Origin of the sequence: Nocardia sp. BMG51109 (assembly GCF_000526215.1) — a bacterium.
Classification (GTDB): domain Bacteria; phylum Actinomycetota; class Actinomycetes; order Mycobacteriales; family Mycobacteriaceae; genus Nocardia.
Genome location: NZ_JAFQ01000004.1, coordinates 3730413 through 3786215, shown reverse-complemented (window position 1 = coordinate 3786215; position 55803 = coordinate 3730413). Strand labels below are relative to the sequence as shown.

At 68.0% G+C, this 55803-nt stretch carries 62 protein-coding genes (2 of these 62 running past the window's edge); 34 read left to right on the top strand and 28 right to left on the bottom strand.

Going from position 1 to position 55803, the window contains the following annotated elements; genetic code table 11:
• From D892_RS0118790 to D892_RS0118745, 10 genes are all read right to left on the bottom strand, one after another.
• Positions 1-717 carry the 5' portion of an amidohydrolase family protein gene (locus tag D892_RS0118790; RefSeq protein WP_024802735.1) on the bottom strand. Its footprint begins 624 nt before the window's first position, so only the first 717 of its 1341 coding nucleotides appear in the window; its start codon is at positions 715-717; the stop codon falls past the left edge of the window.
• A gap of 263 nt (positions 718-980) precedes the next feature.
• Positions 981-2048, bottom strand: a complete 1068-nt coding sequence (locus tag D892_RS0118785; protein ID WP_232236112.1) for an acetamidase/formamidase family protein — start codon at positions 2046-2048, stop codon at positions 981-983.
• A complete protein-coding gene (locus tag D892_RS0118780) occupies positions 2045-2446 on the bottom strand; it encodes a gamma-glutamylcyclotransferase (protein ID WP_024802733.1) in 402 nt (133 codons plus the stop codon). The genes D892_RS0118785 and D892_RS0118780 overlap by 4 nt, the downstream gene beginning before the upstream one ends.
• A gap of 52 nt (positions 2447-2498) precedes the next feature.
• Positions 2499-3155, bottom strand: coding sequence for a GntR family transcriptional regulator (locus D892_RS0118775; protein WP_036567222.1), 657 nt, complete (start codon positions 3153-3155; stop codon positions 2499-2501).
• Positions 3156-3157: 2 nt separating this feature from the next.
• Positions 3158-4027, bottom strand: a complete 870-nt coding sequence (locus tag D892_RS0118770) for a hypothetical protein (protein WP_024802731.1) — start codon at positions 4025-4027, stop codon at positions 3158-3160.
• 54 nt (positions 4028-4081) lie between these two features.
• Complete coding sequence (gene allB / locus D892_RS0118765) at positions 4082-5452, bottom strand: allantoinase AllB (protein ID WP_024802730.1); 1371 nt, start codon at positions 5450-5452, stop codon at positions 4082-4084.
• Between the two features lie 43 nt (positions 5453-5495).
• The gene (locus D892_RS0118760; RefSeq protein ID WP_024802729.1) at positions 5496-6548 is read right to left on the bottom strand and encodes an ABC transporter substrate-binding protein; all 1053 of its coding nucleotides are present in this window, start codon (positions 6546-6548) and stop codon (positions 5496-5498) included.
• 34 nt (positions 6549-6582) lie between these two features.
• Positions 6583-7392 (bottom strand): ABC transporter permease, encoded by an 810-nt coding sequence (locus tag D892_RS0118755; RefSeq protein WP_024802728.1) that lies wholly within the window; start codon positions 7390-7392, stop codon positions 6583-6585.
• Positions 7389-8147, bottom strand: coding sequence for an ABC transporter permease (locus tag D892_RS0118750; RefSeq protein ID WP_024802727.1), 759 nt, complete (start codon positions 8145-8147; stop codon positions 7389-7391). Before D892_RS0118750 ends, D892_RS0118755 begins: the two co-directional genes overlap by 4 nt.
• Positions 8144-8956: an ABC transporter ATP-binding protein gene (locus D892_RS0118745; RefSeq protein WP_024802726.1), complete on the bottom strand. Its 813-nt coding sequence runs from the start codon at positions 8954-8956 to the stop codon at positions 8144-8146. The genes D892_RS0118750 and D892_RS0118745 overlap by 4 nt, the downstream gene beginning before the upstream one ends.
• Before the next feature lie 491 nt (positions 8957-9447).
• Here D892_RS0118745 and D892_RS0118740 point away from each other — a divergent pair, with 491 nt between their 5' ends.
• Complete coding sequence (locus D892_RS0118740; protein ID WP_024802725.1) at positions 9448-10689, top strand: oxygenase MpaB family protein; 1242 nt, start codon at positions 9448-9450, stop codon at positions 10687-10689.
• A 110-nt stretch (positions 10690-10799) separates the two neighbouring features.
• Complete coding sequence (locus tag D892_RS0118735; protein WP_024802724.1) at positions 10800-12512, top strand: acyl-CoA dehydrogenase family protein; 1713 nt, start codon at positions 10800-10802, stop codon at positions 12510-12512.
• A gap of 291 nt (positions 12513-12803) precedes the next feature.
• Here the strand turns inward: D892_RS0118735 and D892_RS0118725 are convergent, their stop codons facing one another.
• Both D892_RS0118725 and D892_RS0118720 read right to left on the bottom strand, forming a co-directional pair.
• Positions 12804-14390: a GMC oxidoreductase gene (locus D892_RS0118725; RefSeq protein ID WP_024802722.1), complete on the bottom strand. Its 1587-nt coding sequence runs from the start codon at positions 14388-14390 to the stop codon at positions 12804-12806.
• Between the two features lie 169 nt (positions 14391-14559).
• Positions 14560-15369 carry a TetR/AcrR family transcriptional regulator gene (locus tag D892_RS0118720; RefSeq protein WP_369801759.1) on the bottom strand — a complete coding sequence of 270 codons (810 nt, stop codon included), beginning with the start codon at positions 15367-15369 and terminating at the stop codon, positions 14560-14562.
• A 140-nt stretch (positions 15370-15509) separates the two neighbouring features.
• Here D892_RS0118720 and D892_RS0118715 point away from each other — a divergent pair, with 140 nt between their 5' ends.
• The 7 genes from D892_RS0118715 (at position 15510) to D892_RS0118680 (ending at position 22982) form a co-directional block, all read left to right on the top strand.
• Positions 15510-16052, top strand: a complete 543-nt coding sequence (locus D892_RS0118715) for an MSMEG_0572/Sll0783 family nitrogen starvation response protein (protein ID WP_024802720.1) — start codon at positions 15510-15512, stop codon at positions 16050-16052.
• A 9-nt stretch (positions 16053-16061) separates the two neighbouring features.
• Positions 16062-17120, top strand: a complete 1059-nt coding sequence (locus D892_RS0118710; RefSeq protein WP_024802719.1) for an MSMEG_0568 family radical SAM protein — start codon at positions 16062-16064, stop codon at positions 17118-17120.
• Position 17121: 1 nt separating this feature from the next.
• The gene (locus D892_RS0118705) at positions 17122-18582 is read left to right on the top strand and encodes an MSMEG_0567/sll0787 family protein (RefSeq protein WP_024802718.1); all 1461 of its coding nucleotides are present in this window, start codon (positions 17122-17124) and stop codon (positions 18580-18582) included.
• Entirely contained in the window at positions 18579-19478 is a 900-nt protein-coding gene (locus tag D892_RS0118700) for a carbon-nitrogen hydrolase family protein (RefSeq protein WP_024802717.1), read from the top strand. The genes D892_RS0118705 and D892_RS0118700 overlap by 4 nt, the downstream gene beginning before the upstream one ends.
• A gap of 154 nt (positions 19479-19632) precedes the next feature.
• Positions 19633-20883 carry an MSMEG_0569 family flavin-dependent oxidoreductase gene (locus D892_RS0118690; RefSeq protein WP_024802716.1) on the top strand — a complete coding sequence of 417 codons (1251 nt, stop codon included), beginning with the start codon at positions 19633-19635 and terminating at the stop codon, positions 20881-20883.
• A gap of 11 nt (positions 20884-20894) precedes the next feature.
• Positions 20895-21746, top strand: coding sequence for a carbon-nitrogen hydrolase family protein (locus D892_RS0118685; protein WP_024802715.1), 852 nt, complete (start codon positions 20895-20897; stop codon positions 21744-21746).
• A gap of 39 nt (positions 21747-21785) precedes the next feature.
• Entirely contained in the window at positions 21786-22982 is a 1197-nt protein-coding gene (locus D892_RS0118680; RefSeq protein ID WP_024802714.1) for an MSMEG_0565 family glycosyltransferase, read from the top strand.
• Between the two features lie 94 nt (positions 22983-23076).
• On the opposite strand, the gene D892_RS0118675 is transcribed toward D892_RS0118680, so the two are convergent.
• From D892_RS0118675 to D892_RS0118665, 3 genes are all read right to left on the bottom strand, one after another.
• Positions 23077-23616 carry a flavoprotein gene (locus D892_RS0118675; RefSeq protein ID WP_232236111.1) on the bottom strand — a complete coding sequence of 180 codons (540 nt, stop codon included), beginning with the start codon at positions 23614-23616 and terminating at the stop codon, positions 23077-23079.
• 88 nt (positions 23617-23704) lie between these two features.
• On the bottom strand, positions 23705-24352 hold the full coding sequence (locus D892_RS0118670) for a hypothetical protein (RefSeq protein WP_156959567.1): 648 nt from the start codon (positions 24350-24352) through the stop codon (positions 23705-23707).
• Between the two features lie 13 nt (positions 24353-24365).
• Positions 24366-24701: a hypothetical protein gene (locus D892_RS0118665; RefSeq protein ID WP_156959566.1), complete on the bottom strand. Its 336-nt coding sequence runs from the start codon at positions 24699-24701 to the stop codon at positions 24366-24368.
• 488 nt (positions 24702-25189) lie between these two features.
• Between D892_RS0118665 and D892_RS0118660 the strand changes: the two genes are divergently transcribed.
• The 4 genes from D892_RS0118660 (at position 25190) to D892_RS0118645 (ending at position 29092) form a co-directional block, all read left to right on the top strand.
• Entirely contained in the window at positions 25190-26434 is a 1245-nt protein-coding gene (locus D892_RS0118660; protein ID WP_198036925.1) for a hypothetical protein, read from the top strand.
• Positions 26431-26910 (top strand): hypothetical protein, encoded by a 480-nt coding sequence (locus D892_RS0118655; RefSeq protein WP_024802709.1) that lies wholly within the window; start codon positions 26431-26433, stop codon positions 26908-26910. Before D892_RS0118660 ends, D892_RS0118655 begins: the two co-directional genes overlap by 4 nt.
• A 190-nt stretch (positions 26911-27100) precedes the next feature.
• Positions 27101-28279 (top strand): helix-turn-helix domain-containing protein, encoded by a 1179-nt coding sequence (locus D892_RS0118650; protein WP_024802708.1) that lies wholly within the window; start codon positions 27101-27103, stop codon positions 28277-28279.
• A 117-nt stretch (positions 28280-28396) separates the two neighbouring features.
• The gene (locus D892_RS0118645) at positions 28397-29092 is read left to right on the top strand and encodes a dihydrofolate reductase family protein (protein WP_024802707.1); all 696 of its coding nucleotides are present in this window, start codon (positions 28397-28399) and stop codon (positions 29090-29092) included.
• Positions 29093-29442: 350 nt separating this feature from the next.
• On the opposite strand, the gene D892_RS0118640 is transcribed toward D892_RS0118645, so the two are convergent.
• Positions 29443-29961, bottom strand: coding sequence for an NUDIX hydrolase (locus D892_RS0118640; RefSeq protein ID WP_024802706.1), 519 nt, complete (start codon positions 29959-29961; stop codon positions 29443-29445).
• Positions 29958-30431 (bottom strand): tol-pal system YbgF family protein, encoded by a 474-nt coding sequence (locus D892_RS47770; protein ID WP_198036924.1) that lies wholly within the window; start codon positions 30429-30431, stop codon positions 29958-29960. Before D892_RS47770 ends, D892_RS0118640 begins: the two co-directional genes overlap by 4 nt.
• 274 nt (positions 30432-30705) lie before the next feature.
• Between D892_RS47770 and D892_RS0118630 the strand changes: the two genes are divergently transcribed.
• On the top strand, positions 30706-31170 hold the full coding sequence (locus D892_RS0118630; protein WP_024802704.1) for an NUDIX hydrolase: 465 nt from the start codon (positions 30706-30708) through the stop codon (positions 31168-31170).
• 161 nt (positions 31171-31331) lie between these two features.
• A complete protein-coding gene (locus tag D892_RS46765) occupies positions 31332-31598 on the top strand; it encodes a Scr1 family TA system antitoxin-like transcriptional regulator (RefSeq protein ID WP_024802703.1) in 267 nt (88 codons plus the stop codon).
• A 130-nt stretch (positions 31599-31728) separates the two neighbouring features.
• On the opposite strand, the gene D892_RS0118620 is transcribed toward D892_RS46765, so the two are convergent.
• Positions 31729-33144: a metallophosphoesterase gene (locus D892_RS0118620; RefSeq protein WP_024802702.1), complete on the bottom strand. Its 1416-nt coding sequence runs from the start codon at positions 33142-33144 to the stop codon at positions 31729-31731.
• A gap of 131 nt (positions 33145-33275) precedes the next feature.
• Complete coding sequence (locus D892_RS0118615) at positions 33276-33686, bottom strand: hypothetical protein (RefSeq protein ID WP_156959563.1); 411 nt, start codon at positions 33684-33686, stop codon at positions 33276-33278.
• Positions 33687-33997: 311 nt separating this feature from the next.
• On the opposite strand from D892_RS0118615, the gene D892_RS0118610 reads away from it, so the two are divergent.
• The gene (locus D892_RS0118610) at positions 33998-34297 is read left to right on the top strand and encodes a hypothetical protein (RefSeq protein WP_024802700.1); all 300 of its coding nucleotides are present in this window, start codon (positions 33998-34000) and stop codon (positions 34295-34297) included.
• On the opposite strand, the gene D892_RS0118605 is transcribed toward D892_RS0118610, so the two are convergent.
• Positions 34282-35250 carry an FAD-dependent oxidoreductase gene (locus D892_RS0118605; RefSeq protein ID WP_036567219.1) on the bottom strand — a complete coding sequence of 323 codons (969 nt, stop codon included), beginning with the start codon at positions 35248-35250 and terminating at the stop codon, positions 34282-34284. The genes D892_RS0118610 and D892_RS0118605 overlap by 16 nt on opposite strands.
• A gap of 170 nt (positions 35251-35420) precedes the next feature.
• Here D892_RS0118605 and D892_RS0118600 point away from each other — a divergent pair, with 170 nt between their 5' ends.
• The 6 genes from D892_RS0118600 to D892_RS0118575 all read left to right on the top strand — a co-directional run bounded on the left by D892_RS0118600 (position 35421) and on the right by D892_RS0118575 (position 40908).
• On the top strand, positions 35421-36179 hold the full coding sequence (locus tag D892_RS0118600) for a hypothetical protein (protein WP_024802698.1): 759 nt from the start codon (positions 35421-35423) through the stop codon (positions 36177-36179).
• 92 nt (positions 36180-36271) lie between these two features.
• Entirely contained in the window at positions 36272-36862 is a 591-nt protein-coding gene (locus tag D892_RS0118595) for a carboxymuconolactone decarboxylase family protein (protein ID WP_024802697.1), read from the top strand.
• Positions 36863-37139: 277 nt separating this feature from the next.
• Positions 37140-38027 (top strand): RNA polymerase sigma-70 factor, encoded by an 888-nt coding sequence (locus D892_RS0118590; RefSeq protein ID WP_024802696.1) that lies wholly within the window; start codon positions 37140-37142, stop codon positions 38025-38027.
• Between the two features lie 156 nt (positions 38028-38183).
• Positions 38184-39068 (top strand): siderophore-interacting protein, encoded by an 885-nt coding sequence (locus D892_RS43795; protein ID WP_024802695.1) that lies wholly within the window; start codon positions 38184-38186, stop codon positions 39066-39068.
• A 121-nt stretch (positions 39069-39189) separates the two neighbouring features.
• On the top strand, positions 39190-39672 hold the full coding sequence (locus tag D892_RS0118580; protein ID WP_024802694.1) for a cation:proton antiporter regulatory subunit: 483 nt from the start codon (positions 39190-39192) through the stop codon (positions 39670-39672).
• Between the two features lie 33 nt (positions 39673-39705).
• Positions 39706-40908, top strand: a complete 1203-nt coding sequence (locus tag D892_RS0118575) for a cation:proton antiporter (RefSeq protein ID WP_051499771.1) — start codon at positions 39706-39708, stop codon at positions 40906-40908.
• Between the two features lie 72 nt (positions 40909-40980).
• On the opposite strand, the gene D892_RS0118570 is transcribed toward D892_RS0118575, so the two are convergent.
• Entirely contained in the window at positions 40981-42624 is a 1644-nt protein-coding gene (locus D892_RS0118570) for a DUF885 domain-containing protein (protein ID WP_232236110.1), read from the bottom strand.
• 324 nt (positions 42625-42948) lie between these two features.
• Here D892_RS0118570 and D892_RS0118565 point away from each other — a divergent pair, with 324 nt between their 5' ends.
• The gene (locus D892_RS0118565; RefSeq protein WP_024802691.1) at positions 42949-43272 is read left to right on the top strand and encodes a hypothetical protein; all 324 of its coding nucleotides are present in this window, start codon (positions 42949-42951) and stop codon (positions 43270-43272) included.
• On the top strand, positions 43272-43853 hold the full coding sequence (locus D892_RS0118560) for a carboxymuconolactone decarboxylase family protein (protein ID WP_024802690.1): 582 nt from the start codon (positions 43272-43274) through the stop codon (positions 43851-43853). The genes D892_RS0118565 and D892_RS0118560 overlap by 1 nt, the downstream gene beginning before the upstream one ends.
• Before the next feature lie 261 nt (positions 43854-44114).
• On the opposite strand, the gene D892_RS41475 is transcribed toward D892_RS0118560, so the two are convergent.
• Both D892_RS41475 and D892_RS0118545 read right to left on the bottom strand, forming a co-directional pair.
• Positions 44115-44465 carry a hypothetical protein gene (locus D892_RS41475; protein WP_024802689.1) on the bottom strand — a complete coding sequence of 117 codons (351 nt, stop codon included), beginning with the start codon at positions 44463-44465 and terminating at the stop codon, positions 44115-44117.
• A complete protein-coding gene (locus tag D892_RS0118545; RefSeq protein ID WP_024802688.1) occupies positions 44462-45256 on the bottom strand; it encodes a class I SAM-dependent methyltransferase in 795 nt (264 codons plus the stop codon). The genes D892_RS41475 and D892_RS0118545 overlap by 4 nt, the downstream gene beginning before the upstream one ends.
• A gap of 104 nt (positions 45257-45360) precedes the next feature.
• Here D892_RS0118545 and D892_RS0118540 point away from each other — a divergent pair, with 104 nt between their 5' ends.
• The 5 genes from D892_RS0118540 (at position 45361) to D892_RS0118520 (ending at position 49021) form a co-directional block, all read left to right on the top strand.
• Positions 45361-46023: a transcriptional regulator gene (locus tag D892_RS0118540; protein ID WP_024802687.1), complete on the top strand. Its 663-nt coding sequence runs from the start codon at positions 45361-45363 to the stop codon at positions 46021-46023.
• A gap of 185 nt (positions 46024-46208) precedes the next feature.
• Positions 46209-46691, top strand: coding sequence for a hypothetical protein (locus D892_RS0118535; protein WP_024802686.1), 483 nt, complete (start codon positions 46209-46211; stop codon positions 46689-46691).
• A 15-nt stretch (positions 46692-46706) separates the two neighbouring features.
• On the top strand, positions 46707-47444 hold the full coding sequence (locus D892_RS0118530) for an ABC transporter ATP-binding protein (RefSeq protein ID WP_024802685.1): 738 nt from the start codon (positions 46707-46709) through the stop codon (positions 47442-47444).
• The gene (locus D892_RS0118525) at positions 47441-48289 is read left to right on the top strand and encodes a hypothetical protein (protein WP_024802684.1); all 849 of its coding nucleotides are present in this window, start codon (positions 47441-47443) and stop codon (positions 48287-48289) included. The genes D892_RS0118530 and D892_RS0118525 overlap by 4 nt, the downstream gene beginning before the upstream one ends.
• Positions 48290-48427: 138 nt before the next feature.
• On the top strand, positions 48428-49021 hold the full coding sequence (locus tag D892_RS0118520; RefSeq protein WP_024802683.1) for a DinB family protein: 594 nt from the start codon (positions 48428-48430) through the stop codon (positions 49019-49021).
• Between the two features lie 147 nt (positions 49022-49168).
• Here the strand turns inward: D892_RS0118520 and D892_RS0118515 are convergent, their stop codons facing one another.
• Together D892_RS0118515 and D892_RS0118510 are read right to left on the bottom strand one after the other, a co-directional pair.
• Positions 49169-49453: a hypothetical protein gene (locus D892_RS0118515; protein WP_024802682.1), complete on the bottom strand. Its 285-nt coding sequence runs from the start codon at positions 49451-49453 to the stop codon at positions 49169-49171.
• 113 nt (positions 49454-49566) lie between these two features.
• Entirely contained in the window at positions 49567-49764 is a 198-nt protein-coding gene (locus tag D892_RS0118510) for a hypothetical protein (RefSeq protein ID WP_024802681.1), read from the bottom strand.
• Positions 49765-50030: 266 nt separating this feature from the next.
• Between D892_RS0118510 and D892_RS0118505 the strand changes: the two genes are divergently transcribed.
• Both D892_RS0118505 and D892_RS0118500 read left to right on the top strand, forming a co-directional pair.
• On the top strand, positions 50031-50252 hold the full coding sequence (locus tag D892_RS0118505; protein WP_024802680.1) for a hypothetical protein: 222 nt from the start codon (positions 50031-50033) through the stop codon (positions 50250-50252).
• 143 nt (positions 50253-50395) lie between these two features.
• Entirely contained in the window at positions 50396-50665 is a 270-nt protein-coding gene (locus D892_RS0118500) for a hypothetical protein (protein WP_024802679.1), read from the top strand.
• Between the two features lie 13 nt (positions 50666-50678).
• On the opposite strand, the gene D892_RS0118495 is transcribed toward D892_RS0118500, so the two are convergent.
• Positions 50679-52208, bottom strand: a complete 1530-nt coding sequence (locus tag D892_RS0118495) for a substrate-binding domain-containing protein (RefSeq protein WP_024802678.1) — start codon at positions 52206-52208, stop codon at positions 50679-50681.
• Positions 52209-52376: 168 nt separating this feature from the next.
• Positions 52377-53003 carry a TetR/AcrR family transcriptional regulator gene (locus tag D892_RS0118490; protein WP_024802677.1) on the bottom strand — a complete coding sequence of 209 codons (627 nt, stop codon included), beginning with the start codon at positions 53001-53003 and terminating at the stop codon, positions 52377-52379.
• Positions 53004-53205: 202 nt separating this feature from the next.
• Between D892_RS0118490 and D892_RS0118485 the strand changes: the two genes are divergently transcribed.
• From D892_RS0118485 to D892_RS43790, 3 genes are all read left to right on the top strand, one after another.
• A complete protein-coding gene (locus D892_RS0118485) occupies positions 53206-53700 on the top strand; it encodes a nitroreductase family deazaflavin-dependent oxidoreductase (RefSeq protein ID WP_024802676.1) in 495 nt (164 codons plus the stop codon).
• A 578-nt stretch (positions 53701-54278) separates the two neighbouring features.
• Positions 54279-54671 (top strand): NYN domain-containing protein, encoded by a 393-nt coding sequence (locus D892_RS0118480; RefSeq protein WP_024802675.1) that lies wholly within the window; start codon positions 54279-54281, stop codon positions 54669-54671.
• A gap of 261 nt (positions 54672-54932) precedes the next feature.
• Complete coding sequence (locus D892_RS43790; RefSeq protein WP_024802674.1) at positions 54933-55562, top strand: pentapeptide repeat-containing protein; 630 nt, start codon at positions 54933-54935, stop codon at positions 55560-55562.
• Between the two features lie 141 nt (positions 55563-55703).
• Here the strand turns inward: D892_RS43790 and D892_RS45275 are convergent, their stop codons facing one another.
• Positions 55704-55803, bottom strand: the 3' portion of a protein-coding gene (locus D892_RS45275) for a hypothetical protein (RefSeq protein WP_024802673.1). The gene runs 866 nt beyond the window's last position; 100 of the gene's 966 nt are visible here — the last part of the coding sequence; its start codon lies beyond the right edge, outside the window; it ends in the stop codon at positions 55704-55706.

Below are 55803 nucleotides of genomic sequence, written 5' to 3'. Positions count from 1 at the left end.
CGTGCGGGCCAGGTCCTCGAGCGTGAGCATGCCCGGGTTCAGTTGTTCGTCGGTGTGCATGTCGACGCCCACGCCGCGCTGCCGCGCGACGGCGAGCAGCCGCTGGAGATCCCCGCTCGGATCGGGCGTCTGGTGCGGGTGCCCGCCGACGAGATCGACCCCGAGATCGAGCGCCTCGTGTAATACCTTGTCGCCCACCGCATACGGCGTCAGAGCGACCAGCTGGACGGTCATGATGTCGGCGAGTTCGTCGCGCACCCGCACGAGCGCGCGCACGCCGCGTAGCGGATCCCCGCCACGCAGCAGGTTGACGTGCGAGCGGACGGCGGTGGTTCCGTTGGACAGCATGCGCAGCGCCGCCGAGCGCGCCCGGGCGGCTATCCCGTCGACCGTCAGCCGCGGGGTGTGGTTCTCCCACGATTCGATGGCGGCCGTGAGATCGCCCATGGGCGGGGCGATCTCGTCGAACGACAGCGCCTTGTCCAGGTGGGCGTGCGGTTCGGCGGGGGCGGGCAGCAGGAGGTGACCGGTGAGATCGAGAGCCGACTCGCCGACCGGGCCGCCCGCGGCCGGGGTCACCGAGGTCACCCGCCCGTCCGCGATGCGCACATCTACCTGCCTGCCGTCCATCGTGCGTGCGTTGTGCAACACCGGCACCGGTTTGCCGTCTGCCCATCGCCCGCCGCCCGGCACGGGTACCAACCCGTTCGCGCGCATGATTCTCCTCCTGTCACCGATACCCGGATACGTTGTGCCACAGACTGTTACGAATCAGCACTCGTACTGCAACGCCACTCACCGCCAACCCGTCGTCCCCGCACGCTCGCTTCCAACCCGCGATCCCGGCACACTCACCTCCAACCCGTCATCCCGGCGCGCTTCTTGGCCGGGATCCGCCTCGGGCGCCGGGGGATTCCGGCCAAAAGCACGCCGGAATGACGGAAGTGACGCAGGCACCGGAATAACGGAGGGGTGTCGCGTCAGGCAGCGAGGTCGCTTTTGCGGACCGCACAGTGCACGCCCTTCACCAGGTCGACCACCTGCGTCACCGAGAAGTCACCCGCGGCGCTCAGGTACAGGTATGCCTCCTCGGGTGTCATTCCGGTGTGGTGGACGAGGAATTCGACTGCACGCCCAGCACATTCGGTCATGGCCACGTCCAGGCTCTCGTGCAGGCCGACGACGATCCAGTGCTCGCCGGTGTCGACGAAGGGCCACTCGGCGCGCCGACCGGGACGGGACTTCACGACCGACAGCCGCGCGGTCACCCGCAGTGAACCTTCCAGCGCCGTCAGCGCGATCTCGCCGTTTCCCTGGGCGAAGTGCGGGTCGCCGAGGTAGAAGCCGGCACCTTCCACCTGCACAGGCAGGAATAGACTTGTCCCCGAGACGATTTCGCGGATGTCCAGGTTTCCGCCGAACGGCCCGGGCGGGATCGTGCTCAGCTCCTCGTCGCCGGCGGGTGTGACACCGCACAACCCCATGAACGGCCGGACCCCGATCGACGACCGGCCGCCGTTGTGCTCGAACACCGCCCGGCCACCGGATTCGTCGAGTGTGCAGAACTTGCTGAACACCGGCATCGGGCCGCCGTCGTCCCGGCGAGGCAGCAGATCGGGCAGGGCGCCGCGACCGTGCCGCGTCGAGATGATCCCGTACGGCACACGGGGAGTCAGGTCGAGAAAGTCCACCCGGAGCCAGTCGCCGGGCTCCGCCCCGCGGACGTGCACCGGGCCGAGCACGATGTGCGGCCCCTTGGCCGTGCTCACCGGGTGCAGGTCCGAGGCCGCCAGTTCGACGGCATCCGGCAGGACGTCGCGCTCCGCTGTCCCGAACCGGCCGAAGTAGGCGACGGGATCGCGGCCCTGGTCCTCCATCAGCCCCTCCTGCGACACGGTGTCGAAGGTGACGGTCCGGCCGCTGTCCACCACCAGCACCGGCGGCGTCGCCGCGACCGGGAGGCTCCCCCAGCTCACGGTGTCGGGAGTGCACCAGAGATAGCGGTCGGCCGTACCGGGATCCTTTCCCGCCCTGAGTATTTCGTTCACGGTAACTCGGCCGTCCGGGCGTTGTACTCGCGCCAGCCCCCGGGGACGGTGATCTCACGTACCCCGTCGCCGACGCGCGGCAGCCGTCGGCAGACCATGCTCAGCGAACCGTGCCCGTCCTCGAGCTCTATCACCGACAGCTCGAGTTCGGCCGGTTCCCGGGGAAGCAGGTTCTCGCGGAGTTCGGTGTAGGACACCTCGTAGATCTCCCCGGGAACCGCCCACCCGCCGTCGGAAACGCCGGCGAGCCCGGGAAATTCGTCCCGGAAGGAGAAGAAGCGGTACTTCGGCGCCGTGCGTACCGCACCGAGGTAGCGGGCCGCGACGAGGGCGTCGTTGAGGGACCCGCCGCGCATGGCCTGGCCGTTGACGAACATGCGAACGGCATCGCCGGGCATGATGAATCTCCTTCTGCTGCAAGATGATCCAGTCGAGGAACGCCGAGGCGACTCAGGTCGCGGCGGCGTCGCCGGGACCGCGCAGGGCGTGCACGCGGGCCGCCTCGGTGGCGCGGCCGAGATCGCCGCTGGACAGGTCGTCGAGCAGACGGCGGTGCTGCGACACCGGCTCGTGTCCCGGCTGCTGGACGTAGTCGTCGGTCGGATAGAGGAACGCCTGGCGTTCCAGGAACGAGGAGGTGATCGGCGTGAACGCCGCGCGATTGATGGCCATGTGAAATTCCAGGTGCGCCATCGAATACTGCGGACTGCCGACCCCGTGCTCGCGCAGCGCGGCGCCGAGCGGGTCGAGCAGCGCGTACAGCCCGGCCCAGTCGACCGAATCGGCCTTCGCCGTGATCATCCTGGCGGCGACCTGATCGAACGCCACCCGCAGCTCGTGCAGTTCGGCGCGGGCCGCGGAGCTCACGGCGACCACGACCAGTTGCCCGCGCCGGACCCGCTCGACCAGGCCCTCGCTCGTCAGGCGCTGCAGCGCCTCGCGGATCGGCGTCCGGCTCACGTTCAGCTGCTCGGCGAGTTGTTCCTCGGTCAGCCGAATGCCGCCACCCAGTTCGCCGCTCGTGATCTGTTGCCGCAGATACCGATACACCTGCTCCCGGACGCTGGTCGGTGCGCTGGGGCGAGTTGCCTCGGTATTCCCGGTCATGGTCACGGTGTCCTCGTTGTCAGCAGGGCTGCCCGGCACGCGTTCGTCACCCGCTGCATGAACGTACCGGAGATGACGTTCATCCCACCGCGCAACGCGGCATGCTGCAACGCCGACACCCGGTTGTTCAGATCGAAGTAGCAGTTGCCCGGCGCGAGCAGTTCCTCGAAATCGAATCCGAAGGGCTCGGATTCGGAGGCATCCGTCTCACCCCACGTGGTGGTGTTGACGATCAGCGGCGGGCGTCCGGCACCGAAGAACTCCCCCAGATCCGTCGGGGCCACCGCTTCGGCGGCGAATCGCGCGGCCCACGCGGTCAGCGCCGGCGCGTTGCGCGCGCTGCCGACCAGCCGGGTGCCGGGCCAGGCCCGGCGGCATCCGAGGGCGACCGAATTCGACGAGCCGCCGGATCCCAGGATCAGCACCGTGCCCGGGGTTCGTCCGCCCAGGACGGTCTCCATCGCCGCCTGGGCCGCCCAGGCATTGGTATTGACGCCCACCGGCTCTCCCGCGCGACGGACGATCGTATCGACCACACCGGTCCGCGCCGCCGATTCGGTCGCCCGCGCCAGTTCCCCGGCCACCGCCTGCTTCCAGGGGCTGAGCACCAGCGCCAGGTCCCAGGACGAATCCCCGAGGAGCGCCGACGGTTCCGGGAAGGGCAGCGTCCGGGCGAGTTCGACGCCCGCCGCGGTGAGGGCCTGCGACAGCAGCGCGCCGCCCAGCGCGTGCGGCGCGGTGGTGCCGATGCCCGCGACGACCGCCCCGCGTTCGGCCCCCTCTGCGGAACGACCGAGATCGCGCACCTCCGCCACACAGCGTGTCACGGCATTGCGCAGTGTCGCGGCACCGTCCCCCTCGTCGTCGAGCACCGAGATCCTCTGCGCTGCTATGGATTCCGCACTTCCCAGAGCGTGCACGGCCCCTCACCCCCGGCTCTCGACGTCGCGCGCGGGAGACACCTGACGGCCGGTGGGCGATCCGATGACCTCCCCCTTCTCGAAGATCAGCCGGCCGCGCAGGTAGGTGGCGACCACCGCTCCGGTCAGCGGCCATCCGGCGTAGGGCGTGACGTTGTGCTTCGAATGCAGCGCGGCCGCGTCGAGGACGTGATCGGCGGCCGGGTCGACGAGCACGAAATCGGCGTCGAAGCCGGGTGCGATCTGTCCCTTGCGGCTCATCGACCACCGCCGGGCCGGCGCGTAGCAGCACAGCCGCACGATGTCCTCGACGGTCAGCCGGCCCCGCGCCGCCGCGGTGAGCAGCAGCGGGAGCATGGTCTCGACGCCGATGAAGCCGCCGTACGCCTGCCACACATCGGTTTCGGCCTGCTCGTCGGCGGTGTGCGGGGCGTGGTCGGTGGCGATGACGTCGACGTCGCCGCGGTCGATCCCGGCCCACAGCGCCGCCACGTCCGCCGCCGGGCGGATCGGTGGATTCAGCTTGACCAGATTGCCGTAGGTGTCGTACGCGGTCTCGTCGAGGAACAGGTGCGCCACCAGAGTTTCGATGGTGACCCGGTGGCCCTGGGCGCGTAGGTCCACGACGCGCTGCAAGCCGGCGGCGGTCGACAGATGGTGGATGTGCAGTTTCGTGCGCGCCTCGGTGGCCATCGTGATGATCCTCGTGACGGCCTCCACCTCGACGAAGGTGGGCCGGCCCTCCAGGTGGGCGCGGGGATCCTTGCGTCCCGAGGCACGCAGCCGGTCACCGAACATCCGCAGCAGGTGGTCGTTTTCGGCGTGCACGCCGACGACGAGGTCGGCCGCGGCGGCTGCCTCCAGGCCGCGGAAGATCGCCGCGTCGTTCGGGCAGCGGTTGTCACCCGTGGTCTGGCCCATGAACAGCTTGAAGCCCATCGCGCCGAGTTCGGCCATGGCCCCGATCTCCTCGGCGTTGTCGTGGTCGAGCATGCCGTAGAGACCGAAGTCTACAAAGGCCTTGTCGCGCACCAGTTCCAGCTTCTCCCGGAAGCGTTCCGCGGTGGCCACCGGCGGCTTGGTATTGGGCATGTCGACCACGGTCGTCACGCCGCCCGCGGCGGCGGCCCGGGTGCCGCTGGCGAAGTCCTCCTTCTCGGTCATACCCGGTTCGCGCAGGTGCACGTGGACGTCGACGAGGCCGGGAAGGACGAGCAACCCCGTCGCGTCGAGCGATCGGACGCCGTCGACGGCGAGGGCGTCACCGACGGCGACGACCTTGCCGTCCTTGACGGCGATGTCCTGCCGGCGCCGGGCGTCGTGCGAGACGACCGTCGCGCCGGTGACGACGAAATCGGGGGTGGGAAGTGCGGACACGGGGTGGCCTTTCGTCGGCGAAAGTGGTTCGGGCACAGGCAGTTCAGGTCAGGGCGAGGTCGGGGCTCTCCTCGAACACCTCCCGGATCGGTCCCAGCTCGAACAGGTCGCCCGCGGTGAGCTTCAGTCCACCGGCGGAGATCGACTCGATGTTCGCGCTCACGCTGTCGTCCGGGACGTCGATGATCCGCTGACCCGGGCCGCCGTCGCGGATGAGTTCGTTGCCCGCCAGGCAGCAGTCGAGGGTGCTGCGGGGATTCAGGTCCAGGGTCTTGCCGTATTCGTTGACGGTGAGGTCCGTGGCCCGCTGCGGATCGCTCAGCACCTCGCGCCAACCGCGCACCTCCGCCTTCAGGAATGCCTTCACCTTGTCGCGGCGGTTGTCGATGTTGTCCTGCGTGGTGATGTAGGTCTGGCCGACCAGCGGGAAGCCGACGTCGGCGAGCAGCATGGTGTGGATGTCGAAACCCTTGGCGCGCAGGTCGACCACCTGGCTGTTGACGAATCCCAGGTACCCGTCGATCTCACCGGCCGTCATGCCGATCGGATCGCCCTGCACCGGAACGGTATTGATGCGCGAAGTGTCCAGGCGCAGGGCCGCGAGGAAGTTGCGCCACACCGGTTCGCTCGACGAGGCACAGCCGATGGTCTTGCCGTACAGATCCTCCGGGGTCCGGATCGGCTTGCCGCCCATCGACATCACACACCCGGCATACCGGCGGTAGACCGCGCCGATGATCTTCAGGGGCGCGCCCTTGGCGACGGCCGACCCCACGATGGGGACCTGCGAGACGCCGGCGAAGGTGCGGGTGAGGACATCGGATTCGATGGGAGGCGCCGTCGGCCCGCCCGCGACGAGTTCGGCGCCGGTGAAACCGGCCTCGCGATAGTAGCCGTTCTTGTCGGCGACGAAGCTGCCTGCGAACTGGGAGTTCTTGATCCAGGCGAGCCGCTGCGAGAGCACGCCGAAACCGTCGCCCTCGGTCGCGGCTCCACCGGAGACGCAGGCCGCGAGCGCGGCGGGGGCGGCGAGCGCGAGACCTCCGGCGGCGACGCTGCGGCTCAAGAACTTTCGGCGGTCTAACTGTGCGGACATGGAAACTCCGATGTTCTGGTTGGGGTCGGTGCGCTCACGACGCGGCGCTCATGCGGGACCGCACGAGGTCTTCGACGACGGCGACGATCTGGTAGACGACGACGCAGACCACGGTGAGCACGACCACCGAGGACCACAGCCGGTCGAATTCGAATTCGTTGGCGGCCCTGAGCATTCGGCCGCCCAGGCCGGCGCCCGTCGCCAGCCATTCCGCGAGCAGCGCCCCGACGACGGAGGTCGTCACCGCAACTCGTGCCGCGGCGAACCAGGTCGGGACGGCATGCGGCAGCGACACCTTGAACAACGCCGCCCTCGTCGAACCGCCGAAGGCGGCGATCATGTCCAGATGGGTTCTCGGCGTGGAACGAATGCCGTGCAGCATCGTCAGCAATGCGGGCACCACGACGATCGCGGCGCCGATGATCGCGGTTCCGAGCGCGTCCCGGCCGAAGATCAGCACCAGCACGGGCGCCACGGTGACCATCGGGATCGCGTGCAGCGCCGTCACCGCGGGAGTGAACATCGTCTCGACGAACCCGAAGACGTAGAACACCAGCGACACCGCCGCCGCGAGAGCGAGTCCGAGCACGAACCCGAAGGACGCGTCGAGCAGGGTGCGCGCCAGATCCGACGCGATGGCGGATCGATTGGCCGCCGCGCCCGGACCCGCGACGAGATAGTCCCAGACGTCGCCGGGAGATTTCGCGACGAACGAACTCACGTCGACCAGCCGCAGAAAGACCGACCACACGACGAGGATGGCGACAACGGCGCCGGCGACCGTGAATGCGCTGCGCGCGACGCTGCGCAGGATGCGGGGGCGAGTGGTGACTGGTGCGGTCATGCCCGAACTCCGTAATCGGTGGCGGCCCAAGGCGTGGTGAGGCGCTCCACCACCGCGACGAGGCCGAAGCCGGCGGCGGCCAGGACGGTGGAGACCAGCGTGATGCCCCAGGTGCGCACGACGTCGCTGGACTGCTGCGCGGCGACCAGCGCGGCGCCCAGGCCGACCTCCTGGCCCATGAACTCGCCGATGACCGTGCCGAGGATCGCGGCGGGCACGGCGATCTTCATCGCGGTGAGGATGCTGGGGAGCGCATAGCGCACCTGCACCTTGCGCAGGATCAGATATCTGCCGCCGCCGTAGGCGCGAACCAGATCCGCACCGGCCGGATCCGCCTGCCGCAGACCGCTGATCGTGCCGACCAGCGTCGTGAAGAACACCGAGACGGCGGCCATGATCGCGGCGGTGACCGGCCCGTTGAAGCAGGCCGCGAGGATCGGCGCGATGGCGATCAGCGGAACGCACGCCGAGGCGATGCCGATCTGCAGCACCAGCTTCTCGATCGCCGGAACCAGCAGAACCGCTGCGGCACAACAGATCGACGCCACGTTGCCCCACAGGTAGCCCACCGCGGCGGAGCCGACGGTGACGGGCAGGTGCCTGCCGTAGAACTCCGGCCCGTCCGACACGATGCCCGCCAGGATCTCGACCGGTGCCGCGACGGCGGGGCCGAGAACGCCTGTCGCGCCGACGATCTGCCAGGCCACGAGGATGATCAGCGAGCCACCGAGCCCGAGCGGTCCGCGACGGCTCATGACGCCGCTCCCACGGCGGCGGGCACCGCATCGGCCCCCGCGGAACCGAACAGTATCGAGGAGAGCAGGTCGACATAGGAGTGGAATGCGTTCGAGCGCATCATGTCCGGGGTGCGCGGCCGGGGGAGGTCGATGTGGACCACCTGCCGCACCCGGCCCGGCCGCGGGCTCATCACGACCACGGTGTCGGAGAGGAATACGGCCTCGGAGATCCCGTGCGTGACCATGAGCGTCGTCGCCGGACGCTCGGTCCAGATGCGCAGCAGTTCGACGTTGAGGTTCTGCCGGGTCATGTCGTCGAGCGCGCCGAACGGCTCGTCCAGCAGCAGCACGCGCGGCCGCACCACCAGCGCGCGAGCGATGGCCACCCGCTGACGCATGCCACCGGAAAGCTGTCCCGGGCGCGCGTTTTCGAAGCCGGTCAGCCCGACCAGGTCGATGAGGTCTCCGATGGCGGCCGCATCGACCCGCTGCTTGGCGACCTCGAGCGGCAGCCGGATATTCGCGCTCACCGAACGCCACGGCAGCAGGGCCGACTCCTGGAACGCGATGCCCAGATGATGATGCCCGCGCATGTCGTGCGGCGTCTCGCCGTGCACCAGCACGGTCCCCGACGTCTGCGGTTCCAATCCGGCCAGAATGCGCAGCACGGTGCTCTTCCCACATCCCGACGGACCGAGCAGGGTGACGAATTCGCCCTCATCCGAACGGATGTCGACGCCGTCGAGTGCCGTCAGCTCACGCCGGCCCGCCTTGAACGTCTTCGTCAGTCCATCGATATGGATTCCCGGGGCGGTAGGCGCGCTCATGCGTACTCCTCGTGTGGATGCCTCCAGCCTTGCATCCGAGTTTGGATCCAAGCTCGGATCCAAACTCTAGAGAGCGCTCGTGACCGCACGGTTAACCGGGAAATCTGTCGTGTTACACATCCCGGAGCGCGAGCGGCGCGGACCAAGGACGTTGGGCGAGGCGGCCTTCGGGCTCCAGCGCCGCGGCAATCAGATGAAGTAATCATCGATTCTCACTATTGACAGCACTAGGGGGCGAACCCGACGGCGTCCGCACACCGGCGGCCCACCCAGGCGACGACCTGCCGGGGCGCGGGCATCGCCCCTTCCTCGGCCAGTGCTCTACAACGCCTTACCGCTGCTCACAGGTCGCGCGCAGATTGCCGTTCGAGCAATATCCCGAAATCCCCACGGGCCGCTGCCGGACTTGCTAAGTTAATAGATATTCTTCAAGCCACCGGCGTCGGTGTGGCGGCGTCGGTGGTGCTCCAGCTCAATGAGGAGTAGCGGCGATGGATCAGTTCAACAGACGTATGGCGCTGGCGGCGGGCGGGTCGCTGGGGGCGCTGGGCGCGCTGGCGATGGTGAGTCCGGCTCGGGCGGAGCCCTGGTCGTGGTCTCCCGAGGGGTCGGTAGCGGGCGGCGGTGCGGGCGCCGATCCGCTGACGGTGTGGGACGACGAGGCCGATCCGCTGATCGCCTCGGTGCTCGAGCGCGGCGACGTGCCCGCGATCAATGCCCAGTTGCGCACGTGGACCAAGAACGGCCAGCCGCTGCCCGCGGGCCTGCCGTCCGATCTGCGCGACTTCATGGAATACGCGCGGCAGATGCCGCAGTGGGCCGATCAGGGCAAGCTGGCCACCGCGGTGGAGTTCAACAAGAAGCGCGGCCTCTACCTCGGCGTGCTGTACGGCCTGGCCAGCGGGATGATGAGCACCGTCATCCCCAAGGAGGCGCGGGCGGTCTACTACTCCAAGGGCGGCTTCGACCTGAAGGACCGCATCCTGAAGACCGCCAAGCTCGGCTACGACATCGGCAACGGTAATGCCTACGGCCCCAACGGCGAGATGGTCGTGACCTGTGTGAAGACCAGAATGGTGCACGCGGCGGTGCGGCATCTGCTGCCGCAGTCGCCGCAGTGGAAATACGTTGCCCAGGAAGACGTTCCGATCAGCCAGAACGACATCATGGTCACCTGGCACAGCCTGCCCACGACGGTCATGAAGCACCTGACCGCGTGGAAGGTGCCGATTCCCGAGCACGAGTCCACGGCGTTCCTGCACTCCTGGCAGGTGGCCGGGCACATGCTCGGCGTCCGCGACGAGTACATCCCCAACTCGTGGGATCAGGCGAATTCCCAGGCGGCGCAGGTTCTCGACCCGATCCTGGCGCCGACCCCGGAGGGCGCCGATCTCGCCGACCGGCTCCTCTCGCTGGGCGCCAACCTCGATCTCACCCTGATCACCAAGCCGGTGCTCGGTTCGTTCACCCGCTTCCTGCTCGGTGACAAGATCGCCGACGAGCTGGCCATCGCCCGGGAACCGGTCTGGGATCCGTTGCTGCGGTTCAGCTGGGGCCCGTTCGTCGCCGTGCGCGAGGGGCTGCTCCCGGTCGTGCCGCTGGCGCCGGACGCCTACTGGCTGTTCGACGAGTTCCTCCGCCAAGCGGCCCTGGTCTACCTGGCCGAACTGAAGATGCCGATCAGCATCGAGCTTCCGGTGGCGAACCGCGACATGAGCCGGCCGCACCGCTGATCCGCCCTACCGCCCCGTCGAACCCGGCGGGGCCACCGCGCCGACCCGGCTGCGCCGACGGCTCACCGAGTTGGCGGACGGGTGAATCCAGCTGTCCCAGAGAGGTTGTCATGCATTTGTTCAATCCCGTGACCGAGACGTTCGACGAGTTCGATCCGAACACGCGGGGCCTGCTGCGTTCGGTGGTCGAGTTCTTCGAATCCAAGGGCAAGCAGGCGCTGTGCCGCGATGCGAATGCCGGTGTCTGGTACGAGGACTGGATGCGGTTCCTGGCGCGGTCGCGGATCCTCGCGCATTTCGCCACGCCCGCCAAACATGCCGACGGTGATCCCGAAAAGCGTTGGGACACGGCGTTCATCTCCAAGTTCAACGAGATCACCGGCTTCTACGGCGCGCAGTACTGGTATGCCTGGGGCGTGTCGACGCTCGGACTGGCCATCATCTGGCAGAGCGACAACGATAAGGCGCACCGCCACGCCGCCGAGGAACTGGACCGCGGCGGCATCATCGGGTTCGGCCTGTCGGAGAAGGATCACGGGGCCGACATCTACTCCACCGATATGCTCCTGACCCCGGACGGCAGCGGCGGGTTCCGGGCCACCGGCGGAAAGTACTATATCGGCAACGGTAATGTCGCCAGGATCGTGCCGGTCATCGGCCGCCGCACCGATCTCGACGGGCCCGACGCCTACGTATGGTTCACGGTCGACAGCGGGCATCCGCACTACAAGCTGCTCGAGAATGTCGTGCACGGCCAGAACTACGTCAGCGCCTTCGATCTGGACGACTACCCGGTCGCGCCCGGCGATGTCCTGCACACCGGCCGCGCGGCGTTCGACGCCGCGATGGCCGCGGTGAACTGCGGCAAGTTCAACATCGGCATGGTCGCGATCGGGATCACCGAACACTGCTTCTACGAGACGATCAACCAGGCCGCGAGCAAGATCCTGTTCGGCCACCCGGTGACCGACTTCGGCCAGGTCCGCCGGATCCTCACCGACAGCTACGCGCGGCTGATCGCGATGAAGCTGTACCACGAGCGCGCCATCGACTATATGCGCTGCTCGTCGCCCGAGGACCGCCGGTTCGTCATGTACAACTCGATCGGGAAGATGAAGGTCACCCGGGAGGCCGAACGCGCGCTGACCGAGCTGCTGGATGTCATCTCCGCCAAGGGTTTCGAGAAGGACAGCTACTTCTCGGTGGCCCGCGCCATGATGGCCTCGATGCCGCGGCTCGAGGGCACCGCGCACGTGAACATGGCGCTGACGCTGAAGTTCATGCCGAACTTCCTGTTCAATTCCGTTGATCTGCCGGCGATTCCGGTGCGCCGCGACCCGGGCGACGACGAGGCGCTGTTCCGGCAGCCGCCCGCCTCGGGCCTGAGTAAGGTGCGGTTCCACCACTGGCGCCTCGCGTTCGCCCCGTGGCGGCACCTGCCGAACGTGGCACTGTTCGAGAGCCTGGCCGACCGGTTCGCCGGGTTCTCCGTGGAGGCCCCGCCGACGGACGCCCAGGCGGTCGACCTCGATTACCAACTGGCACTGGGCGAACTGTTCACGCTGCTGCCCTACGCCCAGCTCATCCTGGAGCAGGCGACCATCGCGGGCGTCACCGACGATCTCGTCGACACCCTCTTCGAACTGTTCGTCCGCGACTTCTCCCGCTACGCCCTGGACATGCACTCGAAGGCATCATCCACTGCGGCCCAACAGGAATGGGCGTTGGACGTCCTCCGGAAACCGGCAATCGACGAGGCCCGGTCGGCGCGCGTGTACGACGAGGTGCTCGCGCTCGCGGGGAGCTACGAGATGAACCCCTAGCGCTGCGTCACCGATCCTCGTCATTGCGGATCCCGTCGTTCCGGCGAGCTTCCGGCTCGAATCCATCACCGGCACTTGTGGATTCCGGCACAGGCACGCCGGAACGACGGAGGTGCCTGCGGGCGCTGGTGCGCGAGCGCACGGGGTTGGTCACGTCATTGCGGTACCAGCAGATCGCCGACCGGGCGGTGGCCACGTTCAATACTCGATGCCGAGGCCGTCGCCCGGTCCGAGGGGTGCTGAACGCATCGCCGGACGTGGCAGGGCGGTCGACCGGGCCGAGGGCGGAGATCAGATGACGGTGCCGACATCCTGCGCGACCAGGTTGTCCAGCGCGCGTTCGGCGACGGCCGCGATGGTCATCGAGGGGTTGCAGGCCGCGCAGTTGCCCGGGATGAGCGCGCCGTCGAGCACATACAGGCCGCGCTGTCCGTGCACCCGGCCGTCGAGGTCGCACACCGGGCCCATGCTCGCCCCGCCGAGGGGATGCCAGGTGGACGGGAAGGCGAGGTTGGTATCGGTGAGAATGCTTGCCGGACCGGCGATCTGGTGTGCCAGCGGCCCGATGCGCCCGTTCTGGATGACCGCGTCGCCCTCCTTCGGCCAGCGCAGCACCGCCTCGTCGGTGGCCGCGGAATAGTCGAACCGTCCCCGCGCGTCGCTGACTCCGTAGCCGACCATCATGGTGCTGTGCGCGTCGACCGGGAACGGGGGTATCGACGCCTGGATGATCGTGCTCGCCGTGGCGGGGTCGCTCCAGTTCAGGCTGCCGTAGACGACCGGCCCGCCCTGCGGCTCCCCCAGCGACCGCTCCAGGTCGGTCCAGAGATAGATGCGGTCGGCGTTGGTGCCCCAGTTGCCGCCCAGCCCGTCCGGCATGTCCGGGATCTGCCCCTTCGCGGCGGCACGCACCAGCAGCTTGGTGGTGTTGAGACTGCCGGCGGCCATGATCAGCGCGTCGGTGGTGAGGATCTGGTTCTCGACGACGGTGCCCGTGGTGTCGATCCGTTCGACGTGGACCGTCCAGCGCCCGTCGGGGGCCCGCTCGATGTCGGTGACCTGGTGCAGCGTGCGGACCTCGACCCGGCCGGTCGCCTCCGCGTCGGCGATGTAGGTGACATCGACGGAGTGCTTGCCGCCGTTGTTGACGCCCAGCGCCCCCGAGCCGTCGGTGTAGGAGGGCGTCATCCGGCCGTGGAGCTCGTCGAGCGCGTAGTTCCAGTCGATCGGCATCGGGATCTTCGACACCGGCAGGCCGGCCCGCCGGACCTGCTCCGCAAAGACCCGTGCGGCTTGATAATTCGGGCTGTCGATCAGCGGATCGGGAGCGACGGCGAGTTGCAGCATGCGCGCCACGCGCGGGTAGTGGACCCGGTTCATCGTCGCCCAGTCCAGCTCCTCGGGGAACTGGGTGTGGAACACGTCCTCGGCGGGCTGGAGCGACATACCTTGGTAGACAAGCGATCCACCGCCCACTCCGGCCGCGCACAGGGCCGTCATGTTCTCCCCGGCGACCGCCTCGAGCAGGCCGGTGTAGGGCTCGAACACCATCGGCGTACCGAACAGCCGGGGGTTGGAGCGGTACCAGAGAATTCGCTTGTCGGGTGCGGTCGCCGACGGGAACGTCCGCGCGTTCGGGCCCGTCGGCCAGCGAACCCCGCGCTCCAGCAACAACACCGGAACACCCGCCTGCGCCAGCCGCAGCGACGCGACACCGCCACCGAAGCCCGACCCGATCACGATCGCCCGGTGCTCCTGGCGGGTGAGCGGAACCCGGTTTGCGGCACCGGTGTCGCCACGCGCCGTACCCGCCGCCGCAAGTGCGACTCCCGCGGCACCGGTAGCACCCAGAAAGGAACGACGGGACATTGCGGGCATCACTGACCTCCAGAGCACCGACGGATATGCCCGCACTACGCGCACCGGGTGTGAGCGACAACCGTCCGTGGTCGACTTGCGGACTACCGGCCCGAACCATGCCTTCGGGCGACGCTTAAACTAGACATATACTGCGTATAGTGTCAAGAACAAGTTGCAGAGGTGGCGGTCAGCGCCGTGCGGCAGACAGCGCCGGCACCACCCACTTGGCAACGAAGCGCCGCAGTTCGTCGTCGGTCTCGAGGCCCGGATCGTCGAAGAGAACGATCGACAACCCGAGACGGATCAGAAACTCGACGATGTCCTCCAGCTCCGGCTCGATGCCGGGATCCAACTTCGTCAACGGCGAAAGCAACTCCCGGGCAACCGGTCGTGCGCGCTCGACCATGCCCTCGTCGAATACCGGATTCCCCGGCTCGGGACGCGACAGGCGGGCCATGATCGGATTCTCGCGGACCAGCGACCGGCCGGCGACGAAGATTTCGACGATATATTCCGATGCACTCCCGACCGTGGCGAGTCGTTCCCGGAGATCCTCCGACGTCCGCAGATGCAGGTCCGTAATCGCTTGCGAGACGAGGTCCTCGCGAGTCCCGAAGATCGAGTAGACGGTCTGGCGGGTAACCCCGGCGGCATGCGCGACGGCGGCGATGGTCACGCTCTCGAAGCCGTTGCTTCCGATCAGCTCGAGCGTGGCGTCCAGGATCTTGCTCCGCGACCGCATACCACCAGTATCGACGATCGATTCCGGACAAGCACAACCGCGGCCCGGACCCGACGGAGATTTCGGCAGTATTACCACCTCGAGGACGTCGGCCCCGCCGATTGTTAACGGTCTCCGAAAAGTCCCAGGGCGGCCATTACACGGCGGCGAATCCGCTCCGCTCATCGGCGGCCGGCGCTGCGGCGCGATATGTCCAATACCATTGCCGCACAACCTATTACTCCGTACAACCGCCGCGGTCACGGTGGCGAGCAATCGGCAACTCCGTCTTTTTCCGGACGTGACCAATCGGAAATACGCCGGGCGTCAACTTGATTCATCGAGCGAACCGCTCCCCGATCCGGCAGGCGGTTCCGTCGCACCTGTTTCCGCCCTTCGTCCACGGGAGATGAATCATGTCCGCACCCACCGAAACGTCAGATATCGACAAGGCCATCGAGGAGAACATCGCGAAGTCGCTGGCGGAGATTCCGCACCCGGCGATGCCGAAGGGCAGCAACATCTACGGGGCGACCAAGATCTTCCCGGATTACCGGGCCGAGGCCGGTGAAACCTATTTCACCCTGGTACACGGGATCGCGCACGAATCCTCGGTCAGTTTCGTGGCCGTTCTGCAGGCGACCCGTGCACTGCGCAAGGGCTTCGAATCGGCCATCTACTTCTACGGTCCCGGCGCGATCAACTGCATCGCCAACCGCGGCTTTCCGACCACCGGCGACAGCGGTTTCCCGGGCGAGCAGAACATCAACGACTCGCTGGCAACCTTCCTCGCCGAGGGCGGCAAGGTCTTCGCCTGCCGCTTCGGGCTGGCCCTGCACGGCGCCCGCGAGGAGGACCTCATCGAGGGCGTCATCCCGGCGCATCCGCTGGACGTCCAGGACGCGTTGATCCATTATGCGCGCAAGGGCGCGATCATCAATTCCACCTACCAGGTCTAGGCCGTCGTCATGACCGAGGTATCCACGCGCGTCGATCTGGCATTGCTCGGCATTCGCGTCGATGTGCCGGTGCGGCGTCATGCGGGGGCCGGGCCCAGCGACGACGGTCATGTGCTGTTCGGCGGCGCCGGAGCCGCCGTTCCCATCCGTTCCGACAGCCCCTACACGCTGCGCGGTGACCGGCTCCTGCTGAACGGCGCCGATCTGGGCGTCTCGGTCGAGCCGGTGCGGCGGCCACGCTTCTACGACCTGCGGACCGCCGACGACGTGCCGTACGAGCAGATCGCCAAGCTGCACGGCGCCGACGTGCTCGCCACCACCGTGGTGCAGACCTGTATCCGGTACGCCGAGGACCAGCGTTGCCGGTTCTGCGCCATCGAGGCGTCGCTCGAGGCGGGGCAGACGGTCGCGGTGAAGCGTCCCGAACAGCTCGCGGAGGTCGCGGCCGCCGCGGTCCGGCTCGACGGCGTGCGGCAGATGGTGATGACCACCGGAACCTCGGCCGGAAAAGACCGTGGTGCAAGGCATCTCGCTCGCTGCGTACGCGCGGTGAAGCAGGCGGTTCCGGAGCTGCCGGTCCAGGTGCAGTGTGAGCCGCCGGGTGATCCGGCCACCCTCGGCGAGTTACACGCCGCCGGTGCGGACGCCATCGGCATCCATGTCGAATCCCTCGACGACAGCGTGCGCGCCCGCTGGATGCCGGGTAAATCGACCGTGCCGCTGACGGAATACCGGGCGGCCTGGGCCGAGGCCGTGCGTGTGTTCGGGCGCAACCGGGTGTCCACCTACCTGCTCGTCGGTCTCGGCGAGGATCCGGACGAATTGGTCTCCGGTGCACGGGAACTCATCGACATGGGTGTCTACCCGTTCGTCGTACCGTTCCGGCCGTTGTCCGGCACCCTCGCCACCGACGTCGACAACGCGCGGCCCCCCACGCCCCGGCTACTCGAGGACGTGACCAGAAGGGTCGCACAGGAATTGCGTGCCGCGGGAATGTCCGGCACGGAGCAGAAGGCCGGCTGCGCGGCTTGCGGGGCGTGCAGCGCATTGCAGACCGCGGGAGGTTGAGATGACCGGCACCGCAACCCGGTACGCACCGATCTCCTGGCTCGACCCGGCGGCCTCGGATGCCCTGTCGCCGGATTACTGTGTCCTGTCCGGGCATTCGGATCCGGCCGAACCGGAGGACGGATTCCTCATCCGCCCGGCCGAGAACCGCCATCTGGCCGCCTACCGTGCGTTGCGCCGCCAGAGCTTCGTGGTGGAGCAGGGCCTGTTCCATCGCAGCGACGCCGACGATATCGACGCCGATCCACGCACCACGGTGCTGGTGGCGCTGACACCGGACGGAACCGTCCTCGGTGGCGTGCGGGTCGCACCGGCCACCACCGAGGATCTCGGCTGGTGGACGGGCAGCCGTCTGGTCGTCGACTGCGGGCGGCGCGCCCGCGGCGTGGGCAATGCCCTGGTTCGCGCCGCATGCGCCTTCGCGGAGGACAACAACGCGCTCCGCTTCGAGGCCACGGTGCAACCACGCTACGCCGGGATGTTCACGCAGCTGGGCTGGATCCGGGTGGGCGAGACGCGGGTCGGCCACGCACCCCACGTCCGAATGCGGTGGCCGATCGATCGCATCGAACGTCTGGCGCAGTCCACCAAGGCACTGCTCGGCCCGCTGCTGCGGGGATTCGGTGACCACCCGGGAACACTGGGCGGCAACGGTTTCCGTGGTGACGACGGCGCTCCGGTGCCGGGCAGCGAGCTCATCGCCGCGTGCGACGCCATCCTTCCCTCGATGGTCGAGCGCGACCCGGACTGGGCGGGTTGGTGTTCGGTGCTGGTGAACATCAACGACCTGGCCGCCATGGGCGCCGAGCCCGTCGGACTCCTGGACGCGGTCGCGGCACCCACTCGTTCCCTGCTGACCAGGGTCCTGCGCGGCGTGGTCCGGGCGAGTGACATCTGGGACGTTCCGATCCTGGGCGGGCACACCCAGCTCGGTCCGCCTGCGCTGTCGGTGACCGCCCTCGGCCGCACCACCCGGCCGGTACCCGGCGGTGCTGGGCGTATCGGCCAGGAGTTGCGGCTGACCGCCGACCTCGGCGGTCGGTGGCGCACCGGATATCCAGGCCGGCAATGGGATTCGTCATCTCAGCGCACGAGCGCGGAGCTGCGGGTACTGAGCCGGTTCGTCGCCGACACCGCCCCGGCCGCGGCGAAGGATGTGAGCATGGCGGGTATCGCCGGGACCGCGGGCATGATGGCCGAGGCGTCCGGGGCCGGTGTCGAACTCGATGTCGCACGCATCCCCCGACCCACGAATGCCGCACTCGCGGAATGGATCACCTGCTTCCCCGGGTTTGCCATGCTCACCGCGGACAGTCCCGGAGCGGCCACCGCCGACCCCGGACCCGCCACCTCGGCCGTGTGCGGCACGCTCATCTCGGCTCCCGGCGTGCGACTGCGCTGGCCCGACGGGGAAACCACCACGGCGGTGTCCGGCACCGTCACCGGATTGGGACTCTCATGACCGAACTCACCATCTCCGTGGCCGCCGCCGAATTCGGCCGCGACATGGACCAGTGCTACCACACCATCGGCGATCTCATCGCCCGCGCCCGCGCCCGGGACAGTCGGCTGCTGGTGCTGCCCGAAGCCTGCCTCGGCGGATATCTGCCCAGCCTGGGCGGCGGCGCGGAAAGCGAGGAGGCCAGACAGCGCCGGCTGCGCAGCTTGCCGCCCGCCCTCGAGCTGGACGGGCCCGAGTTGCGCCGGATCGCGGCGATGGCCGGGGACCTCATGGTCACGCTCGGCTTCTGCGAGGCGGACGGCGAGGCCCGCTACAACGCCGCCGTGACCCTGTCCGGTGACGGGATCCTCGGCTCCTACCGCAAGGTCCATCAACCGCTCGGCGAAAATCTTTGCTACACAGCGGGTTCGGAGTACGCGGCGTTCGACACACCGATCGGCCGGATGGGCATGCAGATCTGCTACGACAAGGCGTTCCCGGAGGCCGCCCGGGCACTGGCGCTCGACGGCGCGGAGATCATCACCTCGCTGTCGGCATGGCCGACCGCGCGCACCGCCACCGCCGAACGGCTCGAGGACGATCGCTGGACCCAGCGCTTCGACATCTTCGACCGGGCCCGCGCCGTGGAGAACCAGCTGGTCTGGGTCGCGTCCAATCAGGCCGGCACGTTCGGCGCGCTGCGCTTCGTCTGCAGCGCCAAGATCGTCGGCCCCGGCGGCGACATCCTCGCCACCACCGGCACCGAACCCGGGCTCGCGACCGCGACGGTCGACCTCGGCCACGCGCTCGAATTGGCCCGCGGCGGCGGGATGTACAACCTGCGCGATCGACGACCCGAGGTCTACGACAGCGTGGTGGCGCGGCACGGCGTGGTGGGGCAGCCATGCCCGAGCTGACCGACCACATCCGCTGCTCTTACTGCGGCTCCGCCGCACGGATCCTGGCAGACATCGAATCGGCTGCGGCACGGTTCCGTTCGGCTCCCGACACCGTGCGCGTGCTGTCGATATCTCCGCCGTCCGTGCCCGCCGGCACATCGGGAGGACGACGATGAGCTCTCCGGAACACCACGAGGTCGTCGTGATCGGCGGCGGACAGGCCGGGCTGTCGGTGAGCCGGCTGCTGTGCGCCCGCGGCGTCGAGCACGTCGTGCTCGAACGCGAGACCATCGCCCACGAATGGCGCGACACCCGCTGGGACAACTTCACTCTGGTCACTCCCAACTGGCAATGCGTGCTTCCCGGCTACGCCTATTCCGGTCCGGACCCGCACGGCTTCATGACCCGCGACGAGGTCTACGCCTGGGTCCGCGGCTATGCCGACACCTTCGGTCCGCCGGTCCGCGAACATGTCGCGGTCACCTCGGTCACCGTGGCGGCCGATGGCGGCTTCGACATCGAGACCACCTCCGGTTTCCTGCATTCCGGTCAGGTGGTCGTCGCGGTGGGCGGTTATCACACGCCGACCGTCCCGCGCTTCGCCGAGCGCCTGCCCGGCTCGGTCGGGCAGCTGCACTCGGCCGAATACCGCAGCGCCGCAGAACTTCCCGAGGGAGCGGTGCTGGTCGTCGGCACCGGACAATCCGGTGCGCAGATCGCCGAGGATCTGCAGTTGGAAGGCCGGAGGGTGCATCTGGCGGTGGGGAGTGCCCCGCGCGTGGCGCGGTTCTACCGCGGCCGCGACTGTGTCGCCTGGCTACAGGAGATGGGCCACTACGACATTCCCATCGAGGACCAGCCCGGCGGGCTCGGCAAGCGGGAGAACACCAACCACTACGTCACCGGCCGCGGCGGGGGCCGCGACATCGACCTGCGCCGGTTCGCCACCGAGGGTATGGCGCTCTACGGTCGCATGGTCGATGTATCCGGCGGTACAGCGTATTTCGAACCATCGCTGGAGAAGTGCCTGGATGCCGCCGACGCGGTGGCCGAGAGCATCAAGGACTCGATCGACGCCCATATCGCCCGCGAGGGCATCACGGCACCCACCGAACCGCGCTATCGGCCGGTGTGGCGGCCGGCGCGCGAGATCACCGAACTCGACGTGGCAGCGGCCGGGATCACGTCGGTGGTGTGGTCGGTCGGATTCCGCACCGACTACCGATGGCTCCGGGTCGGCGTCTTCGACGGCGAGGGCCATCCCTGCCACAACCGCGGCGTCACAACGACTCCCGGGCTGTACTTTCTCGGACTGCCCTGGCTGCACACCTGGGGCTCGGGCCGCTTCGCCGCCATCGCCCGCGACGCCGAACACCTCGCCGACCGGATCACCGCAACCGCCCGCGACACCGCGGCGGCCTGAGCCCGATTCGCATGGCTGTCATCCGAATCGCCGCCGTCGCAGCCCATTTCGGGCCCGGTATCGGCCGCGCCCTGGACAAGATCACCGGCATCGTCGAGCGGCTGTCCCAGGACGACGTCGATCTGCTCGTCCTGCCCGATGCCACGCTCGGCGGCTACATCGGCGACCTCCGCAACCCGGACCCGGCCGCGGGACCGGAGGCCATCGATCCGGACGGTCCGGAGATCCGCCTGCTGTGCCGCCTGGCCGGGGACATGACCCTCTGCATCGGCTACGCCGAACGCGCCGGCGCCACCCGCTACAACGCCGCAGTGTGTTTGACCGGCGACGGCGTCCTCGGCCGCCATCGCAAGGTGCACCAACCGGCCGGCGAATACCTGGCCTACGCCGCCGGGGATCGCTTCGCGGCGTTCGACACCCCGGTCGGCCGGATCGGCATGCTCATCGACTACGACAAGACCTTTCCGGAATCCGCGCGGGCCCTGGCCCTGGACGGCGCCCGTACCATCGCCGCCCTGTCGGCCTGGCCCGCCAGCGTCACCGACCGGGCCTCGCGCATGCCCAACGATCGCCAGGCCCGGCTGTTCGACCTCTACGATCAGGCCCGCGCGGCCGAGAATCAGGTGGTTCTCGCCTCGTCCAACCAGACCGGTATCACCGGGAACCTGCGCTTCCTCGGTCAGGCCAAGATCGTCGGGCCCGGCGGCGAGATCCTCGCCAAGACCTGGTCCAAGGGCGGGCTCGCGGTGGCCGACATCGATGTCGATGCCGAACTCGCGCGCGCCCGGCGGGTGCTGCGCCATCTCGAGGAACGCCGCGTCGACACCTACGGCAACCTGATGGCCGACAAGGGCGGACACTGACATGAAGGGCGGACAGTGACATGAAGGGCGGGCACTGACATGCGGATCGCGCTGCTCACCTACTCCACGAAGCCTCGCGGCGGAGTCGTGCACACCCTCAACCTCGCCGAGGCCCTGGCCCGGCTCGGCATCGACGTCACGGTCTGGACCCTGGGTCGCGGCGACGACACCGGATTCTTCCGCCCGGTGGACCCGGCGGTGGCCGTGCGGGTCGTCCCGTTCGCGGGCATCGACGGGGAGAGCGTCGGCGCGCGAATACTGCGCTCCATCACAGTCTTACGAGAGGCATTCACCCCACACGACTACGACATCGTGCACGCCCAGGACTGCATCGGCGCCAACGCCGTCGACCGTTGCCTCCGCACCGTTCATCACCTCGACACGTTCACCACCCCCGAACTGGCCCGCTGCCACGAGCGCGCGATCGTCGAACCCTGCGCCCACATCTGCGTATCGGCAGCGGTCGCGAACGAGGTGCACGCCGGATGGGGCCTGCGCCCGACCGTGATACCCAACGGTGTCGAATACGACCGCTTCGCCACGGCCGCGAGCGACTCCCCCGACGCCACCTCCGCCCGCACCGCCTGGCAAGGCCGGCTCGGCCGCTACATCCTCGCACTCGGCGGCATCGAGCCTCGCAAGGGCAGCATCGACCTCCTCGAATCCTTCGCGCTGCTGACCCGCGACCACCCGAGCCTGCACCTCGTATTCGCCGGTGGCGAAACACTGTTCGACTACCGCGACTACCGGGCCCGCTTCGACGCCAGAGCGGCCGAACTCGGCCTCGAACCCACCGTCCTGGGCACCGTCCCGCACGCCGAACTACCCGCCCTGATGGCCGGGGCGGCGGTGGTCCCGTTCGTCTCCACCAAGGAGGGATTCGGCCTCGCCGCCATGGAGGCCCTCGCCGCCGGAATCCCCGTCGTGGCACGCGATCTCCCCGTCCTGCGCGAAGTGTTCGGGGACACCGTCCGCTATGCGGCAAACCCTACCGAGATAGCAGAGAACATCGCCGAGGCACTGCGGCCCGACCCGTCCCGGGCCGAGCTGGGCCGTGCCCTGGCTATTCAATTCGGTTGGGAGCGAGCAGCATTGGCACACCTGGAGTTCTACCGAGAGATCCGTCAACGATCGCACCGGAACCACGACGGTATGCGGGCCCGCCCACACCGCAAGTCCACTGGTCACGGCGTTCCCGAACCCTCCGCCGTTTCCGGGCCGTCTGCGGAGCCGTAGCATCCCGCCGCTCCAATTCGCCGGGCGTCGCCCGCATGGTCATCTCGTGTCACCACCCACCCGGTTCCTGACGATGACGGCAGCCCGAACGGAGTCAGCGGGACTTCGTCGCCGGCTCCAACCTGTCCAGCGCCAGATCCCACGGAAAATCTGCACCACTGCCCCCGCCAAGACCGTGGGGGGTATACCCCTCGCCATCGAGGAGTACCTGTACGCCTGCACCTCGCAGGGTTTCAACACTGCGCGAAAAGGCTGGATGCTTGGCTTGAGCCTCGTTCAGGAACGGTAACGCCACGAGCGGGAACCCCTTGCCGATTCCCTCGGTGATCAGCCCAAGCGGCAAGGTATCGCTGATGCCGGCCGCCCACTTGTTGATCGTGTTGGACGTTGTCGGTGCCACCAGCATGGCATCGGCCGGCGGCAAAAGGTCTGGTTGACCAGGCAGCTTGTAGTCGGTCCTGACGGGATGCCCGGTGAGTTCGATCAGTGCCCGCTTCGAGTCGGCCAGCCAACGATCCGCAGTCGATGTCAAGATCAGGCAGGTGTCCCAGCCCCGATCAATCGCCCTGGTGATCAGTGTCTGGATGTTCAGAACCGGCGGGGCTGCGCATCCAATAACGTACAGAGTTGGCATACCTTTCATCGAACCACGCCAGCACGCTCGGCCAGACCTTGCAGTGCCCAGGACCCGGTCCCCGGCGCTTGGTGCAACATGTCACCGATCAGCAGTCCCTTCTTGACGATGACGGGCTACCATCCCCGCTGTTCGTCGGCGCGGTAATCCCCTCCGGCCACACCCTTCTCGGCGGAAACTCCGCACCGTCTTCCTCGTCCCCCTGCTCCTCCGGCAACCGCAAGCGCCCGGCACGAACCGCTGCCACCAGCTCGTCGAACGATTCGATGTACCAGGACAATTCGGCCGCATCGCGGTCGTGGTGTTCGGGATCGTCCTGCCTGAGCGCGTACAGCACGTACTTCCACATGAGCCAGGCAACCCATTGGCCGTATGTTGACGGACTCAGCGGCGCATCCTCCTGGTGCACAATATTTTTGGTGTGTCCGCCCGCTTCACGGTCGATGAACCAGGTGTACAAACTCAGCTGTTCATTGATCTCGGCCATATCTTTCGGTCGCTGCTCGTACACGTGCCGCCAAATCCCCACCAGTTCCCGGGCTCCGCGCAGCATGACCGTGCTCGGTTCTTCCACTCCCCCGCACACCCGGAGGAACGGCGCGCAGTCCGGCAGCGGTTGATCCGGCGTCGCCTCGACCGGCGGCACTGTGAAGACAAGGGGTTTGTCGAGGATGAGGCCGTCGTAGACGTGGTGCACCGGGCGTGCAGTTGACTCGGGCGGGTGGTCTTCGGGCACAGATGATTTCCTTTCATCGGGTGTTGTTCCATCGGTCTGAGTAGTCTCGAGTGGGTCGGCTGGCGTCGGGTTCGATGTGCCCGGCTTCCACCAGCACCTGCCACGCAATTGCCTTGCGGGGGCAGTCCTCGCGGTCACACGCCCGGTGCCACTGCCTCTCGCGGTGCGCGACGGCGACCGTCATCGGGTAGTCCGGTGCCTCGTGCGTCCATGCGACCGTCCACAGGACCTGCGTCGGCGCCTCATCCGCCCGCTCGTACTCTCGATCGGAACGAAGCAGCAGGTACACGACACCACCGCAAATCACCAGCAGCACAACGAGTACCGACCAAGCACCAGTGGCACTCATCGGCTCACCCACGCCCGCAAGCACCACAACGGCCTCGATGGAATACTCTCGCCATCCTCGACCGGCTCGACTTCCACCGTGTAGTCCGGGTTCCACTGCCGCAGTGCCGTAAGGAATCTCGCGATAACATCCGGCGCCGCCGTATATTCCAGCGTTGGCGGTCTCGACCCACCGAATCCGACGCACACCAGTCGTTGCGGCAGCCTGCCGTTGATTTCGTCCATCGTGCACCCCGTCCGTCGTTGGTACGGCACCCACCACCGGGGAGCGCCCCATCGACCGAGACATCACAGGGTTGAATTCGGTCGACCAAGCACTTGGAGACTGCATCGACCCGGCGGCGGGGCCTGGCTCTAGACTCGTTGCATCAGCGCTGGTGATCGACTGCACGCAAGGGGGAAGCTCATGGGAAAGTTGTGGGAAGTGCGCAACCGTGCTGTCTGCGGGCCTCTATTCTGGGAGCAGGTCCAGCCGGGAGGCCGCACCCCGTGACGAAACGGAACGAGCTACTTATCGAGGCTCGGTTACGGGTGGAGTCGGCTGGATCGCCTGGCCACTCGATTACGCGCCAAGAACTGGCCGACGCCGTCAACGACCACGTTTTCCGGGCAACCAATAAACGGGGTGCGGTCGATGAACGACACATCGGCAAGTGGGAGCGAGGCGAAACGACGTGGCCGAGAAAACACTACCGGGCCGCGCTTCGAGCGGTCCTGAACGTAACGACGGATGCCGAACTCGGATTCACCAAGCATCGGCAGTCAACGGATGACGACGACGTGAACCGCAAGCAGTTCCTGAAGACCACGTTCGCTGCGAGCGCGGCGATGCTGACCAATACCGCGCCGAGCGAGTCCGATTTGCTCGACACGATGGCAGGCCCGACGACGAACTACCGTCGTATGGAATCGTCTGTTCCCTCCGATCGACTCTGGCCAGCGGTAGAGGCCCATCTGAGCCTGGTCTCCGGCGTCGTGCGTGATCGTCTACGCACCGCGAGCGGGTACCGAACACTGTCCGAAGTGGCCGGGCTGGCTGCGTGGCTGGCTGCGGACCGGGGCGACGATGCGGCGGCAAGGCAGCGATACGCCGATGCAATTTCCTACGCCGAGCGCACACACCATCCGCTGTTGGTTTCCTACATGACGGCAAGCCTTGGGCATTACGCAGTCGAAACCGGCGACGGCCGCGCCGGGCTCGCACTGTTGCGCACCGCATCGGCGCAGATGGGACAAGACGCCCCCGACAGCGCTGGAGCGTGGTTGTCGTCGCTGCTGGCCGTCGCGTACGCATCGACCGGCAACCGCAAAGCAGCCCTGGCCGCACTCAACCATGCCGAACATCTGGCGAATCGGCAGCGTGGCGAACCGCAGTGGCCATGGGTCTACGCATTCGACAGTGCCAAAGCAGCCCGCTACCAGGCGAGTGCGCTCGGCCGCCTCGGCGACCACCGCGCCTCCCGGGCCGCCTTCACGACTGCAGGCCAAGCTCTCGGCGCCGACAAACCACGTGCGCTCGCACAGGTCGAGCACGCACATGTGCTGGCCAGCAGCGGGGATATCGGGGGAGGGTGTGCCCTGGCAGCGGAAGCGCTCCGTGTGGGACTCGAGTTGCGCAGCGAACGAATAACCAGGGTTGCCAGAACATTTCGGTCCAGCTTGCCGTCCCGAACGACCGAGGCGCGGCAGCTGGACGATGCCCTGGCCACTCTGTACAGACGGGACGGACGATGACACGCATCGCAATCACCGGTCACCGCGGATTGCCCCCGGAGACAAGGGAACTGGTCGACAAGGCAATACGCGCGGAGTTGGCCGAACGCGCCGACGCCGAGCTGATCGGCTTCAGCTGCCTCGCGGACGGCGCCGACACCTTGTTCGCTCAGGCCGTTGTGGACGCCGGTGGCTCACTCGTCGTCGTAGTGCCCGCCCAGCAGTACCGAGACGATCTGCCGCCCGAACATCACAGTGCCTACGACGAGCTGATCGGACAAGCACTCGACGTGATAACTCTGGACTACCGAGAATCCACCGCCGAGGCCCACCAGGCCGGAAGCGAGCGGATGCTCGACAGCGCCGACGAACTGTTCGCCGTATGGGACGGCAAACCGGCACGCGGGTACGGCGGCACCGCCGACGTGGTGGCCGTCGCGCGAGACCGAGGAATACCGGTCACACTCGTATGGCCTGACGGCGCACAGCGCGATTGATCGACCTGGGCTCAACGGGTGAACGTGTGTACGAAACGGATGGAACCCGGCACGTGCCCGGCCAGGCTCGTGGACACCGGCCGCGATACGTTCCAGCGGGGATGCCTGCCACCTACCGTCGCCGGTGGTGGTGAGGGACAGACGGCAACATCGGCGGACAGCTGCGCAGATATCGGTCTACGCTCGAGATATGGGCCAGCACGTGGGACGAGCCGTTGCCTCGGAACGAAAAATTGCGGGGCTGAGCCAGCACCAGCTGGCCACCCGCGCGCAGTACAGCCTGAGTCTGGTCAAGGCTGTCGAGCAGGGGCGAGAAGTCGCGTCACCAGGATTCATCGCGGCCGTGTCCAAGGCACTCGGCGTCGAGCCCGATCGGCTGCGCGGCACACCGTACGTCGGAACCCTCGAGGAGGACGGGCCGCTGGAGGGCTTGGCAGAGCTGCGGGCGGTCTTGGCCGAAGGCGCGTACGTGCAGGCACTGGAGCCACCCGGGCAATCGCAACTGGTGACCCAACTCGCCGAGGTCGAAAAGGCGCTCCACAACGACAAGACTCGTCGCGCACTGGCCATGCTGCCGACACTGATCCGACAGCTGCACGGCGCCGTACAGGAAGGCAACTCCGGCGCAGAGCAGGTCCGGGCGTACGAGATGCTGTGCGCTGCCTACATCGCCGCCGAGGGAGCCTGTTGCCGGCTCGGCTACTCGTCGTTGACAGCACTGGTGCTCGATCGGCTGGACTGGGCCGCCTCGCATACCGACGACCCCGGGTATGCGGTGCGCAGTCTCATGAAACGGTCCCGGCTGCTGATGTCGCACGGGTCGACCGAGGTCGCCATGTCGCTGGTCGATCGTGGTCTCACTCTGCTGCCCGGCCGAAACGAAGGTGAGCGGGCGCTCCGCGGCTACGGACACTTGCGCGGGGCCATCGTGGCGGCCCGCGGACGGCGGTTGGATATCGCGCAGGAGCACATCGAACACGCCCGCCGGATAGCGAAACCGATGACCCACGAAAGTGACCTGTACACAACCGATTTCGGCCCCGGAAACGTCGAAATACACGCTTGCGCCGTCGAACTCGAGGCAGGTGACCCCGGCAAGGCGGCCACCTACGGCGCGACACTGCGACTGCCTGCCGACATGGCCGCTCCGCGCGCCGGACACCACTGGCAGGACAACGCGCGAGCGTGGTTGATGGCAGGCAAACCGGACAAGGCGCTGGCCGCGCTGAACAAGGCCCGGGTGGTCGCACCGCAGCAGACACGACTGCATCCATCGGTTCGGGAGACGCTGCACGGCATCGCGGCGGCGCAGCGACGGCAGACGGACAGCCTGATCGGCTTCGCATCCTGGCTCGGCAGTTCGCTCTAACCGTCTCGGCTGCCGTTGGCCCGGGGCGGCTTCCGGCCGTTCGGTTCCCACGGCGTGGAGCAATCTACCGGGTGTCAGCGAGTTCATTACCGCATACCAGGAGTGGAAGGACCAGACTTGCCCCGGCCGTACGTAGTCCTGTCCGTTGCCGTCAGTGTCGACGGCTATATCGACGACACGATCCCCGAACGTCTCCACCTGTCGAACCCGGAGGACTTCGACCGCGTCGACCAGGTACGTACCGAGTCCGACGCGATCCTCATCGGTGCAGAGACGCTGCGGCGCGACAACCCTCGGCTGATCATCAAAAGCGCGGCCCGGCGGGCGGCACGCGTTGCGGCCGGAAAGCCGGGACACCTCCAGAAAATCGTGATCACCGGTTCCGGCGACCTCGACCCGGACGCCAAGTTCTGGCACCACGGCGTGGAGGAACAGCGGCCGATCGTATACACCACCGACCCCGGCGCAGCAAAGCTGCGCGACCGCCTCGGTAAGCTTGCCATCGTAGTATCACTCGGTGCGGCAGTGGATTTCACCGCACTGCTGGATGATCTCGGCGAGCGTGGGGTAAGGCAGCTGATGATCGAGGGCGGCACCAGCATCCACACCGCGGTCCTCTCTGCCGGTCTCGCCGACGAGCTTCACGTTGCCGTCGCACCCCTCCTGATCGGTGAGGCCGATGCACCCCGGTTCGTCAACCCGGCAACGTTTCCCGGCGGCACACGTCGGCGTATGCACCTGGTCGACATCACACAGATAGGTGACGTCGCACTGCTCCGCTACTACCCCAAACAAGAGTCCGCCGACTGCTAGCCGGCAGCGGGGATGTCGAGGGAGGTTGTGCCCCGGCGGCGGAAGCGCTCCGTGTGGGACTCGAGTTGCGCAGCGAACGAATAACCAGGGTTGCCAGAACATTTCGGTCCAGCTTGCCGTCCCGAACGACCGAGGCGCGGCAGCTGGACGATGCCCTGGTGTGTACCCTCACCGGTTTTCGACCCGATCACTCCCGAGCTGGCGCACCGGACGCTGGCCGGACTCGAATCCGGCGCCCCGTCACGCTGGAGGAGTAGTACTGGGGTGAGGCGGCCGAGCAACCTGGCGGATGTCGACTAAAGTTGTCGATATCCGCGTGCAGCCAGTATCGGCCCTCGCATCAGCAGTAGTTAGTTCGTGGTGTCTCTGACGTAGTAGACCCGGCGAGAGTCGAGGGCCTCCAGGGCGATGTCGAGGCGGTGGCCGAGGTCGGTACGGAGGAGTTCACGGGCTCGGTCCGGGGTGAAGAAGCCGAAGTTGTCGAGTTCGTCGTCTGTCAGGCGAAGGGCCGCGATCTGAGTACCAGTGAGAATGCCGCCGTCGAAGACGAACATGAGCTTGTCGTCCCAATTTTCGTCGCGGGGAACCCATTCGACGACCAGCAGCGGCGGCGGTTCCGGTGGCAGGTGAAGTCCGAGTTCTTCGGCGAGTTCGCGGCGCAGCGTCTCGTCGGGAGCCTCGTTGCTTTCCGACATGCCGCCGGGCAGATCCCAGTGCGCTTTATAGTTCGGGTCGACCAGGAGAATGCGGCCGTCGGAATCGCGGAACACCCCATCGGCGACGACGATCTTCTTTGCCTGTTTGGCGTTGCCCTCCTTGAGCTTTCGCCGATAGGCGTCGGGGTCGCTCACGTACAACGGCTCGGTCATAGGGTGTCTGCCGATCGGTGCATCGAGGTCCTTTCGCAGATCACCGTCTCCAGCTGATCTGCGCATTGTCTCACTGTCGCCGTACTGCGGTAGGGCAGCAGCTGTGTGGCGACACCACGCAGCTGGCGGGTGAGCAGGTGGGAGTTCACCTCGTCGATGCCGTCGATGGCGTCTTCGGCGGCCGCGCACGCCTGGTCGAGATGGCCCTGGTCGATCAAGGTGGCTGCGAGCGTGACTTGAGCCAGCGCGCGGGAGCGGGTTCCTCGCGGCCGCAACGCGATGATCCGCTGCGTCCACTCCGCGGCGGCGCGATGGTCCCCGAGGACCCGCAGGCTCCGTGCTGCGTCGCTGGCCAGGGAGGCTTCGTCGAAGTGGCTGACCCACGGTGATGGTACGGGGGTGGCCGGCCCGGACAGTACGGTGGCGGCGCGGTCGAGCATTCGGTGGGCTTCGCGCCGGTCTCCCGTCACGGCGGCCGTGCGTGCCCGCAATGCTGACACTCGTGCGACCAGCGCGGCATTGCGGCCCGGTGGGACATATAGATAGGGCAGCCGCTTTGCAGCGCTACACCGACGAAGCCATTTCAAGGACAATAAACCTCCCGATCGGCTCGGCGGCCGAAGATGTCCACGCGGTATATTGCGCCGGTTGCAGGGCGAATATGAGTGGCGTGACCGTGTACGTGGACGGTAGCCGCGAAGCCCAGCCCAAGAAACTACAGCATCTAGCACCATACGGAGAACTATGAGCGACACAACACAATTCCAATATTGCCAGAAGCTGGTCGTGATCGACCCGGCAACAAACAGCGTCCTGCTGGCACGGCGCAAGGGAGAGGCCGACTACGACGGCGTCTATTCCCTCATCGGCGGCGAGATGGAAACCACTGACGGCAGCATTCTCGACGCTATACGCCGGGAGAAGGAAGAGGAAATCGGCAAAGCAGCCACGCTCCTGATCGCCGAAGACCTCTCGTACAACGTCCTGTTCAAGAAGAAGGACGGCAACAGCATGATCCTGCCGCACTTCTACGCCGAGTACGAGGGCGGCGGCATCGAGCTGAACGAGGAGTACTCCGACTACGCCTGGGTGCCCGTCGACCAGCTCGATGCGTTCGAGCCGAAGATCGACACCATCCCGGCCGCTGTGCGGTGGGCGACCGAGATCGGCGAGATGGTCAAGAGGAGCCGGGGGCTGACGAAGCTGTAGGCAATCGGCCAAGCCGGATGCGCCGCAGTTCCGAATATCAGAAGGCCGATCCCAAGAGACCGGCTGTTCAGGACACCAGCCTGCCGGGGTCGGTTCCACACCGCACGCATCCAGCTCCGGCAGGCTGGCTCCATGCGTGGCCAGCTTGACCGCACCCTGGCGTGATCGCACATCACAACCCTCGCATAGCTCTGGCCATTACCCCGCGTGACAGTCAATTCCATTATCCGACAACCAACTTCGTTATCTTCGACCACACCACGGTTCAAGTTGAGACCGTCGCCGCTGAGATCACCGTCACCCAGCCCCGCGAAATCACCCTCTACGAAAGGGTTTTCGACCTCCTGCTCGCCACCGCCGTCACCAGCGAATCCGCCCGCTCACTGATTGAAGCGGCAATCAACCACTATCGACCGGAAAAACGGTAGTCTGCCGCTGGTGCCACGCAAGGAGCCTCGGCAACCGACGGACAGTTAGCCGGCAGCGGGAGCCGAGGGAGGGTGCCGTGGTGGAAGTGCCTGCCCGTGCCGGAGTCCGAGCGAGTCCGTCCACCGCGAGTCAGCGGCGGTGCCCCCGCGCGAATGGCTCCACGCCGGAAAAGTCGCGCAGCACAACGTGGTTGCGGTCGGTGCAGGAGCCGAGGGCGTGGTCGGGGTGGAGGCCGAAGTACTGGCGGCGGGTGCGGGTGCTCCAGTGGCGGGCGGGCTCGGTGCGGGTCTTGTAGAAGTTGGCCATGTAGCCGCCGGTGTAGAGGCGTAGCAGCAGGTAGCCGCCCGGGTATTCCTTGACCGCGGCGACTTCCAGGAACTCGACGTCGATGTCGTTGTCGGGGCGCCCGCGGCGGGTGCGGTGGGTGTGGCCGCTGTGGTGCAGGAATACGCCCGGCGCGGCGCGGTAGATGCCGTGCAGGGCGGCGGCGCTGGATCGGTCGAGCACGAAGCCGGGGCCGGCCGGGTTGCTCACGGCCGCAGCGAATGTCACCGGGTGATGGCCGAAAACCATTGTCGGCAGGTCGGGTTCGGCCGTCAGCCGCGCACGCAGATCGCGCAACTGCGGGGCCACCAGCGTACCCCCGGACGAACGCAGCCGGGTGGTGTCGAGGCCGATGATCCGCAGGCCGCCCAGCCGCTGCTCGGTGACGCGCTGCCGAGGATGAAAGACGGTGCCCCAGTGATCATCCGGGCGCGGTGCGTCGTGGTTGCCGCGGCACACGAAATAGTCGCGACCGAGTTCGCCCCAGGCATCCAGGCGGGACCGCACTCCCCGCGATTGTTCGAGCGTGCCCGAATCGGTGAGATCGCCTGCCACGATGAGATGGTCGGCGGCGCGGTCGGTCCGGCGCAGATCGCCGAGCACGGCGTCGAGCATGATCTCGGGGTACTCGTCGGTGATATGGCGCAGCCCGGTGGGCAGACCGCCGACCAGCAGGCCGCTGACCTGTTCTCCGTAATGCAGATCGTTGGCGAGTGCGATCGTGCGCAGCAACCGTCCCGGCGGCGGCACCAGGGTGGTGACAACCCCTGTGCTTTCCGGTGTTCCGGGCCGCCTGGTGACCAGCGTCCGGGCGGGCACGGCGCGGTGTCCGCCGGAGTACGCCTCGAACCGATAGGAGCGCCCCGGCTCCAGCCCCTCGATCTCGGCATAGTGATAGGCGGTGGGCCGGGCATCGAAGTAGCACGGCCGAGCCGGACCCACCCCGTCCGCCGGCGCCAGCCGGACCTCGGTGTCGGCCGGGACGGGCCGCAGCCGGCCGGTCCGATCACGCATTCGCGTGGTCCAGGTCAGCACCACGGACCGATCGGTGACCGTGACCACCTCCAGATCCGAGGCGGATATCGAATCCCCCTGCACCCGAAGATGATTCACCTGGCGCGGCGCAGCAGGCCGCACCCGCATCGGCGTCCCCGCCGCCACCGCCGCGGCCCCCATCGTCACATTGGCCAGCCAAACCGTCCGAAGCCGCGTGCTCACCATGGAGTCCTCCGCCGTCGCCCTACTACCGAACGGTAACCCAGCGGATTGAACACCACGGACCTGCCGACTGACGAACCGGCCTACACCACTGAATATTTCGAGACGCGCAGGTTAGCCGGACACGAACTCGCCTACCTCAGCTCGAACACATTCGCCTGACCTTTGACGACAGTGTCTTCGCGGTCGACCAGCGCGACCCGCACCTGCACCTGCTGCCCGGCCGACAGGGGCGCCTCCTGCCCGTTGGGGCCGGCCAGCACGATCACGGTGTTGTGCTGGGCGCCATCGCAGGTCACCTCGGTCTGCGTGCCGGAGGCCGACGGGCTGTCCGCCTGAGGCTCGCCCACCATGGCCTTGACGGCGACCACCCCGGCCGCGGCCTCACAGTTGTAGTCGACGCCCACATTGACCGGCCCGACACCGGTGATGTTGATCGTGTTGTCGGCGAGGGCGGGAGCGGCGGTCGACACGACGGCCGCACCCATGACCCCGAAGACGGTCGCGACGAGGGCGGGACGGCGGGCTTTCCGGACAGTAACCATGGATCCTCGTCCTCCTGTGTAGCGGAAGTAGATCGCCTGGGCAGGGATGTCGAGCACCGAACACATTCAGAAGACACGCGACGCTCGCCGCGCCACACGTCCATGGTCCCCTACCGCCGCCCCGGAGCAAAGAACCTCTCCACAATCGGATACTGGAAGATTGCCGAAATCGAGGAGAGACGGCGGCCGACGGCGCTGTCCGCCGGACATGACAGCCGGGGCCGCGCGCGTCCTTCCCGTACCACCGTGCCAGTAGTAACGTCGCAGGTGGACATCTCGAGGGGATCACAGATCCGAGAGGAAGCACCCCGATGACCACGACAGCTCACACCCCGCACGCGAGCCACGAACATGTCCACCAACCCGGTTGCGGGCACGTTGCCGTTCCGCACGGCGACCACGTCGACTACGTCCACGACGGGCACCTGCACCGCGCCCACGACGACCACTACGACGAATGCGAGCCCACCGGCCACGCCGCCCACGACAGCCACGACCACGTCCACGGCGAGGGCTGCGGCCACGTCTCGGTCCCGCACGGCGACCATGTCGACTACATCCACGACGGCCACCGCCACGCCGCCCACGACGGGCACTACGACGAGCACTGACCGCCCAGCGCGAGTCGCGCCGTGTCGCGCGCGCATCCCCAGGACAGGCTGACGCCGCTGCCGCTGTGCCCGTAGTTGTGGACGCAGCGGGCGGTTCCGATCGTTGTCGCCTCGACGCGCACCGCCGGCCGGTCGGGCCGCAATCCGGTCACCACGTCGACGATCTCCGCGTCGTGCAGCCGGGGCTCGATGCGGCGGCAGCGGTCGACGATGCTCCGGCTGACATCCGGATCGGGCGTGCGATCCCAGACGTCCGGTTTCGAGACTCCGCCGCACAGCACCCGGTCGGCGTGCGGGACGAGGTGCGTGAACTCCGGGCCCGCGGAAAGTTCGAGAAAGATCTCGCGCAGACCGGGATTGGTGAGCACGACGACCTGCCCGAACACCGGCCGCAGCGCCGTATCCCCGGCCAGTTCGCGAGCGCCCAGCCCCGAGCAGTTGACGACGATCGGGGCGGCCTCGGCCGCCTCGGTCAGCGACGACACCCGGCGGGTCTCCAGGACGCCGCCGGCCGCGATCAGCCGATCGGTGAGATAGCGCAGATAGATCGGCATATCGATGAGCGGCATCGTCCCGGTGAACCCGGCGGGATATCCGCCGGGCAGCTCGTCGGCCGGGCAGGCCCGCAGGTCCGGGATCATCTGCGCCTGCGGCGGGAGCCGATCCGCCGGCGGTAACTGGCCGACGGTCAGGCCCGAGGCCATCCGGACACCGGTCGCGGGCCGTCCGGCGAGGTCACGAAAGTCGTCCAGGGACTGGCGAGTCCATGCGAGCGTCCGCTCGACCGGTTCCTGGAACGACGGTCCCCACAGCGCTCCCGCAACCATCGAGGTGGTCTGCTCGGGCGGTTCGGCGGCCCAGACGCGCACGTTCACTCCCGCCTCGGCGAGACACAGCGCGCTCGTCAGCCCGCTGACCCCACCGCCGACCACCACCGCATTGTCGTGTCGCATGATCCCTAATCCTCCGAGTGTCCGACGTTCTTCCGGGGGCATTCTGATCCGGCCGGAGTGTCGCGAACTTGGACGAATGGGAGCCTGTGGGCCTTCCTCCGTGGTCGGCCGCGATCTCGCGAGTGCGCTCCAGGTCGGGGCGGCGGCACATCGCCTAGCATGGCGGACTTATGGGTAGCCAGCGTCGGGTCGGCCTGTTGTATCCCACCCCGGATTCGGGTGAGGACGATTTTCTGGACCTCGCGGGGCGGCTCGACCCTGCCCTCGACCTCGAGGTGGTCTACATCCCCTGGCCGGATGATATCGACGATCTGGCCACGCTGACCATCGAGCAGGTCACCGATGCCTTGCGGCGGCTGGGCTCGGCGGCGCATCTGGAACGGGTGCTGCCCTCGGCACTCGGCGGCCGGAGCATGGATGCCGTGGCCTTCGCTGTCACCAGTTCCAGCTTCCTGGACGGTCCGGACGGTGTCGGCGAGCAGGTGCGCACCCTCCGCCGCGTAACCGGGTGCCCGGCGACCAGCACGACGGCGGCCTTTCAGCAGGCGATTCGCCATCTGTCACTGCGCCGGGTCGCGCTCGCCTCGGTGTATCACCCCGAACTGTCCGAGCATTTCGTCGACCGCGTGCGAGAGACCGGTGCCGAGGTGATCCACCGTGTCGACGCCTCGGCCGGCTCGGATCGGGAGCTCGCGGCCTGGCCACCGGACCGGATCGTGGATCTCGTACGGCGCTCGGCCCATCCCGGCGCACAGATGATGCTGCTGCCGGAGACGGCCCTGCACGCCAGTCGGCTCACCGCCGAGCTGGAACGGGCCGCAGGTTGCCCGGTACTCACCGCTACCCAGGTAACCCTCTGGGCGGCAACCGAACTCGTCGACGCTCCAGCGATCGCCTCGGACGCGGGCCCGCTGTTCGCATCGGCGTAGCGGGCACGAGTTTCGGTGCGGCGCGAATTCGGGTGTCACACGGCGGTCGCGGGCGGTGTCTTCATGTCGAGGAAATCGACAGAGGAGTAGATATGACCGGCACACCCCGCATACCGAAGGCCGAGCTCACCGGAATCCGCGGCAGGCTCGTGAAGATCGTGACGCGCAGGATGTTCGGCGTCGTCCCCGAGCCGCTCGAGGTGATGTGGCATCACCCCACCGCGGTCATGGACTCCAGCGCGTTCGGGCGCAAGGTCAACAAGTGGAATCGTGCGGACGCGAGCCTGAAGTCGTTCGCGCACATGGCCGTTGCCTCGCTCGTCGGGTGCACCTGGTGCCTGGACTTCGGCTATTTCCACGCCCACAACGACGGGCTCGACGAGGTGAAGGCCCGCGAGGTGCCGCGGTGGCGGGAGTCCGGCGTCTTCACCCCGCTGGAGCGGCGGGTGATGGAGTACGCCGAGGCGATGAGCCAGACCCCGCCGACCGTCACCGACGAGATGGTGTCCGCGCTGCACGCCGAACTCGGCGCCCCCGCCCTGGTCGAACTCACGAACTGGATCGCGTTCGCGAACATGGCCACCCGCGGCAACAACGCCCTCGGGATCGAGGCCCAGGGCTTCGCCGCCGCCTGTGAGCTGCGCCCCCTCGCCCAGCGCAGCGACGTAGGCTCACCGGCATGAGCGGTCGGGCCCGGAGGCGGCAGCGAAGCATCACCACGCAGGGACCCGCTCATGCCGACCACCAGCACAGCATGGGCGGCCGGGCCCACGAGCAGCAGCGAAACGTCACGGAAGGCTCCGCTCATGCTCGGCCCGACGTCGGCACGAGCGGAGTCGGGCAGAGCATGAGCGGCCGAGCCTCGAGCCGGCAGCGCGGCGGCACGGCGAAAGGACCTCGCGTGCACCGAAATCGACGCAGCATGAGCGGCCGGGTCCGGCACGACGAGATGGGCACGACATGAACGACCGAACGGCGAGTGACGATCCGTTCGTTACTCATCGCAGCCTGCTGTTCACGGTGGCCTACGAGATGCTCGGATCCGGTGCGGACGCCGACGACGTCGTGCAGGAGACGTGGCTGCGCTGGGCGAAGGTCGACCGGGACGAGGTGCGCGACCCGCGCGCCTACCTGGTGCGGACCGTCACCAGGCAGGCGCTCAACCGGCTGCGCACCCTGACCCGGCGACGCGAGGACTACCTGGGCGAGTGGCTACCCGAACCTCTGCTCACCGGTCCCGACGTGGCCGAGGATGTCGAACTCGCCGAGAGCGTGTCGATCGCGATGCTCACGGTGCTGGAGACGCTCACCCCGGCCGAACGCGCGGTGTTCGTCCTGCGCGAGGTGTTCGACGCGCCGTACGACGAGATCGCCGAGGCCCTCGACAAGACCCCGGCGGCGGTCCGCCAGATCGCCCGCCGGGCCCGCGACCACGTGGCGGCCCGCCGGCCCCGCGTGCGGGTGAGCCCCACCGAGCAGCAGACCGTCGTGGCCCGATTCCGGTCGGCGATCCGCACGGGCGACCTGCAGGGCCTGCTCGACGTCCTCGCCCCCGACGTGGTGCTGGTCGCCGACGGCGGCGGGATCGTGCAGGCGTTCCTGCATCCGCTCGAGGGCGCCCGCCGCGTGGCCCGCGTCCTCGCCCGTCTTCCGGTAGTCGCGCCGGGCGCCCGGCTGGCGGATCTGTCGCTCAACGGCGCTCCGGCGCTGCGGATCGATATCGACGGCGATCTCGACTCCGCGATCAGCCTGGTCGTCGAGGACGGCAAGATCACCCGCATCTACGCCGTCCGCAACCCGCACAAGCTCGCCCACCTCGGAAGCGCCATGCCGCTGAGCCGGACGTAATGGATCTGCCCACGGTGTCCGGGGCGAGTTCCGGCCTCGCCCGGCTCCGGGCGTCGTTCGATGTCGACGACCTGCCCTGGGACCTGCTCGTCTCGCGAAGTGATGCCCCGAGACGAGGGCGAGCAAAGTTAGTCCGCCCTAAGTTATGGTGAGGTGATGGGAGCATCGATCAAGGCGGGCATCCGGGAGCGGGCGCAGGGCAATCAGCTGTTGTCGCTGGAGCTGTCGGTGGCGCGGGTGGAGAAGCTGTCGCCGGGGTTCAGCCGCGTGGTGCTGACGGGGCCCGCCCTGGACGAATACCGCGATCCGCGGCCGGCCGATGCCTTCAAGCTCATGCTGCCGCCGAAGCCGGGTGCGGCCGTCGACGGCCCGGTCCGCGGCGAATCCGGCCTGCCGGAGTGGAACGGCGGCGAGCAACCGGTGCTGCGGGCCTTCACGGTCCGCCGATTCGATTCGGCGGCAAGGGAATTGACCCTGGATGTGGCGCGGCACGAGCAGGGCGTGAGCATCGACTGGCTCGCCGCGGTGCGGCCGGGCGACACGGTGGCGCTGTCCGGGATGCGCCCGGAGTGGGCCGTTGCCGACGGAGTGCACGACCATATCCTGATCGGCGACGGCACCGCGCTCCCCGCGATCGCCGCGATCATCGAGAGCCTCGATCCGGCCGATACCGTCACGGCCTATCTCACCGTGCCCGATCCGGCCGATATCGCGCTCGTCCCGGCACATCCGAATCTGGCGCTGCACCGGGTCGACGACATCGCCGAGGCCGCCGGGCACACCCCGGCCCCGATCGCCGCCGGACGCCGCGCGCAGGTGTGGATCGCCGCGGAGGCCGGGAAGGTGCGCCGCGTCCGGACCGACGCCGTCCACCACTGGGGCATCGACCGCGCCGACCTCCTCGCCCGCGCGTACTGGAAGCTCGGATCCACCAGCACCGACAACGATTCGGCAACCCTGGTCAAATACCAGGAGGCCATCGCGGGCGGCCAGGATATCCACGACCCCGCGCTGGCCGAGACCATCGAGCTCGGCGCCTGATCGACGGGCAGTCCCGGCCGCACCGATCCGCTCCCGGCACCCGGCAATCGCTCGGCATTCCACACCGATCATCCGAATCCGCCCGCGACACCGCGGTAACCCGGATGGTAGGCATGGATATGTGAATGTTGAGGTAACACCGTTGCCGGGTATCGGTGTGCGTAAAGAATTTCCGTTGGCCGCCTCTCGCCGTCGCGTCGGGGTTATCGATCACAAGGACGGCACGATGGATCTGATCGTGAGCAAGCCGGACAATCCCGATGCCACCGATCAGATCTCGTTGTCCGCGCAGGAGGCCTCGGTCCTCGCGAATCTGCTCGGCGCACCGCAGTTGGTGGCGCAGTTGCAGGAGGAGCATCGCGACCTCGACGGTGTCACCACCCGCCAGATGGCCGTCCGGTCCGGGTCGCCGTTCGCCGATCGCGCCCTGGGCGACACGCAGATGCGTACGCGGACAAAGGTTTCCATCGTCGCCGTGGTGCGAGCCGGTCACGCTGTCCCGTCACCGGGACCCGAATTCCTGTTCACCGCAGGGGATGTGCTGGTGGTCGTCGGCACCGCGGAGGGCCTAGCGGCGGCCGCCAGAATCATGACGGACGGCTGATACGTGGTGGAACAGGACACCGCCCTGGCGCTGATGCAGCTGGGCGCGGTCTTTTTCGGTTTGGGTCTGTTGGGGCGCTTGGCGGCGCGGATCGGGATGTCACCGATCCCGCTGTATCTCATCGGGGGCTTGGTGTTCGGCACCGGGGGGTTGGTCGAACTCCATCATGTGGATCAGTTCATCCATCTCGCCTCCGAGATAGGAGTGGTGCTGCTCCTCCTGCTGCTCGGGCTGGAATACAGTGCCGCCGAGCTGGTTACGGGGATGCGGGCCTCCTGGCTGGCCGGCGTGGTGGATCTGGTGTTGAACGCGACCCCGGGCGTGCTGGTCGCGCTGATGCTGGGGTGGGGGTTCACCGGCGCGGTGGCGATGGCGGGCGTCACCTACATCTCGTCGTCCGGAATCGTGGCGAAGGTACTCAACGACCTCGGCCGGGTGGGTAACCGGGAGACACCCACGATCCTGTCGATCCTGGTCTTCGAGGATCTCGTGATGGCCGGGTATCTGCCGGTGCTCACCGCGGTGCTGGCCGGTGTGGGGTTCATGACGGGCCTGAAGACGCTGGGCATCGCGCTGGCTGCGGTGACGGTCGTGCTCGTGGTCGCGCTGCGCTACGGCCGGTTCGTGTCGATGATCGTGAACAGCCAGGACCGGGAGATCTTCCTGCTCAAGCTGCTCGGATCGGCATTGCTGGTCGCCGGGGCGGCCTCGGCCCTGCAGGTTTCGGCGGCCGTGGGCGCGTTCCTGCTCGGCATCGCGATCTCCGATACCACCGCGCACACCGCGACGAAGCTCCTGGAGCCGCTGCGAGACCTGTTCGCCGCCTTGTTCTTCGTGCTGTTCGGCCTGAGTACCGACCCGAAAAGCATTCCCCCCGTCCTGGGTTGGGCGGTCGTCCTCGCGGTGGTCACCGTCGTGACGAAGATGGCGACCGGCTGGTGGGCCGCCAACCGCGCCGGCGCATCCCGCTACGGCCGGGCACGCGCCGGAGCCGCCCTGGTCGCCCACGGCGAATTCTCCATCGTCATCGCCGGATTGGCCGTCGCCGCCGGCGCCGTACCCGACGAATTCGCCGCCATGGCCACCACCTACGTCCTCCTGATGGCCGTCCTCGGCCCGATCGCCGCCCGCGTGATCGAGCCCCTCCTGGTCTTCTCCGACCGCCGCCTCCCCCGCCCCAACTGGGCCCGCCTGCGCACCACCACCGAGCGCCGGAGCGCGGAGGAGCCGTCGTGAGGCTATCGAGCGTGCAAGCAGTGCAGGGATTTCGCGTGTCGGCAGCATGAGTGCACTGCCGGCGAATGGGGGTCAGGTCAGTTGGGACCGGAAGGTGTCCAGGCCCATTCCGCCGAGCTCGAGGGCTCGGGTGTGGAAGGTCTTCAGGTCGAAGGAGTCTCCGGTGCGGTGGCGGGCCTGCTCGCGGGCGGCCAGCCAGGTGCGCTCGCCCAGTTTGTAGGCGGGGGCCTGGCCGGGCCAGCCGAGGTAGCGGTCGATTTCGTCGCGGACGTGGGCCGGGTCGGTGATGGTGCGGGTCAGCAGGAAATCCAGGGCGAGGTCGGGGGTCCAGTGCTCGCCCTCGTGAAAGCCTGTGCCCCTGGGGATCTCCAGCTCCAGGTGCATGCCGATGTCGACGATGACGCGGGCGGCGCGGAAGAGTTGTTCGGAGAGCATGCCGAGTAGGTTGCCGTCGTCGTCCAGGTAGCCGAGTTCCTGCATGAGGCGTTCGGCGTACAGGGCCCAGCCCTCGCCGTGGCCGTCGGTGAACGACATCATCCGCTGGTAGTTGTTCAGCGAGGCCGCCTCGTGCACCGCGGTCGCGATCTGCAGGTGATGGCCCGGCACGCCCTCGTGGTAGACGGTGCTGACCTCACGCCAGGTGATGAACTCGTCCCTGCCCTCCGGGACCGACCACCACATCCGGCCCGGACGAGCGAAGTCGGCGCTGGGCCCGGTGTAGTACGCGCCGATGCCGCCACCGGGCGGCGCGATCCTGCACTCCAGTTTCATCAGCGCGTCGGGGATGTCGAAGTGCTTGCCGCGCAAGGACTCCAGCGCCTCGTCGGAAAGCCTCTGCATCCACGCCTCGAAGGCCGCCCGCCCCCGGACCCGGTACCTCGGATCCTCGTCGAGGGCCGCCGCGGCCTCGGCGAGCGTCGCGCCCGGCGCGATACGTGCGGCCACGGACAGCATTTCGGCCTCGATCCGAGCGAACTCGTCCCAGCCCCACGCATAGGCTTCCCGCAGGTCGAAGGTGGCGCCGGTGAAGTAGCGCGACCACAGCCGGTAAACCTGTTCGCCCACAGCGTCTTCGACCGGCGCACGCGGCGCGAGGTCGGCGCGCAGGAATCCGGCGAACTCGCCGTACGCCTCCTCGGCGGCGCCCGCGGCACGCCGCAGTTCTTCCAGCGGCGCACCCTCGACACCGGCCGCGGCGACGAAGCTGGTGAAGAACCCGTCCGGGCCGCGGAGCCCGGCCCAGGTCTCGGCCTGCTCGGCCGTCTTGGCGAGCTGCCGCAGCGCGGAGATCCGGCCCCGCTCGGCCGCCGTCAGCAGCGAGGCGCGCAGACCGCCGAGCGCCTCGGGCACCCGCGCGAGCCGCTCGGCGACGACCGCCCAATCCGCGGCCGTATCGGTGCGCATCAGGTCGAACGCCATCCGGATGCTTTGCACCGGACTGGAGATCACGTTGAGCGAGGCGAGCGTGAGCCCCGCGTCGTGGATCTCGGCCTCCAGCCCGACCCGCTCGCAGAACACCTCTTGCGCGACCCGTTCACCGTCGTCGGCGGGTTCGGCGGCCCGCACCTCGCGCAAGGCGTTCCCGGCGATCTCGGCACGCCGATCGTGCCCGGCCGGCGAGAAGTCGGTCAGCCGGTCGTCGTGCCCGGGTATCCCGAGCATCGTCGCCAGCACCGGATCGGCGGCCGCATAGTCGTCGACGAACCGATCACACATTTGATGCACACTCGACCCGGAACCCATACCGGGCACGCTACCGCCCGCCGGTCACCGATACGAGAAGACAAACCGGCCCGCGAACCGTCGAGGCCGCGGGACGGGATCATGTGCCCGACGAAAACCGTTACGGCACAACATTGTCAACACAGTCTCGATCCGGAAAGCCCCCTTACCACCCCCGGTGCGGACCGCGGACGATGCCGGCCCGACAACACCCGGACATCGTCGACGCCGCCGATCCGACCACTCCCGGCATCGTCGACGGCGGAGTATGGTGCACGGGCGTAGACGGCTCGAGCTGGTGGGAAGGCGGAGGGTGCCGTGCCGGACGAGGACAGCAAGCGCGCAGCGCATCGGGCGCTGGTGGACCGGGTACTGAACGGAGCGGCCAGGACATCTCCGGAGCAGCGCGCCGGCGCCTTCGGCAACGCCGATGTCCCGCCACCCTTGGTCGAGCTGATCGGCAAGGTCACCACGAATCCCACACGGATCACCGATGCGGACTTCGCCACGGCGAAGGCATCGGGTTACAGCGAGGACCAACTCTTCGAACTGGTGGTCTGCGCCGCGGTCGGCCGGTCCGCCCGGCTGTACGGCGCCGGCCTGGCGGCCCTGGCAGAGGCGACCGAGGCGGAGGCCGAATAGTGCGACTCGACATCCTGAACCACGGCTACCCCCGCCGGACCAAGATGCTGTTCACACTCATCCGGATGTTCTCCGGGCAGCCGGTTCCCGACGCCGCCAAACTGGTCTTCTACCGTCCCGATTTCTACGGCGACCGGTCGAAGGAGTTCACGCACGAGGCGATGCGCGGACCGTCCGACTGGTCGGTGGCCGACCGGGAACTGATGGCGGCCTTCGTCTCGAAGGCGAACGAGTGCGCGTTCTGCGTCGGCGCACACTCCGCGACCGCCGGCCAGGCATACCGGGACGACACGAAAGTGCAAGCAGCACTGGAAGATCCGGATTCGGCCCCCATAGACGTCGGCCTGCGGGCAACGCTACGGATGCTCGGCAAGCTGACCCGGGAGGGAGAGGTCGGCGCCGAGGACATGCGCGAAGTACTGTCGGCAGGTGTCTCCCCTCAACAGATCGAGGACGCGCTGGCAGTCTGCACCGCCTTCGACACCACCAACCACCTCGCCGACGCTTTCGGCTTCGAAGTACTGAGCCCCAAGGGTTTCGAGGCCGGAGCCAAGTACCTTCTCAAACGCGGCTACCGATAAGACAACCGCAGGCCGGTCGAGGTCGCGCCCGGCCGGACCGCACGCCTTGCTCCCGGTCGGTGGCACGCCTCACCTCGCAACACGCAGCTCGGCGGCGAGTTCCGCCGGATACCGATGGCCCTATGCAGGGTGCGCACAGCGGTTGCGCGTGCCGTGGCGACATGATGCGGCGCGATCGAGACGCTCGGCCGCGTATGTCACCGGCGCGGAATTCGTCGTCGACGGCGGGCTCACCGCGCACTGATCCCCCGGAGCCTGCGGTCAGCCGGTGCTCGCGACGTTCCGGTGCAGGACGACGTGCACCACCGCATCCTCTCGTGCGGTGAGGCGGTGTGGGTCACCGGCGGCAATATGTAGCACGGTTCCGGGGACGAGGTGGTGGGTTTCGATTCCGGCATCGGTCGTGACCTCGAGGTCGACGGTTCCGCTGACGCCGTGGACGAGGATGGGGCCCGGCGCGCGGTGTTCGTCCAGGATCTGGCCTTGGCGGAAGCTGATGCGGACCAGGGTCAGGCCGGAGCCGTGCAGGAGGCGCTGGGCGTTGGGGGCAGCGCCGTCGCGCGGATGCCAGGCGGTGGTGGCGGTGGCGAAGGAGGTGGCGGTCTCGGTCACTGCTGGGGCTTCCTTGCGACGATCTCGATGGCCGCCAGCCGGCGGCGGTGGGTGTTGAAGGTGGCGCGCATGGCCAGCACGCGCCGCCGGGCGGCGCCGTCCCGGAGGATGTTGCGGACGATTCGCGCGGTGCCGAGCAGACCTTCGTCAGCAACCATGCGGCGCGGCCGCAGCAGCGCCATGGGAGCGAATTCGACTGCGCAGACCTCGAATCCGGCGGAGGTGAGCAGTTCGGTCCATTCGGTCCGGGTCAGCGGCCTGGCGTTGACCTTGATGGATCGTGCCAATTCCTTGCGGATCGTGGTCTTGGTGTCGTCGTCCAGGTCGTCCGGTTGCAGGGCAAGTTCGTGAATGGCGTACCGGCCGCCGGGGCGCAGCACCCGGAACGCCTCCGCGATGATCTCGACCTTGTGCGCGTCGGTCTGCATGGTCAGCATCGCCTCTCCGACCACGGCGTCGGCGGAATCGGAGTCGAGGCCGGTGGCGGCGGCGTCACCACGGGTGATCGCCCCCGCGGCGCCGACGGCGTCGGCACTGAGAGCCGCTGCGGCGTCATCGGATTCGACGCCGCGATAGCTGGCCGGGGCGCGGCTCAGGATGGCCGCGGCGGTCTTGCCGAGGCCCGGGGCGAGTTCGACGACATCGGCACCGCGCAGCTCGGCATCGTCGAGCATGCGGTCGGTCAGTTCCTTGCCGCCCGGCCTGAGGATGCGTTTGCCGAGACGCGCGAGCAGCCAGTGCCCGGGCATGTGCGCGGAGTCGCGCTCGTCGTACGGTAGCGGCTTGGTCATCGGTACGTTCCTGTCGTTCGGCTGCCCGCGGGCGGCGGTTCTACAATGCGGCGGTTCTACAATGCGGTGAGGTCGATGCGATTCGGCGGGTGAGGAGGAGCGCGATGTCCGCCACGCCCAGGCAGCGGGACAAGGTGCTGGCACTGGTGCGCGACTCGCTGGAGCCGCTGGACGCGCCGGTGATCGCGCAATCGCTCGGCATCCACAACACCACCGCGCGATTCCATCTGAACGCCCTGATCGACGAGGGACTGGTCGAGGGCACCTGGCTGCCGTCGGCGACGGTGGGCCGGCCGCGCAAGGGCTACGTCGCGGTCGGCGCCGATCCGACGGCGCCACTGCTGGACGCGCTGCTGGCGCAGTTGGGCGGCGAGCCCGAGGAGCGCCGCGCGAAAGCCGCTGCGGCGGGCCGCATCTGGGCCGACACGCTGGCCGGTATCGGCGGCGGCTCCACCGAGCTGCCCGATCCGGTCACCGTGGTCACCACGACCATGACGCGGCTGGGTTTCCAGGTGTCGTCCACGATGTCGAGCTTCGGCACCCATGAGATCCAGGTCTGCAACTGCCCGCTGCGGCGCATCGCGCGCAATGCCCCGGAGATCGTGATCGGCATCCAGCAGGGCCTCATCGAGCGCGTCCTCGAACGGCATTCGCCCGCGCTGGCGTCGCAGTACGGCGTCGACGTCCGCCCCGACACCGCCGGCGACTGCGGCGTCACGCTGCGACTGACCAGCCGTTCGCCGCGGAGCACTCCCGCCGTCAGCTGAGTTCACCACTCCCGCTGCACCTTCCGTCACCTGTGGCGCGTCCGCCGACGCCGCCACAGCTCTCAGTACCGTGCTATTTAAATAACTCTTGACCCTGCCGATTAGGTTAGGCTAACTTGCAGGCGTCAGCTGGTACTTTACCCGCATTCGCGGGTGCACGGTCAAATCATCGAAAGGGTAAAAAGATGAAAAACCTCAGGACCTTGGCCTGCGCTGCGCTGGCCGTCGCCGGGATCGGCGCGGCGATGACGGGGACGCAGGCGGTCACCGCGCCCGCCGCCTCCGCCGACTCCGGCGACTTCCTCATCACCCGCGACGTCCCCACCCTCGCCGACCTCAACGCCCAGGTGGAGTTCCTGGTGGAGAAGCCGGCGTCCGACGAGACCAAGGCCGCGAACCTGGAAGGCGGCATGAACGCGGTCGTCGTGCCGCGCACCGTCTACAACCTCGGCCTGTTCCGCGCGCCGCTCGGCTGGAACGAGGTGACCGGCCCCGAAACCCACAGCGGCGACGAGCACACCGCTGTCCTGCACAGCAATTCGTCGGGGCGCCCCGGAATCGTCATGCAGGTCACCTGGAAGCGCATCGACGGCTCGTGGAAGATGGCCAACAGCTCGCTGTGTGAGGGCGTCGAGGCCGTGGGCCTCTCGATTCCCTGCAACTTCTGATCGGTGGCGGGCGCGATGATCGAAATCCGTGATCTCACACTGCGATACCCGGGCGTGACGGTCCTCGAGGTCCCCGAACTGACCGTTCCCGACGGCGGTCTCACCTATCTGCTCGGGCTCAACGGCACAGGTAAGACCACTCTGCTGCGCTGCGTCTGCGGCATCATCGCGCCCGCGACCGGAACCGTCGGCGTCGACGGTGTCCCCGTCCGAGCCCACCGGACCACCCCGGCGACTCTCGGAATGCATCTGAACTTCCAGGCCTTCGATCCGCGCCACACCGCCCGTCGGCACCTGCGCTGGATCGCCCGCGCCCGCGGGCTGCCGGTCGGCAGAGTCGGCGAGGTGCTGGACACGGTCGATCTCACCAGCGTCGCCGATCGCCGGCTCGCCCACTATTCGCTCGGCATGCTGCAACGGGTCGGCATCGCGGCCGCCCTGCTCGGCCGGCCGCGGACCCTGCTGCTCGACGAACCCCTCAACGGCCTCGACATAGCGGGCATCCTCTGGATGCGAAACCTGCTGCGCCGCCTCGCCGACGAGGGGGCCTGTGTGCTGGTCACCACCCATCTGCTCGACGAGGTCGAGCGCAATGCCGACCGGGTCGTCATGCTCGGCGAGGGTCGCGTCCTCACCGATCGGCCGCTCCCCGAACTCATGCGGACCCTCGGCCCCGGCGAGACCACCCTCGAAGACGCCTACCTGCGCATCGCGGGTCCCCTGGCAGCATCGACGATCGGCGGCACGCTGTGAACACTCCGGTCACTCAGATCCGCCGCGGCGTTGCGGCCGAGTGGACCCGCACCTCCGGGCGCAGCTTCCTGTGGACGGTGGCCGTGCCGCTCGCCCACGGGCTGCCGCTCCTCGTCACCTTCGGAATCGCAGCTGTCGCAGAACGTTTCGCGACAATTCCCGGACAGATCCAGGTGACGTCATCGACGACCACCAACTCCGTCTACTGGGTCATCACTCTGTCGGTGTCGATCATGACGGTCACCGCCGCCTACGCGCACGCCGGCCAATGGGGCGGGCGGACAGGCGATCTCAACGCCTTCCTGTTTCCGCGCACGTGGACGGCGGCGCTGGCCCGGTGGATCTACTACGGCATCCTCTCGGCCGTCTCCACCCTCGTCCTGCTCGGCCTCGTGATGAGCCTGCTGCCGCGGCTGTTCCCGCACGTCTACGGCAGTGTGAACATCGCCGACCCGGCCGGCATCCGATTCCTGTGGACCGTACCGATCTACGCGTTCGCCGCCTGCGGTATCGGCATCGCGGCCGGATCGCTGATCCGGACCCCGTCGGCCGCCGTCGCCGTGCTGCTGTTCTGGGTCTACGTCGCCGAGAACTCGATCAGCCTGCTGCCCAACGGATATACCCTTCAAGGCTACGCACCGTTCCTCAACGGCGTCGCGGCCACCGGTCAGGAGATGGCCTTCCTTCCCCGCTTCGGCCGCACCGGCTCGCTCGTCTACTTCTTGGTCGTCACCGCGACGTTGTTCACCATCGCCGCGATCCTGCCCTCGCTCACCAACATCACCCGAACGATAACCACCGCAGTACATTTCAAGGGCCGGCTCCGCTCGGCCCACGGAAGCTGAATCCGTCCGAGGCGGTCACCGACGAGCCGATGCCCCGGCACTCGTACACCGCGGGAACCCGTCACCCGAGGCCATGCGGACCGCGGCGGCTCCGAAAATCGGTCGGAATCGTGTGGGAGCCCTGGCAGAGTGCCCCGCATGGCTGTCTACGATCCCAAAGCAGAGCTGCATCGGTATCTGCGTTTCGCCCGCGAAGCCGTGCTGTGGAAGCTCGACGGGCTGTCCGAGTACGACGTGCGCCGACCCATGACCCCCACCGGCACCAACCTGCTCGGCCTGGTCAAACATCTCGCCGCCGTCGAACTCGGCTACTTCGGCGACACGTTCGGCCGCCCGTACGACGAACCCCTCGCCGACCACGATTTCGCGGCGGATCCCACGGCCGACATGTGGGCCACGGCCGAAGAGTCGCGAGCCGAGATCATCGCGTTCTACCACCGGGCCCGGGCCCATGCCGACGCCACGATCGAGAGCCTCGACCTCGCCGCGCAGGGCTCGGTCCCGTGGTGGGACGAGGACCACCGGACCGTCACGCTGCACCGGATCCTGGTACACGTGGTCGCCGAGACGAATCGGCATGCCGGGCACGCCGATATCATCCGCGAACTCATCGACGGCGCCGCCGGTCTGCGCGCCGACAACGACAACATGCCCACCGACGATCCGGACTGGTGGCGGCGGTATCGGGAAACGTTGGAAGAGACCGCGAAAAACGCGGCGGGCCTCGGATAAGACAGTCCGGAACGCGGCTGGCACAGCCCGGGCTCTCCGCGGCCCGTCGTACGTCTCGAGGAGAACGCGAAAGCAGCGGCCGGGCTCGGCTGACAGCCCGAGTTCGACCGCCCGGCGCCGCGGTCGTTCATCCCCGGTATCGGAGATCTACCGGCTCCACGCCGCATCGGGCGGCAGCGACTTGCCCCGGAGCGCGGGGAAACGAGGGCGCCGACGACGAGGGCGCGGGCTGCGGCGGTAGACGGCGGCGGTGATCCGAGCGCCCAGCGAATCGGTGACATAGAAGTACTCGCCGCCCATATCGGCCGCGGCACAGGCGATTTCGTCGATCGACCCGTGAATGTCACCGGCACCGATGCGGCTGAGCCTCAGCTCGATCTCACCGAGCGAATCGAACCCGCTCTCCGGCGGAGTATCGAGTTCTACAGCCATCCGACGCACCAGAACACTGTCTGCCGCAGACCCCCACGCAGTCAAGACCGGTGGTCAGGCGACAGTTTGCGACGCCCGGTACCCGCGGCGGCTCCGATTCAGGCGGCTCCGGTTCAGGGAGACGCCGGCCGCAGGTCGGCGAATCTCCCGTACAGGCGATCGATGTGGCGGCGGACGTCGGCTAGTTCGTTGTCGATCGGTTGCCGCGCCTCCGGCGGTGCGGATCCGCGCCTGACGGACAGCATCCGGGCATGGTGCTCCAGCTCGGCCAGGAAAACTCGCGCCTGAGCGAGTTCGGGATCATCGTCCATCACACGGGCCTCAGCTCAGATCTCACCGATGTGTTTGCGGGCGCGAAACAGGTTGCGCTTGCGAAACATAACACCGTCGGCGCGCGGCCGACCCGGTCGTGTACAGCTGCGCCGAAAGGTGTTAAAACTGTAATGTTTCCGCGTTCGCAGGCGGAGATCCGCAGGGGTGCCGGGGACCTGTAGCGACCGTCCACCCCTGGAATTCCCGGACACCGCCGTCCGCGGGCATGCGATGTCGTCAGCATCGTCGCCGAAAGCGGGGCATCATGAAACAGGGTGAGGTAGTGGCCGTCACCGGCACGGCCGAAAGAGTGCACATACAGCTGCGGTTCGCCCGGGGCGGCGCCGTCCTGGATTATCGGGCCAGTCCGGTGGCCGCCGCGCGAATCGCCGACGAACTCGCCAGGCACGACGTCGAGGTGCGCGTCGACGACGCCGTCACCGACGAGCTGGCGGATCTCCCGCACGCCGAGCTCTGGTCGCCCTGATCCCTCGATCGCCGGATGTCGGCCGATTACCGGATGTCGAGGGGGCTTTGTTCCCTTTCCCCGGGTACGAGCGAAGCGTGACAATCGGTCCGGACGGCGGGGAGCAAGCCACCCGCCGATGACCGGGTGAGGAATTCTCGACGATGAGTACCGAGACGGTGAGCGTGGCGGAGGTTCGCCACGGGGATGTGATCCGCGATCCGGAGGGCAGAGATTTCTGGCGCGAGGTCCGCGAGGTCGGATTCGGCGCCCGCCACAAAGAGGACGGCACCGGCGAACAGTGGGATCTCTACGTATTCTTCGGGCCGTTCGTCGACGCGCGGGCGGACTCCGATGCCCCGGGCGATCGGCCGGGCGTCGACAGGTTCGTCTTTCGCGAGGACGCGCAGGTGATCCGGAGACTGCTGCCGTAGGACGCGCTCGTCATCAGCGTTGCGGGCTGCACGCGCCGGGCTGGGCGACCTCGCTGCACGGCATGGCGCCGTGCGTGCGGACGATGTCCTTACCCGCGCGGTCGGTGAGGTAGCGCAGGAACGCGGCCGCCAGTGAGTCGTAGGGCAATTCGCCCTTGCTGTGCGCGTATTCGACGCCCCAGAAGGCGTAGTCGCCCGCCACGGCCTCGTCGCGATTCGGGCGGTGCCCGTCGATGGTGACGATTTCGGTACCCGCGGCATGGGCGGCCTCGGAGTAGGCGACGTAACCGATGGCGCCGGGAATGTCGGCGACCGACTTCAGCACGTCGCGAGTGAGCGGCTCCTCGCACGCGGCGAGTTCGGCCGGGTCGGTGACCTGGATCGTGCGGCAACTGTATTTCGGCACCACCGATACCGGATTACCGTCGAGCAGTCGCTGCTGAAATGTCTCCCGGGTGCCGGAACCGACCGGCCGATTGATCACGCGCACCGGCTGATCCGGGCCGCCGATCTGGTTCCAATTGGCTACCTCGCCCCGGTACAGCGCCCGGATCCGGTCCTGGCCGAGGTCGTGAATATTCAGCGCCGGGTGCACGATCACCGCGAAGACCGACATCGCCAGCGGTCGCGACACCAGGTCGGAATAGCCGACGGTCGCGGGCCCGTCGGTGATGGCGATCAGCCCGGGATTGCCGGCGCCCTTCTCGTAGACGTCTTTCAGCCCGCGTTCGCTGCTTTCGAAGTTGAAGGCGAAATTCGCTGCCGGACAATCCTTTCGATAGGCCGCGGCGGTTTCCCGGATCACCGGTTCGAAGGCCGAGGAGCCGACCAGGGTGAGCGTGCCGGAGACACAGTCCGGTGCGGGCGGACCGTCGTCGAACAGCGAGAGCGTGAACTGCACCACGATCACCACGACGAGAAAAGTCATGAAGGCCAACACGGTTCGGGAAAGCCCGGTGCGGCTCTCGGTCTTGTTGACCCGGCCGTTCCGGAGCCGGCCCTGCAGAACGGGTTCGGGCGCCGGGTCGTCGCCGGAGATGCGCTGCAGAATGGCGAAGATCTTGTAGTGGTCGCGCCGGTTCATCGGCACCTTGGGCAGGTCGATGATGCCGACGCGGTGCCCGGCATCCTCGCGGGCATCGATGCCGCGGCCGGGCTCGAGATGTTCGCCCAGTGTCGCATCGCTCAGTTCGGTGACCGCCATGCCGATGACCCGGCGCTGGGGGAAATGCAGATGCAGGCCCACCGGCCCGTCGGGCATCAGGTAGTCGGCCGTGTCGATATCGGTGACGCCATCGTTCTCGATGCGGACCAGCACGACCGACAGGTCCTTGAGTTCCGCGCCGGGACCGCTCTCGTCGGGCCGGATCCGGGTCAGCACTCCGGGGTATGCCGACTCGATTTCGCCGGTGACCGGGGTGTCCATCTGGACGCGGTATCCGAGCTGTTTGCGCCGGATCACCACGAATTCCCACAGGAAGGCGATCAGCGAGACGGCGACCGCGACGAGCGGTAGTCCGATCTGGACCAGATAGTTGTCCATCCGGTTGCGTTCCCCCGAATATCGTAGAGTCCCACAATATTCGGCCTCCGCACGCAACCGGTCCAGCGAAGCGCACAGTGTTCGGCAACAGTTCACCGCGACGACAACCGGGTTCCGTCGAAGTGCGCACGCGCGGTTGACGATTCGTCACCGGCGCCGCGGCACGGATCACCCGCGGGGAACGCCGGGCGCCGGACCGGCGGGAAACCCGTTGCGCACGAGCGCCGGTGCCACCCAGGTCCAGAGATAGTCCCGGAGTTCTCGGCCGCGGCGCGGCGGCCGGCCGGGGTCGATGACGAAGGACTGGACGATGCGCAGCATGTGTTCGACCAACTGGTCCGGATCGATGCCGGCCACGGCCCAGTCGACGGCGAGCTGTCGCAGCATCGAGCGGCCGAATGCCAGTGCGGTGTCGGACGTTACGCCCGCCGAGAAGGCGCCGGCACGGCCGGGCGTGAGCAGCAGACCGAGATACTTCTCGTGCGGCAGGCGTTCGAGCGTGTAGGCGATGCTCTCCACCACGGCCGCGGCGGGATCGCGGATATCACTCAGGTGCCGGGCCAGAACGCCGAGGAAATGCCCGGTCTGCGCGATGGCGGTGGCGGTCAGCAGCTCGTCGGCGCTGCGGAAGTAGCGGTAGACCGTCTGCCGGGTGACACCGAGATCGCGGGCGACCTCCGCGATGCTGACATCGCCGCCGGAGCGGTCGATCGCTCGCCGTGCGGAGCTCAGGATTCGCTCGACGGCTTCGTCGTCGTCGGCGGGAGCCGCACCCGACCACCCATGCGTTCGCACCGGTTCTCCCTCCACCCCTCGCAGCTACGGCCGACGTTACCGAAGCGGCCCACTCGCACCCGCCGGCCGCCGACGATCCGGCCATTGACCATACATCTGGGTACCGATGTATGGTCTCATTGTGGCCTGCGGCCGCCGACCCCCGGCCGCGTCGCCAACCACACGCAGACCTCCCGACCCGCCCGGGACCCGAAAGGACGACATGCCCGCCAGCCCTCCTCCGCGCCCCGGACAACTCGACGCCCCGATCGTGCCGAAGATCATCAAGTACGCCGGTAAGGCTCATGTGTGGGCCTACCGCCGCACCGGCGGGCGGATCGGCGGGAAATGGCGCATCGGCGCCGGGTTCCGCAAGCCCGTGCCGACGCTTCTGCTCGAACATCGCGGCCGCAAGTCCGGGACGGTCTTCACCACGCCGCTGCTCTACATCACCGACGGCGCCGATACCGTCATCGTCGCCTCGCAGGGCGGGCTCCCGAAGCATCCGCAGTGGTACCACAACCTGCGCGCCGACCCGGACACCCACATTCAGGTCGGCCGTGACCGGCGTGCCGTGCGCGCCGTCGTCGCCGACGAGCAACAGCGCGCCCGCCTGTGGCCGTTGCTCGTCGACGCCTACGCCGATTTCGACACCTATCAGTCGTGGACCGAGCGGGAGATCCCGGTCGTCATTCTGCGAACCCGCACCGCATCCTGAACTGGTTGCGCCGCACCTTGATTCGCCCACTCACCGCAGGGACGACGGATCGCCGGGGTAGGGATCAGCTCGGCCCCCAACATGAGCCCTGACAGCCCGGGCCCTCCGATCGAACAACGGCATACGATGGTCGCCGACCGGAGCGATAGGCTCGAATCATGTACGCGCCCTGGGTGTTCCCGCCGTCGGACCCGTACACCGCCGGAATGCTTGCGGTCGGTGACGGCCACGAGGTCTATTGGGAGGCGTCCGGGAACCCGGAAGGCAAGCCCGCCTTGTACTTACACGGCGGACCGGGTGGCGGTTTGTCGCCGGGCTACCGCCGCCGATTCGATCCCGAGAACTATCTGATCGTCGGCTTCGCCACGCTGGTGACGCACTACTGGAAGCATGCCGCGTTCCTGCCGCCCTCCGCGCTGCGCGACGGAATGCCCGCGCTGCACGGGATACCCGGCATCCTGATCCAGGGCAAGCTCGATGTGAGCGGCCCGGCGGGAGTCGCCTGGGAACTGCACAAGGCGTGGCCGGGCAGCCGCCCCGCACAACTCGAGTCACGCGATATGCGAAAGACTGAGTGCATGACTCCCCTGTCCCAGCTGCTCGTGGTGGACGCCGCGAACGTCGTCGGCTCCAGACCCGACGGCTGGTGGCGGGACCGCGCGGGCGCCGCCAGACGACTGCTGGCAAAATTGTCCAGGTCGAACGAGACCCGGGACCACCCGACCGAAGTGCTCGTGGTCCTGGAGGGTGCGGCGAAATCCGCTGTCGACGAAGCGAATCCGGAATTCGGCAACCTCACGGTGGTCCTCGCGCCGGGCTCGGGAGACGATACGATCGTCGATGTCGTCGCAACTGCCGGCCCCCGCCCGATCACCGTCGTCACCGCGGACCGCGCCCTGCGCGACCGAGTCGAGGCCCTCGGCGCCACCACGATCGGCCCCGGCCGACTACTCGGCAGCCTGGACCGGTGACAGCCGCGACGCTGCACCCGGAATACGCCTCCGAACTAGCCGTTTCGCTGTCATGATGGACGAGCAGTGCGCGTCGAGACCCATACACCGGTTTCCGAGCAGGCAGGGCGAGCTATGCGGGGAAGATCGTCACCACCGCGGCAGAGGCGGGTCACCGGAACGGGTCGATCACTACGACGCCCCGAACCCGATCGGCGGCGCCGGTCGACACGGGCGCTACATCACGCGCTCGTCTGGAAGGGCTGGGCGAACCTGGTCGCGATGATGACCACGGTGGCCACGATCGCCGCCCTGTGGTTCACCAGTGAGTCGCTGCGCGCCACGAAGAACCAATACGCGCTGTCGCAACAGACCGTGGTCACCGATCGTTTCCACAAGGCCGTAGAGCACCTGACCGTCGACAAGCTCGAGGCCCGGCTGTCCGCCCTCTACCTACTGGAACGGCTGGCCAAGGATTCACCCGTCGACCACCCGACGATCTACTCGATCCTCGCGTCGTTCGTGCACACCCAGTCACCGGTGTGGCACTGCCGGCTCGTGGGGAGACCCGGCGACCGCGGCCGGCTGGAGTTCGATGTGCAGACCGCGATCACGGTGATCGGACGGCGCGACGTCACCCGCGACGCGCCCGGCACCGATATCGACCTCAGCGACACCTGCCTGTTCGGCGCCCGCCTGCGGGGAGCCGACCTGCGCGGAGTCGACCTGTCCGGGACGAACCTCACCGGCGCCGATCTCAGCCACGCGAACCTGACCGGCGCGACCCTCGAACGGGCGAACCTGTCGGACACCCGCCTGGACGACACCGATCTCACCGGCGCAAACCTCTTGGAAGCCAACCTGTCTCGCGACACCGAGCCCGTCACCCGCTCCGGCGACCACACCCGGTAGCACCGGTGGCCTCCCCGCCGTCACCTCACACCGGCGGCCGACGACACCGTCCGCCCCGCGCGGATCGCCGACAGGTCACGCGGGTCGCCGCCGACGGCTCGATCGTGTTCGTCGAGAGGGTGTTCCGCGGGCGGACCACGATCAACCGAACGGCGTGGACCACGTGTACGAGCGGGTCCAGTCCCCGTCGCGACCGGCCCAGCCCGACAGCGCGGCGACGACCTCCGCCGCCGACGCCATG

What these genes read in the sequence shown, in the direction of transcription:
- D892_RS0118665 (WP_156959566.1), bottom strand. Translation starts at nt 24,701, where the DNA reads ATGAGTGCCACTGGTGCTTGGTCGGTACTCGTTGTGCTGCTGGTGATT.
- D892_RS0118685 (WP_024802715.1), top strand. Translation starts at nt 20,895, where the DNA reads ATGGCTGTCATCCGAATCGCCGCCGTCGCAGCCCATTTCGGGCCCGGT.
- D892_RS0118485 (WP_024802676.1), top strand. Translation starts at nt 53,206, where the DNA reads ATGCCCGCCAGCCCTCCTCCGCGCCCCGGACAACTCGACGCCCCGATC.
- D892_RS0118630 (WP_024802704.1), top strand. Translation starts at nt 30,706, where the DNA reads ATGAGCGACACAACACAATTCCAATATTGCCAGAAGCTGGTCGTGATC.
- D892_RS0118750 (WP_024802727.1), bottom strand. Translation starts at nt 8,147, where the DNA reads ATGAGCCGTCGCGGACCGCTCGGGCTCGGTGGCTCGCTGATCATCCTC.
- D892_RS0118675 (WP_232236111.1), bottom strand. Translation starts at nt 23,616, where the DNA reads ATGCCAACTCTGTACGTTATTGGATGCGCAGCCCCGCCGGTTCTGAAC.
- D892_RS43790 (WP_024802674.1), top strand. Translation starts at nt 54,933, where the DNA reads ATGATGACCACGGTGGCCACGATCGCCGCCCTGTGGTTCACCAGTGAG.
- D892_RS0118760 (WP_024802729.1), bottom strand. Translation starts at nt 6,548, where the DNA reads ATGTCCGCACAGTTAGACCGCCGAAAGTTCTTGAGCCGCAGCGTCGCC.
- D892_RS0118615 (WP_156959563.1), bottom strand. Translation starts at nt 33,686, where the DNA reads ATGGTTACTGTCCGGAAAGCCCGCCGTCCCGCCCTCGTCGCGACCGTC.
- D892_RS0118500 (WP_024802679.1), top strand. Translation starts at nt 50,396, where the DNA reads ATGAGTACCGAGACGGTGAGCGTGGCGGAGGTTCGCCACGGGGATGTG.
- D892_RS43795 (WP_024802695.1), top strand. Translation starts at nt 38,184, where the DNA reads ATGGGAGCATCGATCAAGGCGGGCATCCGGGAGCGGGCGCAGGGCAAT.
- D892_RS0118655 (WP_024802709.1), top strand. Translation starts at nt 26,431, where the DNA reads ATGACACGCATCGCAATCACCGGTCACCGCGGATTGCCCCCGGAGACA.
- D892_RS0118735 (WP_024802724.1), top strand. Translation starts at nt 10,800, where the DNA reads ATGCATTTGTTCAATCCCGTGACCGAGACGTTCGACGAGTTCGATCCG.
- D892_RS0118590 (WP_024802696.1), top strand. Translation starts at nt 37,140, where the DNA reads ATGAACGACCGAACGGCGAGTGACGATCCGTTCGTTACTCATCGCAGC.
- D892_RS0118505 (WP_024802680.1), top strand. Translation starts at nt 50,031, where the DNA reads ATGAAACAGGGTGAGGTAGTGGCCGTCACCGGCACGGCCGAAAGAGTG.
- D892_RS0118575 (WP_051499771.1), top strand. Translation starts at nt 39,706, where the DNA reads ATGCAGCTGGGCGCGGTCTTTTTCGGTTTGGGTCTGTTGGGGCGCTTG.
- D892_RS0118620 (WP_024802702.1), bottom strand. Translation starts at nt 33,144, where the DNA reads ATGGTGAGCACGCGGCTTCGGACGGTTTGGCTGGCCAATGTGACGATG.
- D892_RS0118610 (WP_024802700.1), top strand. Translation starts at nt 33,998, where the DNA reads ATGACCACGACAGCTCACACCCCGCACGCGAGCCACGAACATGTCCAC.
- D892_RS0118700 (WP_024802717.1), top strand. Translation starts at nt 18,579, where the DNA reads ATGACCGAACTCACCATCTCCGTGGCCGCCGCCGAATTCGGCCGCGAC.
- D892_RS0118780 (WP_024802733.1), bottom strand. Translation starts at nt 2,446, where the DNA reads ATGCCCGGCGATGCCGTTCGCATGTTCGTCAACGGCCAGGCCATGCGC.
- D892_RS0118600 (WP_024802698.1), top strand. Translation starts at nt 35,421, where the DNA reads ATGGGTAGCCAGCGTCGGGTCGGCCTGTTGTATCCCACCCCGGATTCG.
- D892_RS0118680 (WP_024802714.1), top strand. Translation starts at nt 21,786, where the DNA reads ATGCGGATCGCGCTGCTCACCTACTCCACGAAGCCTCGCGGCGGAGTC.
- D892_RS0118725 (WP_024802722.1), bottom strand. Translation starts at nt 14,390, where the DNA reads ATGCCCGCAATGTCCCGTCGTTCCTTTCTGGGTGCTACCGGTGCCGCG.
- D892_RS0118540 (WP_024802687.1), top strand. Translation starts at nt 45,361, where the DNA reads ATGTCCGCCACGCCCAGGCAGCGGGACAAGGTGCTGGCACTGGTGCGC.
- D892_RS0118755 (WP_024802728.1), bottom strand. Translation starts at nt 7,392, where the DNA reads ATGACCGCACCAGTCACCACTCGCCCCCGCATCCTGCGCAGCGTCGCG.
- D892_RS0118705 (WP_024802718.1), top strand. Translation starts at nt 17,122, where the DNA reads ATGACCGGCACCGCAACCCGGTACGCACCGATCTCCTGGCTCGACCCG.
- D892_RS0118715 (WP_024802720.1), top strand. Translation starts at nt 15,510, where the DNA reads ATGTCCGCACCCACCGAAACGTCAGATATCGACAAGGCCATCGAGGAG.
- D892_RS0118495 (WP_024802678.1), bottom strand. Translation starts at nt 52,208, where the DNA reads ATGGACAACTATCTGGTCCAGATCGGACTACCGCTCGTCGCGGTCGCC.
- D892_RS0118545 (WP_024802688.1), bottom strand. Translation starts at nt 45,256, where the DNA reads ATGACCAAGCCGCTACCGTACGACGAGCGCGACTCCGCGCACATGCCC.
- D892_RS0118605 (WP_036567219.1), bottom strand. Translation starts at nt 35,250, where the DNA reads ATGCGACACGACAATGCGGTGGTGGTCGGCGGTGGGGTCAGCGGGCTG.
- D892_RS0118570 (WP_232236110.1), bottom strand. Translation starts at nt 42,624, where the DNA reads ATGTGTGATCGGTTCGTCGACGACTATGCGGCCGCCGATCCGGTGCTG.
- D892_RS0118515 (WP_024802682.1), bottom strand. Translation starts at nt 49,453, where the DNA reads ATGGCTGTAGAACTCGATACTCCGCCGGAGAGCGGGTTCGATTCGCTC.
- D892_RS0118510 (WP_024802681.1), bottom strand. Translation starts at nt 49,764, where the DNA reads ATGGACGATGATCCCGAACTCGCTCAGGCGCGAGTTTTCCTGGCCGAG.
- D892_RS0118745 (WP_024802726.1), bottom strand. Translation starts at nt 8,956, where the DNA reads ATGAGCGCGCCTACCGCCCCGGGAATCCATATCGATGGACTGACGAAG.
- D892_RS0118595 (WP_024802697.1), top strand. Translation starts at nt 36,272, where the DNA reads ATGACCGGCACACCCCGCATACCGAAGGCCGAGCTCACCGGAATCCGC.
- D892_RS0118650 (WP_024802708.1), top strand. Translation starts at nt 27,101, where the DNA reads ATGGGCCAGCACGTGGGACGAGCCGTTGCCTCGGAACGAAAAATTGCG.
- D892_RS0118520 (WP_024802683.1), top strand. Translation starts at nt 48,428, where the DNA reads ATGGCTGTCTACGATCCCAAAGCAGAGCTGCATCGGTATCTGCGTTTC.
- D892_RS0118640 (WP_024802706.1), bottom strand. Translation starts at nt 29,961, where the DNA reads ATGACCGAGCCGTTGTACGTGAGCGACCCCGACGCCTATCGGCGAAAG.
- D892_RS0118690 (WP_024802716.1), top strand. Translation starts at nt 19,633, where the DNA reads ATGAGCTCTCCGGAACACCACGAGGTCGTCGTGATCGGCGGCGGACAG.
- D892_RS0118535 (WP_024802686.1), top strand. Translation starts at nt 46,209, where the DNA reads ATGAAAAACCTCAGGACCTTGGCCTGCGCTGCGCTGGCCGTCGCCGGG.
- D892_RS0118710 (WP_024802719.1), top strand. Translation starts at nt 16,062, where the DNA reads ATGACCGAGGTATCCACGCGCGTCGATCTGGCATTGCTCGGCATTCGC.
- D892_RS0118480 (WP_024802675.1), top strand. Translation starts at nt 54,279, where the DNA reads ATGACTCCCCTGTCCCAGCTGCTCGTGGTGGACGCCGCGAACGTCGTC.
- D892_RS0118740 (WP_024802725.1), top strand. Translation starts at nt 9,448, where the DNA reads ATGGATCAGTTCAACAGACGTATGGCGCTGGCGGCGGGCGGGTCGCTG.
- D892_RS0118775 (WP_036567222.1), bottom strand. Translation starts at nt 3,155, where the DNA reads ATGACCGGGAATACCGAGGCAACTCGCCCCAGCGCACCGACCAGCGTC.
- D892_RS0118530 (WP_024802685.1), top strand. Translation starts at nt 46,707, where the DNA reads ATGATCGAAATCCGTGATCTCACACTGCGATACCCGGGCGTGACGGTC.